Source organism: Cupriavidus sp. 2TAF22, from assembly GCF_052115045.1.
GTDB lineage: Bacteria > Pseudomonadota > Gammaproteobacteria > Burkholderiales > Burkholderiaceae > Cupriavidus.
In genome coordinates, this window is record NZ_JBFRFX010000006.1 from 222,753 (window position 1) to 271,339 (window position 48,587).

At 67.0% G+C, this 48,587-nt stretch carries 42 protein-coding genes and 1 tRNA gene (1 of these 43 only partly in view); 21 read left to right on the forward strand and 22 right to left on the reverse strand.

The window, feature by feature from the left end; translation table 11 throughout:
- Positions 1-193 carry the final stretch of a TlpA disulfide reductase family protein gene (locus AB4Z48_RS10080; RefSeq protein WP_441613778.1) on the forward strand. 347 nt of this gene lie to the left of the window's left edge, so the window shows 193 of its 540 coding nt (coding positions 348-540); the start codon falls outside the window, past its left edge; it ends in the stop codon at positions 191-193.
- 166 nt (positions 194-359) lie between these two features.
- Positions 360-2,516, forward strand: coding sequence for an ATP-dependent helicase (locus AB4Z48_RS10085; RefSeq protein ID WP_441613779.1), 2,157 nt, complete (start codon positions 360-362; stop codon positions 2,514-2,516).
- A gap of 19 nt (positions 2,517-2,535) precedes the next feature.
- Here the strand turns inward: AB4Z48_RS10085 and cmdF are convergent, their stop codons facing one another.
- The 4 genes from cmdF to AB4Z48_RS10105 all read right to left on the reverse strand — a co-directional run bounded on the left by cmdF (position 2,536) and on the right by AB4Z48_RS10105 (position 8,999).
- Entirely contained in the window at positions 2,536-4,170 is a 1,635-nt protein-coding gene (gene cmdF / locus AB4Z48_RS10090; RefSeq protein ID WP_441613780.1) for a tyrosine 2,3-aminomutase, read from the reverse strand.
- Between the two features lie 101 nt (positions 4,171-4,271).
- Complete coding sequence (locus tag AB4Z48_RS10095) at positions 4,272-5,588, reverse strand: sigma-54-dependent transcriptional regulator (RefSeq protein WP_441613781.1); 1,317 nt, start codon at positions 5,586-5,588, stop codon at positions 4,272-4,274.
- Between the two features lie 8 nt (positions 5,589-5,596).
- Entirely contained in the window at positions 5,597-7,597 is a 2,001-nt protein-coding gene (locus AB4Z48_RS10100) for a sensor histidine kinase (protein WP_441613782.1), read from the reverse strand.
- Positions 7,598-7,697: 100 nt separating this feature from the next.
- Complete coding sequence (locus tag AB4Z48_RS10105; RefSeq protein WP_441613826.1) at positions 7,698-8,999, reverse strand: dicarboxylate/amino acid:cation symporter; 1,302 nt, start codon at positions 8,997-8,999, stop codon at positions 7,698-7,700.
- A 420-nt stretch (positions 9,000-9,419) separates the two neighbouring features.
- Between AB4Z48_RS10105 and AB4Z48_RS10110 the strand changes: the two genes are divergently transcribed.
- From AB4Z48_RS10110 to AB4Z48_RS10130, 5 genes are all read left to right on the forward strand, one after another.
- Positions 9,420-9,740 carry a (2Fe-2S) ferredoxin domain-containing protein gene (locus tag AB4Z48_RS10110; protein ID WP_441613783.1) on the forward strand — a complete coding sequence of 107 codons (321 nt, stop codon included), beginning with the start codon at positions 9,420-9,422 and terminating at the stop codon, positions 9,738-9,740.
- Positions 9,741-9,861: 121 nt separating this feature from the next.
- Entirely contained in the window at positions 9,862-10,506 is a 645-nt protein-coding gene (locus tag AB4Z48_RS10115; protein WP_441613784.1) for an alpha/beta hydrolase, read from the forward strand.
- 96 nt (positions 10,507-10,602) lie between these two features.
- The gene (locus tag AB4Z48_RS10120; RefSeq protein ID WP_441613785.1) at positions 10,603-11,820 is read left to right on the forward strand and encodes a D-alanyl-D-alanine carboxypeptidase family protein; all 1,218 of its coding nucleotides are present in this window, start codon (positions 10,603-10,605) and stop codon (positions 11,818-11,820) included.
- 12 nt (positions 11,821-11,832) lie between these two features.
- On the forward strand, positions 11,833-12,135 hold the full coding sequence (locus AB4Z48_RS10125) for an HP0495 family protein (protein WP_441613786.1): 303 nt from the start codon (positions 11,833-11,835) through the stop codon (positions 12,133-12,135).
- 298 nt (positions 12,136-12,433) lie between these two features.
- Positions 12,434-13,627: a class I SAM-dependent rRNA methyltransferase gene (locus AB4Z48_RS10130; RefSeq protein WP_441613787.1), complete on the forward strand. Its 1,194-nt coding sequence runs from the start codon at positions 12,434-12,436 to the stop codon at positions 13,625-13,627.
- Positions 13,628-13,805: 178 nt separating this feature from the next.
- On the opposite strand, the gene AB4Z48_RS10135 is transcribed toward AB4Z48_RS10130, so the two are convergent.
- The 7 genes from AB4Z48_RS10135 to AB4Z48_RS10165 all read right to left on the reverse strand — a co-directional run bounded on the left by AB4Z48_RS10135 (position 13,806) and on the right by AB4Z48_RS10165 (position 20,075).
- Positions 13,806-14,525 (reverse strand): glutathione S-transferase family protein, encoded by a 720-nt coding sequence (locus AB4Z48_RS10135; protein ID WP_441613788.1) that lies wholly within the window; start codon positions 14,523-14,525, stop codon positions 13,806-13,808.
- A gap of 135 nt (positions 14,526-14,660) precedes the next feature.
- Positions 14,661-15,575, reverse strand: a complete 915-nt coding sequence (locus AB4Z48_RS10140; protein WP_441613789.1) for a carbonic anhydrase — start codon at positions 15,573-15,575, stop codon at positions 14,661-14,663.
- Positions 15,576-15,664: 89 nt separating this feature from the next.
- A complete protein-coding gene (locus AB4Z48_RS10145; protein WP_441613790.1) occupies positions 15,665-17,395 on the reverse strand; it encodes a serine hydrolase in 1,731 nt (576 codons plus the stop codon).
- A 482-nt stretch (positions 17,396-17,877) separates the two neighbouring features.
- Positions 17,878-18,204 carry a calcium-binding protein gene (locus AB4Z48_RS10150; protein WP_441613791.1) on the reverse strand — a complete coding sequence of 109 codons (327 nt, stop codon included), beginning with the start codon at positions 18,202-18,204 and terminating at the stop codon, positions 17,878-17,880.
- Positions 18,205-18,573: 369 nt separating this feature from the next.
- Positions 18,574-18,660 (reverse strand) — tRNA-Leu (locus AB4Z48_RS10155).
- A 128-nt stretch (positions 18,661-18,788) separates the two neighbouring features.
- Positions 18,789-19,418 (reverse strand): MlaC/ttg2D family ABC transporter substrate-binding protein, encoded by a 630-nt coding sequence (locus tag AB4Z48_RS10160; protein WP_441613792.1) that lies wholly within the window; start codon positions 19,416-19,418, stop codon positions 18,789-18,791.
- Between the two features lie 114 nt (positions 19,419-19,532).
- Positions 19,533-20,075: a DUF3455 domain-containing protein gene (locus AB4Z48_RS10165; protein ID WP_441613793.1), complete on the reverse strand. Its 543-nt coding sequence runs from the start codon at positions 20,073-20,075 to the stop codon at positions 19,533-19,535.
- 516 nt (positions 20,076-20,591) lie between these two features.
- Here AB4Z48_RS10165 and AB4Z48_RS10170 point away from each other — a divergent pair.
- On the forward strand, positions 20,592-23,042 hold the full coding sequence (locus AB4Z48_RS10170) for a DUF3772 domain-containing protein (protein WP_441613794.1): 2,451 nt from the start codon (positions 20,592-20,594) through the stop codon (positions 23,040-23,042).
- 131 nt (positions 23,043-23,173) lie between these two features.
- Here AB4Z48_RS10170 and AB4Z48_RS10175 read toward each other — a convergent pair whose 3' ends face one another.
- Together AB4Z48_RS10175 and AB4Z48_RS10180 are read right to left on the reverse strand one after the other, a co-directional pair.
- Entirely contained in the window at positions 23,174-23,611 is a 438-nt protein-coding gene (locus tag AB4Z48_RS10175; RefSeq protein ID WP_441613795.1) for a YciI family protein, read from the reverse strand.
- 165 nt (positions 23,612-23,776) lie between these two features.
- Positions 23,777-24,511, reverse strand: a complete 735-nt coding sequence (locus AB4Z48_RS10180) for a GntR family transcriptional regulator (RefSeq protein WP_441613796.1) — start codon at positions 24,509-24,511, stop codon at positions 23,777-23,779.
- A gap of 140 nt (positions 24,512-24,651) precedes the next feature.
- Here AB4Z48_RS10180 and AB4Z48_RS10185 point away from each other — a divergent pair, with 140 nt between their 5' ends.
- Genes AB4Z48_RS10185 through AB4Z48_RS10200 form a run of 4 tightly spaced genes read left to right on the forward strand, consistent with a single transcriptional unit; the run spans position 24,652 to position 29,900 of the window.
- The gene (locus AB4Z48_RS10185; RefSeq protein ID WP_441613797.1) at positions 24,652-26,028 is read left to right on the forward strand and encodes a class-II fumarase/aspartase family protein; all 1,377 of its coding nucleotides are present in this window, start codon (positions 24,652-24,654) and stop codon (positions 26,026-26,028) included.
- Between the two features lie 22 nt (positions 26,029-26,050).
- Positions 26,051-27,457 carry a cation:dicarboxylate symporter family transporter gene (locus AB4Z48_RS10190; RefSeq protein WP_441613798.1) on the forward strand — a complete coding sequence of 469 codons (1,407 nt, stop codon included), beginning with the start codon at positions 26,051-26,053 and terminating at the stop codon, positions 27,455-27,457.
- A 41-nt stretch (positions 27,458-27,498) separates the two neighbouring features.
- Complete coding sequence (locus AB4Z48_RS10195) at positions 27,499-28,500, forward strand: tripartite tricarboxylate transporter substrate binding protein BugD (RefSeq protein ID WP_441613799.1); 1,002 nt, start codon at positions 27,499-27,501, stop codon at positions 28,498-28,500.
- Positions 28,501-28,505: 5 nt separating this feature from the next.
- Entirely contained in the window at positions 28,506-29,900 is a 1,395-nt protein-coding gene (locus AB4Z48_RS10200; RefSeq protein WP_441613800.1) for a class II fumarate hydratase, read from the forward strand.
- A 1-nt stretch (position 29,901) separates the two neighbouring features.
- Here the strand turns inward: AB4Z48_RS10200 and AB4Z48_RS10205 are convergent, their stop codons facing one another.
- Both AB4Z48_RS10205 and AB4Z48_RS10210 read right to left on the reverse strand, forming a co-directional pair.
- The gene (locus AB4Z48_RS10205) at positions 29,902-30,831 is read right to left on the reverse strand and encodes a 2-hydroxyacid dehydrogenase (protein WP_441613801.1); all 930 of its coding nucleotides are present in this window, start codon (positions 30,829-30,831) and stop codon (positions 29,902-29,904) included.
- Between the two features lie 2 nt (positions 30,832-30,833).
- A complete protein-coding gene (locus tag AB4Z48_RS10210; RefSeq protein ID WP_441613802.1) occupies positions 30,834-31,601 on the reverse strand; it encodes a class II aldolase/adducin family protein in 768 nt (255 codons plus the stop codon).
- A 117-nt stretch (positions 31,602-31,718) separates the two neighbouring features.
- On the opposite strand from AB4Z48_RS10210, the gene AB4Z48_RS10215 reads away from it, so the two are divergent.
- On the forward strand, positions 31,719-32,630 hold the full coding sequence (locus tag AB4Z48_RS10215) for a LysR family transcriptional regulator (RefSeq protein ID WP_441613803.1): 912 nt from the start codon (positions 31,719-31,721) through the stop codon (positions 32,628-32,630).
- A gap of 75 nt (positions 32,631-32,705) precedes the next feature.
- Here AB4Z48_RS10215 and AB4Z48_RS10220 read toward each other — a convergent pair whose 3' ends face one another.
- Both AB4Z48_RS10220 and AB4Z48_RS10225 read right to left on the reverse strand, forming a co-directional pair.
- Positions 32,706-33,197: a flavodoxin family protein gene (locus tag AB4Z48_RS10220; RefSeq protein WP_441613804.1), complete on the reverse strand. Its 492-nt coding sequence runs from the start codon at positions 33,195-33,197 to the stop codon at positions 32,706-32,708.
- Between the two features lie 174 nt (positions 33,198-33,371).
- Complete coding sequence (locus AB4Z48_RS10225) at positions 33,372-34,301, reverse strand: LysR substrate-binding domain-containing protein (RefSeq protein ID WP_441613805.1); 930 nt, start codon at positions 34,299-34,301, stop codon at positions 33,372-33,374.
- A 112-nt stretch (positions 34,302-34,413) separates the two neighbouring features.
- On the opposite strand from AB4Z48_RS10225, the gene AB4Z48_RS10230 reads away from it, so the two are divergent.
- Positions 34,414-35,580, forward strand: coding sequence for a mandelate racemase/muconate lactonizing enzyme family protein (locus AB4Z48_RS10230; protein ID WP_441613806.1), 1,167 nt, complete (start codon positions 34,414-34,416; stop codon positions 35,578-35,580).
- Positions 35,581-35,620: 40 nt separating this feature from the next.
- The gene (locus tag AB4Z48_RS10235; RefSeq protein WP_441613807.1) at positions 35,621-36,613 is read left to right on the forward strand and encodes a tripartite tricarboxylate transporter substrate-binding protein; all 993 of its coding nucleotides are present in this window, start codon (positions 35,621-35,623) and stop codon (positions 36,611-36,613) included.
- A 120-nt stretch (positions 36,614-36,733) separates the two neighbouring features.
- On the opposite strand, the gene AB4Z48_RS10240 is transcribed toward AB4Z48_RS10235, so the two are convergent.
- Positions 36,734-37,471 carry a hypothetical protein gene (locus AB4Z48_RS10240; protein WP_441613808.1) on the reverse strand — a complete coding sequence of 246 codons (738 nt, stop codon included), beginning with the start codon at positions 37,469-37,471 and terminating at the stop codon, positions 36,734-36,736.
- Positions 37,472-37,509: 38 nt separating this feature from the next.
- Entirely contained in the window at positions 37,510-38,115 is a 606-nt protein-coding gene (locus AB4Z48_RS10245) for a J domain-containing protein (protein WP_441613809.1), read from the reverse strand.
- A 387-nt stretch (positions 38,116-38,502) separates the two neighbouring features.
- Between AB4Z48_RS10245 and AB4Z48_RS10250 the strand changes: the two genes are divergently transcribed.
- The 3 genes from AB4Z48_RS10250 to AB4Z48_RS10260 all read left to right on the forward strand — a co-directional run bounded on the left by AB4Z48_RS10250 (position 38,503) and on the right by AB4Z48_RS10260 (position 42,319).
- The gene (locus AB4Z48_RS10250; protein ID WP_441613810.1) at positions 38,503-39,552 is read left to right on the forward strand and encodes a patatin-like phospholipase family protein; all 1,050 of its coding nucleotides are present in this window, start codon (positions 38,503-38,505) and stop codon (positions 39,550-39,552) included.
- 607 nt (positions 39,553-40,159) lie between these two features.
- A complete protein-coding gene (locus AB4Z48_RS10255) occupies positions 40,160-41,263 on the forward strand; it encodes a mandelate racemase/muconate lactonizing enzyme family protein (protein WP_441613811.1) in 1,104 nt (367 codons plus the stop codon).
- Positions 41,264-41,377: 114 nt separating this feature from the next.
- Positions 41,378-42,319 (forward strand): AEC family transporter, encoded by a 942-nt coding sequence (locus AB4Z48_RS10260; RefSeq protein ID WP_441613812.1) that lies wholly within the window; start codon positions 41,378-41,380, stop codon positions 42,317-42,319.
- A gap of 359 nt (positions 42,320-42,678) precedes the next feature.
- On the opposite strand, the gene AB4Z48_RS10265 is transcribed toward AB4Z48_RS10260, so the two are convergent.
- Positions 42,679-43,119 carry a hypothetical protein gene (locus tag AB4Z48_RS10265; protein ID WP_441613813.1) on the reverse strand — a complete coding sequence of 147 codons (441 nt, stop codon included), beginning with the start codon at positions 43,117-43,119 and terminating at the stop codon, positions 42,679-42,681.
- Positions 43,120-43,510: 391 nt separating this feature from the next.
- On the opposite strand from AB4Z48_RS10265, the gene AB4Z48_RS10270 reads away from it, so the two are divergent.
- Complete coding sequence (locus AB4Z48_RS10270) at positions 43,511-44,488, forward strand: NAD(P)H-dependent flavin oxidoreductase (protein ID WP_441613814.1); 978 nt, start codon at positions 43,511-43,513, stop codon at positions 44,486-44,488.
- Positions 44,489-44,547: 59 nt separating this feature from the next.
- The gene (locus tag AB4Z48_RS10275) at positions 44,548-44,949 is read left to right on the forward strand and encodes a YbaN family protein (protein WP_441613815.1); all 402 of its coding nucleotides are present in this window, start codon (positions 44,548-44,550) and stop codon (positions 44,947-44,949) included.
- Between the two features lie 10 nt (positions 44,950-44,959).
- Here the strand turns inward: AB4Z48_RS10275 and AB4Z48_RS10280 are convergent, their stop codons facing one another.
- Positions 44,960-46,393 carry an amino acid permease gene (locus AB4Z48_RS10280; RefSeq protein WP_441613816.1) on the reverse strand — a complete coding sequence of 478 codons (1,434 nt, stop codon included), beginning with the start codon at positions 46,391-46,393 and terminating at the stop codon, positions 44,960-44,962.
- 115 nt (positions 46,394-46,508) lie between these two features.
- Positions 46,509-47,573, reverse strand: coding sequence for a porin (locus AB4Z48_RS10285; protein ID WP_441613817.1), 1,065 nt, complete (start codon positions 47,571-47,573; stop codon positions 46,509-46,511).
- 218 nt (positions 47,574-47,791) lie between these two features.
- Here AB4Z48_RS10285 and AB4Z48_RS10290 point away from each other — a divergent pair, with 218 nt between their 5' ends.
- Positions 47,792-48,265, forward strand: coding sequence for an Lrp/AsnC family transcriptional regulator (locus AB4Z48_RS10290; RefSeq protein WP_441613818.1), 474 nt, complete (start codon positions 47,792-47,794; stop codon positions 48,263-48,265).
- Positions 48,266-48,587 lie beyond the last annotated feature (322 nt).

Genomic DNA, 48,587 nt, shown 5'->3' on the forward strand with positions numbered 1-48,587 from the left:
GACCCGCAAGCTGCCGTTCAAGGTGGCGATGGACTCCGATGGCGCGGCGGCCAAGGCGTTCGGCGAAGTGCAGCTGACGCCGACCACCTTCGTGATCGACAAGGACGGCCATATCCTCAAGCGCTACGTGGGCGAGCCCGAGTGGGACGCGCTGCACAAGCTGCTCGACGGCGCCCTGGCCAAGGCCGCCTGACCGGGACCGCCCGGCCAGCGCCAGAGCCCGAGCCACCTTTTCCGCAAGCCTTTCCAGCCACATACCCGATGGCAAGGCCAGGCACGCAACGCCCCGGCTTGCACGCCTGGCCTGTATAGATATACAGTTACCGGCAGCTTTCCCCCGCCCATGCACGGCAGCGCACATGCGCGCCCGCATTCCTGAGGCCCCTGCCGTGTTACTCGATTCTTCCCCTGCCTTGCTGGATTCCGCGCCCGGCGACGCACTTTCCGCCGTGCCGCCTGCCCAGGCCACGCCCGCCTATCTCGCCAGCCTGAACCCCGAGCAGTGCGCCGCCGTGACGCACGAGGCGGCCGCGCCGCTGCTGGTCATCGCCGGCGCCGGGTCGGGCAAGACCAATACCCTGGCGCACCGCGTGGCGCACCTGGTGCTGGGCGGCGCCGATCCGCGCCGCATCCTGCTGCTGACGTTCTCGCGGCGCGCCGCCGCCGAGATGGGGCGGCGCGTCGAGCGCATCGTCGACCAGGCGCTCGGCAACCGGGCATCCGGCGCGGGGCGCGCCGCGCTGCACTGGTCCGGCACCTTCCACGCCATCGGCGCGCGCCTGCTGCGCGAGTACGCCGAGACGCTCGGCCTGTCGCCCAGCTTCACCATCAGCGACCGCGGCGACGCCGCCGACCTGATGAACATGGTACGGCACGATCTCGGCCTGTCGGCGCAGGCCTCGCGCTTCCCACGCAAGGAGACCTGCCTGGCGATCTACTCGCGCGCGGTCAATACGCAGGCCCCGCTCGACGACGTGCTCAAGCAATGGTTTCCGCGCTACGCCATGTGGGCGGATGCATTGCGCGGCCTGTTCGCCGGCTACGTGGAGGCCAAGCAGAAGCAGCACGTGCTGGACTACGACGACCTGCTGCTCTACTGGGCCCAGGCGCTGGGCGAACCGGCGCTGGCGCAGGACATGGGCGCGCGCTTCGATCACGTGCTGGTCGACGAATACCAGGACACCAACGCGCTGCAGGCCACCATCCTGCTGGCGCTCAAGCCCGACGGCCGCGGCCTCACCGTGGTGGGCGACGATGCCCAGTCCATCTACGCCTTCCGCGGCGCCACGGTGCGCAATATCCTCGACTTCCCCACGCAGTTCTCGCCGGCGGCGGACATGGTCACGCTGTCGCAGAACTACCGCTCCACGCAGCCCATCCTGGCTGCCGCCAACGCGGTGATCGGCCTGGCGGCCGAGCGCTTCACCAAGGACCTGTGGTCAGACCGCGGCTCGGCCGAAAAGCCGGACATCGTGGTGGTCAACGACGAGGCCGACCAGGCCCGCTACGTCGCCGAGCAGATCCTGGCGCGGCGCGAAGCCGGGCTGGCGCTGATCGCGCAGGCCGTGCTGTTCCGCGCCGCCGACCACAGCGTGCAGCTGGAGATCGAGCTGGTCCGCCGCAATATTCCCTTCGTGAAATTCGGCGGCCTGAAATTCCTGGAATCGACCCATGTCAAGGATGTGCTGGCGGTGGTGCGCTGGATGGAGAATCCGCGCGACCGCATGGCGGGTTTCCGCGTCCTGCAGCTGATGCCGGGCGTGGGCCCCAAGACCGCCGCGCGCGTGCTCGACGCCATCGATGTCGCAACCGGGCCGCTGTTCGCGCTCGAATCGTTCGAGGCGCCCCCGGCGGCGGCCGAGGCCTGGCCGCAGTTCGTCGCGCTGGCGCGCAGCCTGATGGCGCCGGCCGCGCCGTGGCCATCGGCCTTCGAGCAGGTGGTGGCCTGGTACCAGCCGCACCTGGAGCGCATGCACGACGACGCCCACGCGCGCGCCGCCGACCTGCAGCAGCTCGAACGCATCGCCGCCACCTACGCCTCGCGCGAGCGTTTCCTGACCGAACTCACGCTCGACCCGCCCGACGCCTCCAGCGACGAATCCGGCGTGCCGCTGCGCGACGAGGACTACCTGATCCTCTCCACCATCCACTCGGCCAAGGGCCAGGAATGGAAGGCCGTCTATGTGCTCAACGCCGTGGACGGCTGCCTGCCGTCGGACCTGGCCACCGGCACCACCGAGGAGATCGAGGAAGAACGCCGCCTGCTCTACGTGGCGATGACGCGCGCGCGCGACCACCTCGACATCGTGGTGCCGCAGCGCTTCTATGTGCACCAGCAGCCCGGCTACGGCGACCGCCACGTCTATGCCTCGCGCACGCGCTTCCTGCCCAACCGCGTGATGCCGCTGTTCCACAGCCGGGCGTGGCCACCGCCGCCGCCCGTGCCGGACGCGCCGGCCAAGGCGCCGCTGCCGAAGCTGGACCTCGGCAGCAAGATGCGCGATATGTGGCGCTGAGTCGCTGAGTCGCCGCGCCTCAGTGCACCGCGGCGCCCGCCGCGCGCACCACTTCGACCAGCGCACCCGCGCGCAGCGTCGCGGCGATGGCTTCGATGTCGTCGGTCATGTAGCGGTCCATCGCCAGGAAGGGCACGCGCTCGCGCACGAAGCCGAACACCGCGCGCCCGGCCGGCGACAGGTGCTCCACCGCGCCCGCCAGCTCAGCCGCCTGGCATGCCGCCAGCAGCTCCACGGCGAGGATGTACTGGTTGTTGTCGATGATGCGGCGCGCATTGCGCGCGCCGATCAGCCCCATGCTCACCACGTCCTGGTTGTCGCCGTTGGACGGCACGCTCTGGATGCTGGCCGGGCTGCAGATGGTGCGGTTCTCCGCGATCAGCGCCGTGGCCGGATACTGCGCGCCCGCGAAGCCGCAGCTCAAGCCCTCGTTGGCGGCCGCCAGGAAGGCCGGCAGCCCGTTGTTCAGGTGCGGGCTGAGCAGGCGGTTGAGGCGGCGCTCGGACACCACGCCGAGCTGGGTGGCGGCGATGGCCAGGAAGTCCATGGCGAATGCCACCTGCTGGCCGTGGAAATTGCCGCCGTGGAACAGCTCGCCGTCATCGAAGAACAGCGGGTTGTCGTTGGAGGAATTCAGTTCGCGCTCCACCACCGCGGCGCAGTGGCCCAGCGTGTCGCGCACCGCGCCCAGCACCTGCGGGATGCAGCGCAGCGTGTAGGCTTTCTGGATGAACACGCCGGTGCCGGTGTTCTTCTCGGCGCCGGCGCGCGTCTTCATCTCGCCGGCCAGCTGGCCGTGGCCGGACAGGCGCGTGGCGCCCGCCAGCAGCGCGCGCATATTGGCCGCGGACTGCACCTGTCCCGGATGCGGCTTGGCGATATCGTGGCCATGGGTCATGAAGGCATCGGCCGAGGCGTTGAGCCCCTCCAGCGCCAGCGCGGCGATGATTTCCGCCTGCGTCACCTGCGCGCGCATGGTCTCCAGCAGCAGGCACGACATGCCGGTCATGGCCGAGGTGCCGTTGATCAGCGCCAGCCCTTCCTTGTAGGCCAGCTTGATGGGTTCGATGCCGTGCTCGCGCAGGACCTGCGCGGTGGGCGCGGTGCTGCCGTCGGCCAGCAGGACCTTGCCCTCGCCGATCAGCGTGATGGCGATATGCGACAGCGGCGCGAGGTCGCCGCTGGCGCCCAGCGAGCCCACCTGCGGCACCGCCGGCGTGATGCCGGCCTCCACGTAGCGCAGCAATTGCTCGATCACCAGCGGGCGCACCGCCGAATAGCCGCGCGCCAGCGCATTGGCGCGCGCCACCATCATGGCGCGCACTTCCTCGCGCGCGAACAGCGGGCCCACGCCGGCGCAGTGGCTGCGCAGCAGGTTTTCCTGCAGCGCGCGGCCATGCTCGATATCCACCCAGTTGTGCACCAGTTCGCCGAAGCCGGTGGAGACGCCGTAGATCGGGATATTGGCCGAGGCCAGCTGCTCGAAGCGCGCCCGCGCATCGGCCACATGCTCGCGCGCCGCCGCGTCCAGGCTTGCGGCACTGGCGCCGCGCGCAACCTGCGCCACGGCGGCAGCGGTGAGTTGATGTCCATCGACCTGCACGGCCACGCCGGCCTCCGGGGTGGATGCGGGCTGGCGGGATACCTCGTTCATGGCTTGTTCCGGGTGATCTGTTCGGGGCACGCCGGGGCGATGCAGTGCCGCGCGGCGTGCCGGGCCCGCGAGTGTATCAAGAGATGAACGCGACTTTGCGCCTACAGCCCGTAGCGCTTGATCTTCTCGTACAGGGTCGCCTTGCCCACCTGCAGCAGGTCCGCCGCCTGGCTGACCGCGCCGCCGGTGCGCGCCAGCGTGTCGGCGATCACCGCGCGCTCGTAGTGCTCCATGCGCTCCTTGAGCGGCGTGGAATCGTCCAGCGCGTCGGCGCGCGCGCCGCCCTCCGGCACGCCCAGCACCAGGCGGTCGGCCGCGTTGCGCAGCTCGCGCACGTTGCCCTGCCAGGCGCGCTGCATCAGCGCCTGGCGCTGCAGCTCGGAAAGAATGGGCGCGGGCCGCTGGTAGCGCACCGCCGCTACCAGCATGAAGTGCTCGAACAGCGGCACGATGTCTTCGCGCCGCTCGCGCAGCGGCGGCAGCGGGATCGTCACCACGTTGAGCCGGTACAACAGATCCTGGCGGAACGTGCCCCGCGCCACCAGCGCTTCCATGTCGCCCTTGGCGGCGGCCACGATGCGCACGTCGATGGCGATCGAGGCATTGGAGCCCAGCCGCTCCAGCGTGCCTTCCTGCAGCACCCGCAGCAGCTTGACCTGCAGCGCCAGCGGCATGCTCTCGATCTCGTCGAGGAACAGCGTGCCGCCCGAGGCATGCTCGAGCTTGCCCACGCGGCGCTTGCCCGCGCCGGTGAAGGCGCCCGCCTCGTGGCCGAACATCTCGCTCTCGAAGATGGCCTCCGGCACCGCGCCGCAGTTCAGCGCCACGAAGGGTGCCTGGTGGCGCGTGGACAAGGTGTGCAGGCTGCGCGCCACCAGTTCCTTGCCGGTCCCGGTCTCGCCGTTGATCATCACCGGCACGTCGGTGGCCGCCACGTTGGCCACCAGCGTGCGCACCTGTTCGATCGCCGGCGAGCGTCCGATGATGCGCGTGCCCGCGGCCGGGCCGGCCAGCTCGCGGCGCAGCGCACGGTTCTCCAGTTCCAGCGCGCGGCGCTCCAGCGCCCGGCGCACGGTCTCGGTAAGGCGGTCCGCGCCGAACGGCTTCTCGATGAAATCGTAGGCGCCTTCGCGCATGGCCTGTACCGCCATGGTGATGTCGCCGTGGCCGGTGACCAGGATCACCGGCACGCCCGGGGCGGCATTGCGGCAGTGTTGCAGCAGGTCCAGGCCGCTGGCGCCGGTGAGCCGCACGTCGGTCACCAGCACGCCGGGAAACTCGGCCGACAGGTGCGGCATGGCGGCCTCGGCCGAGGGCAGCGCCAGCACATTGAAGCCAGCCAGCTCCAGGCTCTGCGCGGTGGCCTGGCGCACCAGGGGTTCGTCTTCGACGAACAGGACACGCAATCCGTCTTGCATGGCGATGCTCACTGGGTGTTGGTGGAGGAAGCGCCGGATGGCGCGGCGGCAGATGCGGAGGACGGCGCCACGGCAGCGCCGGGCAGCGTCGCGCGCCGCAGCACCACCAGGAATTCGGCGCCGCCCCCCGCACGGTTGGCCGCGCTCAGCTGGCCGCCGAACTCGCGCACGATGGAGGTGGAGATGGCCAGTCCCAGGCCCAGCCCCTGGCCGATTTCCTTGGTGGTGAAGAACGGCTCGAACAGCCTGGGCAAGGCGTCATCGGCGATGCCGCCGCCGTTGTCGCGCACGGCGATGCTGACCGTCTCGCCCTGCTCGCTGACCGCCACTTCCACGCAAGGGGCCGCCGGCAGGGCAGCCGCCAGCGCATCCAGCGCGTTGCCGATCAGGTTGAGCAGCACCTGCTCGAGCTTGAGCTCGTCGGCCCAGACCGCCGGGCCCGGCGGCGGCGACAAGCCTTCCACCTTCAGCGCGACCTGGCCCAGGCGCGGCGCCATCAGCGCCAGCACGTGGTCGAGCGCGGCGCGCACGGGCACCGCGTGGCGGCGCGGACGCGCCTTGCCGGCGAACAGCTTGAGCTGACCGGTGATCTTGCCCATGCGCGCGGTGAGATCGGCGATGGCGGCGAGGTTGTCGGTGGCGGCATCGAGCTTGCCGCGCTCGAGCAGCACGCGCGTGTTGTCGGAGAACGTGCGCAGCGCGGCCAGCGGCTGGTTCAGCTCATGGGTGATGCCCGCGGCCATCTGGCCCAGCGCCGCCAGCTTGCTGGCCTGCACCAGCTCGTCCTGCGCCGCGCGCAGCTCGCTTTCGGCGCGCGTGCGCTCGGCCACCTCGGCCTCGAGCTGCTCGTTGATCGCCATCAGGTCGGCGGTGCGCGCCTCCACGCGGCGCTCCAGCTCGTCGTAGGCGGCCTCGAGCAGGCGCCGGCCGTACTCGATGTCGCGCGCGCGCTGGCGGCGCTGGCGCCAGTTGAACAGCAGCAGGCACATGCAGGCGTAGGCCAGGGCCGCGCCCAGCGTGGCATTGCGCGCGCTGGCCAGCACCGGATCCAGCGCGGCCAGCACCTGCATGGTCCAGTCGGCCGGGCCCACCTTGCGGCTGACTTCCAGGTACCGCTCAGCCTTGCCGCCGGTGCCGATGCGCACCAGCCGCGCGCCCTCGCCCAGCACGGTCTGGCCGAGCCAGCGCGTGACCGGCGACTGCAGCGCGTCCAGCGGCAGCGGCTTGACCTCCTGGTCGTGGTACTGGCGCGTGCGGTCCAGCTCCGACTGCAGCTCGGGCGGCAGCGGGCGCAGCGTGCGGTACTGCCAGCCCGGCACGGAGGAAAGGAAGATCACGCCGTGGTCGTCGCTTACCATCACCGGCTCGGCGCCGCCGGCACCGGCACGCTGGAACCATTCCAGGTTGAGCTTGACCACGGTCACGCCCACCACGCGGCCGCCCGCCTTGACCGGCTGGGCGATGTAGTAGCCCGGCTCGTCGCTGGTCACGCCGATGGCGTAGAAGCGCCCGACCTCGCCACGCGAAGCGATCTGGAAATACGGCCGGAAGCGATAGTCGGTGCCGACGAAGCTGCCCGGCTCGTCATGGTTGCTGGCGGCCAGCGCGAGCCCGTTGGCGGCGATCACGTAGGTGGCCGAGGCGCGCGCGCGGCGGTTGACTTCAGCGAGATAGCGGTTGGCCGCCGCCACGCGCGTCGGGTCGTTGGGCGCGGCGAGCAAGTCGTGTACGAAGGGATGGAGCGAGACCAGCGCCGGCAGGAACTCGTAGCGGTCCAGCGTGCTCTCCAGCGTGGCCGAGTAGCGGTCGGCGCGCGTGGCCGTGCTTTGCTGCAGGGCGTCGATGCCGCGCTGCACCGAAACCAGCCAGGTCAGCGAGCACAGCACCAGCAGGCCGACGGCCAGTGCCGCGGCGAAGCCCCGCCAGGTGCCGCCACCATCGCCCGGCGCATGCACCAGGCGGGCGGAAGCGGGATCATGCACGGCGAGAAAATCGTCGGAATGTGGCATCGGCGCACGCGTTGGGACACGCGCCGATGATACCCGCTGGCGGGCGGCGCCGGCTGGCGCCGCCGCCCCGCCGGGGCCGCGGGGGCCGCCGGCGGCGTCCTCAGCGGACGCCGGGGCCGGCTTCGGCAAGTTCGGCCGTTTCATCGCCGCCACGGCGCAGCGCGCGATCGAGCTGCGCGCGGTCCAGCTCGTGCTCCCAGGCCGACATCACCACCGTGGCCACGCCGTTGCCGATGATATTGGTCAGGGCGYGGCATTCGCTCATGAAGCGGTCGATGCCGAGGATCAGCACCATGCCCGCCACCGGGATGTCAGGCACCACCGCCAGCGTGGCGGCCAGCGTGATGAAGCCCGAGCCGGTCACGCCGCTGGCGCCCTTGGAGGTGATCATCGCCACGCCCAGCACGGTGAGCTGCTGCAGCAGCGTCAGCTCGATGCCGGTGGCCTGGGCGATGAAGATCACCGCCATGGTCATGTAGATATTGGTGCCGTCCAGGTTGAACGAGTAACCCGTGGGTACCACCAGGCCCACCACCGACTTGGAGCAGCCGAGCTTTTCCAGCTTTTCCATCAGGTGCGGCAGCGCCGCTTCCGACGAGCTGGTGCCCAGCACGATCAGCAGCTCTTCCTTGATGTAGGAAACGAAGCGGAAGATGGAGAAACCCGTGAGGCGCGCCACCGTGCCCAGCACCACCACCACGAACACGATGGCCGTGAAGTAGAACGTGCCGATCAGCTTGAGCAGCGGCACCAGCGAGCCCAGGCCGTACTTGCCGATGGTGAAGGCCATCGCGCCGAAGGCGCCGATCGGCGCCACCTTGGTGATGACGTGCACGATGTGGAAGAACACCTTGGAGACCTGCTCGACGAAGTCGAACACGATCTTCGAGCGGTCGCCCATGGCCGCCAGCGCGGAGCCGAAGAACAGCGAGATCAGCAGGATCTGCAGGATGTCGCCGTTGGCGAACGCGCTCACCATCGTGTCGGGGATGATGTGCATGAAGAACTCGACCGTGCTCTGGCCATGCGCCTGCGTCACGTACTGCGAGATCGCCTTGGTATCGAGCGTGGCCGGATCGATGTTGAAGCCCACGCCCGGCTTGAGCACATGCGCGGAGATCAGCCCGATCAGCAGCGCGAAGGTGGAGATGATCTCGAAGTACAGCAGCGCCTTGCCGCCCACGCGGCCCACCTTCTTCATGTCGCGCATGCCGGCGATGCCGGACACCACGGTACAGAAGATGATCGGCCCGATGATCATCTTGATCAGCTTGATGAAGCCGTCGCCCAGGGGCTTCATGGCCACGCCGGTGGCAGGCCAGAAGTGTCCGAGCACGATGCCGACCAGGATGGCGAACAGCACCTGCACGTACAGGATCTTGTAAAAGGGTTTCCTCATGATGTCGTCCTCGGTGTTTTTGACCGTGCCCGCCGCCGCAGCAGCGGCAGGTTCGCGCACCCTTGTCGATGAGGGCGCGTCTGGCTTATGTAGTTGCAACCGTCGTGCCAGCCATGTGCCTCGCGCCAAACCCCTGATTCAAAAGGAAAAACCCTGAAGCGCAGGCGCGAGCACTCCGGCTTTCCGGAAATCCGGAAAGCCGGCGTCCGGAGATCCGGAAGCGGGCGGCTGCCGCAGGTGCCCGCTACGCCACCCGCGGCGGCGCACCGATGCACGCAGGCCACGCGCACGCGCGCAAAGCGGCGAAGCGGCCCGCGCGACCCCGTATAATTCAGGGCTTCCACCTGACCCCAGCGGCCGGCGCGCGCGCCGGGCATCCAGCTTCCTGGTGCCGCATGCCGCCCGACGCCCGCCAAGCCACGCATGAGCAGCTTCTATCAGCACCACGTTTTCTTCTGCCTCAACCAGCGCGAGGACGGCGCTGCCTGCTGCGCGGACCACAATGCCAAGGCCATGCAGGAATACGCCAAGAAGCGCTGCAAGGCGCTGGGCATCGCCGGCGGCGAAGGGCGCGTGCGGATCAACAAGGCCGGCTGCCTGGACCGCTGTGAACTCGGCCCGGTGCTGGTGGTCTATCCCGAGGCCGTCTGGTACACCTTCGTCGACGAGCATGACATCGACGAAATCATCGACAGCCACCTGGTGGGCGGCAAGCCGGTCGAGCGGCTGATGCTCGACCGCTGAGCCGCCGGTCCGCGGACACCCCGGGCCTGTTGAACCGTTGCAACCCGGGCGGCGCCCCGCCCGCGCCAGCCATCCCGTTGCCCAGCATTCCCGTCATCCTGTTTCCTGCTTCCCGTCTGCCATGAACGCGCATACCCAGGTACACACCATCGCCGGCCCGGCCGGCGCCATCGACCTCTCGGTCGACCTGCCGCAGGGCCAGGCCCCGCGCGGCCTGGCCCTGGTGGCCCATCCGCACCCGCTGTTCGGCGGCACCAAGGACAACAAGGTGGCGCAGACCCTCGCACGCAGCTTCGTGCAGCTGGGCTACGCCACCGTGCGTCCCAACTTCCGCGGCGTGGGCGGCAGCGCCGGCACGCACGACAACGGCGTGGGCGAGCAGGACGACCTGCTGGCCGTGGTGGACTGGATGCGCACGCAGACCGCCTGGTCGCCCGAGGCAGCCACGCTGCCGCTGGCGCTCGGCGGCTTCTCGTTCGGCAGCTACGTGGCCAGCCACGTGGCCAGGCGCCTGGCCGCCGCCGGCGCGCCGGTGCAGCGCCTGGCCATGGTGGGCACCGCCGCCAGCCGCTGGGAGGTGGCCGAGGTGCCGGCCGACACCATCGTCATCCACGGCGAGCAGGACGAGACCGTGCCGCTGGCCAGCGTGTTCGACTGGGCGCGCCCGCAGGAACTGCCGGTGATCGTGATCCCCGGCGCCGACCATTTCTTTCATCGCAAGCTGCACCTGATCAAGCAGCTCGTCGTCAATGCGTGGGACCAGTGACGCGTGCGACAACCGTGGCGGGGCCGGCAAGCTGCCGCCCGGCCGCGTCGCCTCAGGCACCCCTTCGCAACTTCTTCTTTGCCGGAAAACTGAAACATGTTGAATAGAGCCACGCCGCTTTTCGCGTCCGCCAACACGTCCACCCTGGTCGCCGCCGCCACCGCTGCCGTGATCGGCACCGCCTCGCTGCTGGCCGCGGCCCCCGTGCGCGCCCAGGGCGTGCCGATGCCGCAGGTGGCCGCCAAGTCCTGGATGCTGTACGACGTCACCAGCGGCCAGGCCCTGGCCTCGCAGAACGCCGATGTGCGCATCGAGCCGGCCTCGCTGACCAAGCTGATGACCGCCTACCTGGCCTTCGCCGCGCTCAAGGAAAAGCGCCTGACGCTGGACCAGACCGTGGTGCCGACCACCGTCGTGCTCAAGGTCAAGAGCGATGAATCGCGCATGTTCCTCGAGCCCAACAAGCCGGTCAGCGTGCAGGACCTGCTGCTCGGCCTGATCGTGCAGTCGGGCAACGACGCCGCACTGGCGCTGGCCGAGGCCGTGGGCGGCTCGGAAGAAGGCTTTGTCGCGATGATGAACCGCGACGCCCAGCAACTGGGGATGAAGAACACCCACTTCACCAATACCGACGGCATCCCCGACCCGAACCACTACACCACGGCCAATGACCTGGCCACGCTGACCACCCGGCTGATCAAGGACTTCCCCGAGTACTACAGCATGTACTCGCAGAAGGAATTCACCTACAACAAGATCCGCCAGCCCAACCGCAACCGCCTGCTGTACATCGATCCCACCGTGGACGGCGTCAAGACCGGCCACACCAAGTCGGCCGGCTACTGCCTGATCTCCTCGGCCAAGCGCCCGCTGGCCAATGTACCGAACGGTTCGCGCCGGCTGATCTCCGTGGTGATCGGCACCACCACCGAAAGCGTGCGCACGCAGGAAAGCCTGAAGATCCTGAACTACGGCTTCCAGTTCTTCGACACCCTGCGCCTGTACGACCGTGGCCAGGTACTGGCCACGCCGGACATCTACAAGGGCAAGGAATCCACCGTCAAGATCGGCGTCAAGGACGAGACCTTCATCACGGTGCCCAAGGGCACGGGTGGCCGCATCAAGCCGGTGCTGGAGCGCCAGGAACTGTTGCTGGCGCCGATCGCGGCCGGCCAGCAGGTGGGCACGGTCAAGCTGATGGACGGCGCCACCAAGGTGGCCGAGTTCCCGGTGGTGGCGCTGGAAGCGGTGCCCGAAGCGGGCTTCTTCGGCCGCCTGTGGGATACCATCCGCTTGTGGTTCAAGCGCAAGTAGGAGGGCCCAGCAATGAGCACCGATGATCCCAAGGGCAAGCCGGGCGAGATCACGCCGGCCGAGTCGCTGATCGAATACCCCAGCCATTTCCCCATCAAGGTGATGGGCACCATGCAGGACGGCTTCGCCGAAGCCATTGTCACGCTGGTGCAGGACTTCGACCCCGACTTCCATGCCGGCAAGATGGAAATGCGCCCGTCGCGCAATGGCAACTACCTCGGCCTGACCGTCACGGTCTGGGTCACCAGCCGCGAACAGCTCGACGACCTGTACCGCGCGCTGACCTCGCACCCGATGGTCAAGGTGGTGCTGTAGTGGCCGGGAGACCGGCTTGCGCCCCTCTCCCGCCCGCGGCAGAGGGGCCGGGGGAGAGCGCGGGCGCCTGATACGTCGCCATCCGGGACATACGCCGCAGGCTTCGCTTCTTGCGGCTCCCGGCCAGACCACCGCTCTCCCCGGCCGCCTRCGCAAGCGGCTTTGGCGCATCCGCCGGCTTCGTCCGGCGACAGCTTTTTTCCCCTGCCGCCCTGAAGCCGCCACAATGGCCCACCGCCGAACCCGCGCGCCCATGCCGTCGCTATGGCGCCGCGCCCAGATCCAGAACTAGAAAACCATGAACACCATCACCCTCAAGCCCGGCAAGGAAAAATCCCTGCTGCGCCGCCATCCCTGGGTCTATGCCACCGGCGTGGCCGCCACCGAAGGCCGCTGCGAACCCGGCAGCACCGTGGTCATCCGTGCCGCCGACGGCCGCTTCCTGGCGCGCGCGGCGTACAGCCCCTCGTCCCAGATCCGCGCGCGGGTGTGGAGCTTCGACGAGAACGAGCCGGTCGACCACGCCATGTTCAAGCGCCGCGTGTCCGCCGCGCTGGCGCATCGCAAGCAATGGGTCACCGACAGCAATGCCGTGCGCCTGGTCTTCGGCGAGTCCGACCGCCTGCCCGGCCTGGTGGTGGATTACTACGGCAGCGGCGCCACCGGCCAGCTGGTGTGCCAGTTCAATTCCGCCGGCGTCGAGGCATGGAAGGACGCGCTGGTGCAGGCGCTCGTCAAGGAGACCGGCTGCCCCAATGTGTACGAGCGCTCCGACGCCGCCGTGCGCGAACGCGAAGGCCTGCCGCTGGTCACCGGCGTGCTGGCCGGCGCCGAGCCCGATCCTGAACTCAATGTCACCGAACACGGCGTGCGCTATTACGTGGACGTGCGCAGCGGCCACAAGACCGGCTTCTACGTCGACCAGCGCGACAACCGCAAGCTGGTCGGCGACCTCGCCGCCGGACGCGAAGTCCTCAACTGCTTCTGCTACACCGGCGGCTTCTCGCTGGCCGCGCTGCGCGGTGGCGCCACCGCCGTGACCTCGATCGATTCCTCCGGCGAAGCGCTCAAGACCGCCGCGAACAATGTCACGCTCAACGGCTTCGATCCCGCGCGCGCCGCCTGGCTCGACGCCGACGTGTTCAAGACCCTGCGCCAGTTCCGCGCCGAAGGCCGGCAGTTCGACCTCATCGTGCTGGACCCGCCCAAGTTCGCCCCGTCGGCCCAGCATATCGACCGCGCCGCGCGCGCCTACAAGGAAATCAACCTGGTCGGCATGCAGCTGCTGCGCCCGGGTGGCCTGCTGTTCACGTATTCGTGCTCGGGCGCGATCAGCATGGAGCTGTTCCAGAAGATCGTGGCCGGCGCGGCGACGGACGCACGCGTGGACGCGCGCATCCTGCGGCGCCTGTCGGCCGGCACCGACCACCCGATGCTGTCCGCGTTCCCGGAAGGCGAATACCTCAAGGGCCTGCTGCTGGAAAAGATCTGAGTCTGAGGCGGGGGCCGGGGCCGGCGGCAGCGCCGTCATCGCAATTTCACGCGGGCGTCGCCGCTCCGTCACAAACCCCGCCTATAGTCCGGTATGCGGATGCGGCATTGGCAGGTGTCCTCCGCCTCTTCCTATCAGTCTTCGTGGTAGTTGCCCCGCGGCGTAGCGGGGCTTTTTTTTAGGCGCGGGCCGGGCTGCCTAGCGCGTCCTGTCCCATCGCCGCCCGCACCGCGTTGCAATGCCGGACGAGATTCGGGCGCGACAGCACGAAGCGCTTCAGCGGCGTGTCGATATCGTAGCCATGGATATTGGCGACGAACCCGTACAGGCCCGCATCGGTGCTGGCGGGTGCCGCGCCGAACAGGAAAGGCTGGTCGCCGATCAGGCCGGAGAGCACCGCGAGATCGGCCACGCCGCGCGCGTACACCTCGTCCGCTTCGAAGCGCCCGATCCCCTGGTAGTAGTACCGCTCGAAGTTGTATTTCTGCGCGCCGGCCAGCGCCGCTTCGGTGAGATCAGGATGCTCGCGCAGCAGGGCTGCCATGAAGCTCGGCCAGTAGCGCTCATCGCGCCAGCGCGAGTACGACATGACCCAGTAGAGATCATCCAGCGTGCGCCGGATCATGTGGTCCAGGCCATGCTGCGCCTCGGTCAGCGACGCATCGATGGCCAGGCTGTACTTCTGCTTGAGATGCCGCACGATGGCGTCGCTGTCGCCGATCGTCTTGCCGTCGTCGTCCACATAGGGAAGCTGCCCGCGCGGGGCCAGCTTCGTGTCGAGGATATGGCGGTGCGCGAATGGCAGGCCGCTCAGCCGCAGGAAGGCAAAGACCTTGAGGCCGTAGGGATTGTTGTCTTCGAGGCCGAACAGGCCCGGGTAGGAAAAGAGGGTGATCATGCGCGCTCCTCTCGGGCCCTTCCCGCGGCCGTCTCAAGGGTTCGGGAAAATGCGGGCGACTTCAGGATCTTTGCACCGGCGCAAGGCGGCGCGCGTCAGGCGTTGCGGCCGCCGCGCCGCCTGCACGAGCGCGACCTACACCAGCGCGACCTTCCCGCTCTGCAGATCGTAGACCGCGCCGACGATGTCGATCTTCTTGTCGCCGTAGCGCTTCTGCACCACCGGCGGCGAGGCCTTGAGGCGGATCACCTGCCGTCGCACGTTCTCCGCGACCGCGCTGCCGGGCAGGTCGGCGGGCCCGGTCTTTTCCGCGGCGATCACCGCCGGCTTGATCGCCGCCACGAGGCCCGGCAGATGCCCGGGCAGGACCGCCTTGTCCTTCAGCACCTTGATCGCGGCGTCGACCGCGCCGCAGTTGGTGTGGCCGAGCACCACGATCAGCGGCACCCCCAGGAACTCGATGCCGTATTCCAGGGAGGCCAGCAAGTCGGGACTGACGATATTGCCGGCGACGCGCACGACAAACAGGTCGCCGGGCGCCTGGTCGAAGGCCAGCTCCGGCGCGACACGGGAATCGGCGCAACCCAGGATCGCGGCAATGGGGTACTGCACCTGCGCGCGGGCGGCGCGGCCGGACGAAAAATCGCGCTCGTCGGGCGTGTTCGCCGCATAGCGCGCGTTGCCGTCCATCAGCCGCTTCAACGCCTGCGCAGGCGCGATCGCGTTCTGCGGCGGCGCGCCCGGTGCCGGCGCATCGGCCGCGAGTGCGGCACCGATGCTCCACGGCGCCAGCGCGGCGAGCGCGCCGGTCCTCAGGAAGCCGCGGCGCGAAACATGGCTCGCATGCCGGGCGTCATCACACAGTTCACACAGATCGCACATCTCGTCCTCCCTTCGCCGTCCGATTCCGCGAGCCGCCGCAGCGGAGCACGGGCCCGGGGGCCGATGGCCGGCGACGTCGCGATTTGCGGCTGCCCGCAGCTTGCGCGAGCGCCTGCGATCCAGTCCGTGCAGGAAGGTTAGGAGATCCCGCGCGACATTGGGAGCCAATCTGGCGCCCGGCAAGCGCCGCCATCCGGAAAACCCGGCGGCGCCTCACCCGGGCCGGCAGGATCGGGCGGCACCATGCTGCACTGCGTTCAGGCCGGCATGACCGGTCGCGGCGCCAGGAACGTGCCATCCGGCTGGTAGAAGACGAGCGCGTCCACCACGCCCGGCGAGGGGCTGCGAAACGCGACGCGATATCCGGCGAGCCCCTCGATATCGAAGGACCGCCCGTCGAACGGCAACAACCGGCGAACCTGCTGCGTCGCAATGCGCAAGGTCAGCTCGCCCGCCGCGTCGAGCACGACATCGATTTCCTGCGCGCCATGCAGGAACCTGCCGGCGCACAACGCGCGGAAGGCGGGATCGAGCACATCGCCGGCGGCCTTGCGGCGAAAGACAATGTCCGCGACCATTGGCTCGAATGGTGCGGTGATCCGGTCGATGACGCCCTCCCGGTCATAGCCGAAGGTGAGTGCCAGGCAATCCGGATTGATCTCGGCCGGCTTGTCAGGGACGGTGAACACGTCGTAGTGGCGATGCTCGAGCGGCCCCGACATGCCGCGCCAGCACCACGCCAGCTTGCCACCCTCGCTGGCAATGCCGATCCGTCCGTAGGCCGGGTGTTCGTACTCGCCGACATAGTCGTCAAGCGCGTGGCTCGGTGCCGTTCCGGTGCGGCGCAATTCGCCGCGCGCCTGCCGGTCGACCTTCTGCTGGGCCAGCACCTCGCGGCGCATGGCGCGGAACCGCCCGAACCAGTCGACCGGCTGGTGGCCACAGAGCCGGTCGAACGCGGCATAGGCGAGAATTTCCGGCACGCTGCTGGCGTCGCGGTTGGTCAGCACCGCGACGCCGATCCGGCGTTCCGGCAGCATCGCCATCGCGGTGCCCCAGCCGACCCACGAGCCGGTATGCGACACCTTGCGCTCGCCGCGATAGTGCTCCACCGTCAGGCCGAGCCCGTAGTGACAGTCACCGACCTCGCTGAACACGGAGCGCCCGGCATGCACGTTCGGCGTCATCATCTGGCGCACGACATCTGCCGACAGCAACGGCTTGCCGTCGATGGCGCCCTCGTTCATGAGCAAGCGCATCCATCTTGCCAGGTCGGACACCGAGGCATTGAGCCCGCCGGCGGCTAGCGCGCGGATCGGCGTGAGCGTCGCGCGCCGGCTTTCTTCGCCCTGCCTGATGTGGGGATGCGCGTGGTCGGGCGCAGCGGCGAGCGCCTCGATGCCGAGTCCGAAATGCGCGAAGCCCAGCGGACCAAGCAGGCGCCCGGTGGTGAACGCCTCCCAGCGCTGCCCGCTGATGCGCTCCGCGATGTGCCCGGCCACCACATAGCCGAGGTTCTGGTACTGGTACGCAGCGCGCAGATCGCGGCTTGGCTCCAGATGGCGCAACGCCGCCAGGATCTGCGCCATGGAGAGGTCGCCCGGCGAGTGGATCCAGTCGTGGCGCGGCAGTCCGCTGTGGTGGGAAAGCAGATCCCGCACCGTCACGCGCTCCGTCGCCACGGCATCGTGCAGCCGGAACTCGGGGATGATGTCGCGCACGGGTTGCGCCCAGTCGAGCCTGCGCTCGTCCACCAGCAGCCCCAGCCCGGCGGCCGTGAAAGACTTCGTCAGCGAGCACAGGAGAAACTGCGTGTCTTCCGTCACGGGCAGGCCGGTGTCGGTATCCCGCACGCCATAGCCCTTCGACAGGAGGATCTCGCCATCCCGGATCACGGCGACGGCAACGCCCGGCACCCGCCACTCGTTCATCGACGCTTCGACAAGGCTATCGAAATCACGCAGCGCGGGGCTTTCCATCTTGTGCATGCTCGCTCGGGAAGAAGCCTGGAGGAAGGTGTGCCATCCGCGACGATTTTCCCGTTTCCCGCCAGCGCTCTCAAGTCGGCATTCACCCGAGTGCCTGCATTCGGGTTTATGCCAGCTTTTCGCAGGTTCTGCGTTGCGGTCTACTGAAGGCGAGTTGAGACGTGGCTGGAGCGTGGATCGGTACCGATTGGCTTGCCACTACATTCCAGCCGTGGATTCCTACTTCAGGAGACAAGACCATGGTGACCAAGCAGGATGATGCCTTCGTTCTGAAGAACCTTCTCGCGCTGGCGGCAGTGGAAGCGCTAGGCGGCGCGATTGCGCTAGGGTTCGCCTTCAACCTGCTGACCTGACTGCAAGGACCTCGGCGGTCCTTCATCGGCGTCACGTACTTCGCGTACTTCACGTACTTCAAGCACTCCACCTATTCGCGTTCCCCGGTGCCGGCCTGACGCCGGCCGGTCCCGGGGAACGTCGTCAACTCAGTTCAACCCGCCCGGATTCTGCGCAGTCGCGCGCTGCTTGGCCTTGGCAGCCCAGAACGCGCCAATCTGCCTTTGCGAGACCGAGCCGGTCTTCTTTACATCGATCTCGTCGAAGTGCTTGTAGACCTCGGGCATGCCGGCCTGCGCCTCCTCGCGCGTGAGCTTGCCGTCGTGGTCGGTGTCGGCAGCCTTGAACGTCTCGGCGAATTTCGCCTTGGCTTCCTTTGCGTTCATCGGCTGCTGCGGCTGCTGTGCGCCGACGGTTCCGCATGCGAGGATGGCGGCCAGAGCCAGGCTGGCGGTCGACAGTAGTCGTGGAATCATCAGAGTCTCCTTGAGCACTTCGATAATGAGTCCGGCCGGTCCCGCGCTTGTCCGCGGCCGGCCTGCTCTTGCTGGGGTCGGGAGAAGTCGATCCGCTGCCCCTTGGCAACGATCATGGTCGGCTTTCGGGTATTGCGGAATTCATTTATTTCGGCAGCCGATATTAGACTTTCCGGGGGCGGACGGCGGCGCGAGGCAGGTCCGGCGCGGCGGCGGACCGCGCCATGCCGCACGCTGCAGCACGGCAACTTCCTGGAAATACCCCTGCCGGCGTGCCGGCGCGGACTGCGATCATGCGGGGTCGGGGGCAAGGCGGGGGGCGGAAAAAACAAAAGGCCTGCATCGCTGCAGGCCTTTTGCTTCATGACTTGGTGCCCAGGAGAGGACTCGAACCTCCACAGTGTTGCCACCGCTAGGACCTGAACCTAGTGCGTCTACCAATTTCGCCACCTGGGCAAGGTGAGCGGCGCATTCTACCGGACAATCCAGAAAATGCAAGCACCACTTGCCTGCCTGCGCGGAAATGGCCCGGATGCCGAACGCCAATGCGCAAACGGCGCAGCCGCGGCCGGCAACGGCCGATGTCACTGCCTGCCGGAGACAAGCCGGTCGTTGCGTTCGGCGAGGGACCGGATCAGGCCGTCCACGCCGCCTTGCTGGATGATGTCGTTGAATTGCTGGCGGTATGTCTGCACCAGCCACGCGCCGAGCACGTTCAGGTCATATACGCGCCAGCCTTCGGTGGTCTTGTGCAGGCGGTAATCGATCTGCAATGGCTGGCCGCCCGTCATATTGGTAGCGACCGTGCGCACCACCACGTCGGTCTCCGTCGGCTCGATGCGCGACGGCGGATACTCGATCTGCTGGTCCGGGCGGAGCTGCGCGATTGCGCCCGCGTAAGTGTGGATCAGCAGCAACTTGAACTGTTCGATCACCTGCTGCTGCTGTGCCGGCGTCGCCGCGCGCCAGTAGCGGCCCATGGCGAGCTGCGTGGTGCGGTGCAGGTCGGTGTAGGGAAGGATGTCCCGGTTCACGATCGATATGATCCGCGGGATATCGCCTGGCGCGACCGCGTGCGTGCGCACCTCGTTGAGCAACTGCTGCGTCACGGTCTGGATCAGCGCCTGCGGCTTCGACTGGTCGTCGACCTGCGCAAAAGCCGCGCCGCTGAACGCGGACAACGCCAGGAAGGAAGTGATCAGGAATGCTTTCATCTGGGAACCTGCGCGGATAGTCGGTGCGTTCCCTATTGTGCGAGATTTTCCGGTGACCCGCCAAGGCGGGTCATTTCACCCGCCTCCGTCTCGCCGCCGGCGGCCCACCGCGCGCTATTCGATGAAGACGTAGTCGGCCCGGTAGGGCACGCGGTCTTCCTGCCCTTCCTGCGTGCAGGCCTGGGGCAGCGCCACGCCGCCATGCGTATTCAGCCGCTGGACATAGCGCGCGGACCCCAGCAGGCCGGCGCCGCCGACACTCGTCGCCTGCAACAGCAATAGCGGAATGCTGCCCGGCTCCCGCGCATTCGCCGCCTGCCGCAAAACCTTGCCGGTCAGCTTGCTGCCATCGGGCGCTTCCCAGCTCGGGCCGGCGTAGTGCTTGACGGCGAGCTTGCCGTCGGCGTCGTACAGGTCTGCCTCGGGCGCCTTGAAGCTCCAGAGCAATTGCCCGTTCTGATCGCGCTTGCACAGGTAGATCTGCACGCCGGAGGCGCGCATGGTGGCGATCGTGCGGACCGCATCGGCGGGCTGGAGATCGGGCGGCGCGGCGCCCTTGTCGACGGCACAGCCCGTCACGGCGCACGAAGCCAGCGCGCATGCCATGCCGCGCACGATGCGCTTCGCCCTGCCACTACTGCGGGAACCCGGCAACATACGGCCTCCTTGCCCAAGCCTAGGCAGCATAGTACTTGGCGGACCGGGCTGCCAGGATGGCGCCGCGATCTGCGCCGTGTTCGCCGCGTTCGCCGCGGCATGTCCGCGCTCGCCCGCCGCGACGGCTCGGGCGCCATCTTGACCGGCACGCAAACAGCAAGGCGCGTCGCCTGGCGGCACCGCGCCGTGTGACTTGAACGCTTGCGTATAATCCAGGTTTCCGCGATCCGCTCGCCAGCGAGCCAGCCGATCGCCTGAATCCCGGTCATCACACCCCGCGCCAGCCAGGCCGGTGCAGGCCCCGAGCGCGGTAACACCGCCAGGCCACTGACCACCCCTCGCGGAAGTGGATCGCCGGTCATGCGGCGCCCCTTCCTTGTGTTCCTCCCCGGCGCCCCGGCCGTCCAGCACCTCGATTGTCGTTCCCCGACGCTCCGCCAGCAGGCGAAGCCACGACAATCGCAAGCCATTGTGCGATTGCCGGCTCAGCCAGACCATCCGAAACGTGTTTCCGCTATGAGCCATTTTCCCAAGCTCGCGCTGAGCCTTGTGCTGGTCGCACTGTTCCACCTGACGCCGGCGGCCCTGCCGGCAGCCCTTGCCGCCGAAGCGGCGTCGGAGGCCGCCGCATCGCAGCCGGCTATCCTGACGCACGCCGAGGCGGTGGCCGAGCTCAAGCGCCTGCAGACCGAGCAGGATCGCATCAAGCAACTGGCATCGAGCGCCACCAGCGGCACCAAGCTCGACGGGCTCGACGACGTCATCCAGCAACTGGCGACGGACGTCGACAAGCTGGCCACGGCATTGACGCCCCAGCGCGCGCAGTTGCAGGCACAGCTCGATGTGCTCGGCCCGCCGCCCGAAGCCGGCAGGACGCCGGAGGCGCCCGCCGTCGTGCGGCAACGGGCTGACCTCAATGCGCGCAGGGCGCAAATGGACGTCGAGCTCAAGCAGGCGGCCGAGAGCAAGGAAAACATCGCCAACCTGAAGTCGCAACTCGGCAAGCTGCAGCGCAGCCAGATGAAGAACCAGCTCGCCTTGCGCTCGGAAAGCATCCTGAACCCGCAGTTCTGGGCGCCGTTGTCCGCGCCGTCGATGGACGACCAGGAGCGGCTGGGCGAATTCAAGGAACAGCTCGTGTCGATGCTGCAACTGGCGTGGCAGCCCGGGCAGCAGGCCGTCACCGCCGCGCTCCTCCTGCTCGCCCTGGCCGTGTGGACACTCGGCCGGCTGCTGATCGAGCGGGCGCTGGCATGGTTCTGCCTGACGCGGCTGCCGGAAAGCCGGTTGCGCCGCAGCGCCCTGGCACTGGCGACTACGCTGACCACCCTGGTGACGACGGCCCTCGCGGTACAGATCGTCTACACCGCCTTCACCCGCCACTATGCATTGCCGCCCGAACTGCAGGACCTGCTCAGCGAACTGGCGAAGCTGACCTTGACCAGCGCGCTGATCGCGGGCCTGGGGCGGGCGCTGCTGTGCACGCGCCACCCGTCGTGGCGCCTGCCCGCGCTGGCCGACCCGGTGGCGCTGGCAATGAAGCCGTTCCCGACCGTGCTGGCCGGCCTGTTGCTGCTGGCCGGTACGCTCGAACAACTCAACCGGACCGCCGACACCAGCGTGCAGGTCACGCTGCTGGGCCGCGGCCTGGTCTCGCTGGTGGTGGTGCTGACCATCGGCGCGGCGCTGCTGCGGGCCAACCGCGTGCGCACCGCGCTGGCGGCGGCCGGTGAGCCGCCAGAAGCGCGAGCCGCGCTGGCAGGCATGATCCACGCCGGCGTGACGATCACGATCATTGCCTCGCTCGGCGCCCTGCTGGTCGGCTATATCAGCTTCGCGCGCTTCCTGACCTACGAGCTGGTCTGGTTCGACATCGTGCTGTGCAGCCTGTACCTGCTGACACGGCTGACGCGCGATATCTGCCAAGGCCTGTTCTCGTCGCATCACACCAGTGGCCGCGTGATCAAGCAGCTGTTCGGCGCGAACGACAGCCACCTGGAGCAGGTCTCCACCGTGTTGTCCGGGATTGGCGCGAGCCTGCTGCTCCTGGTGGCCGTGATCGCCCTGCTGACCGGCGGCTTCGGCACCACGCCCGTCGACCTGCTCAACAGCCTGCTGACAGTGCTCGGGGGCGAGAGGCTGCGCAGCCTCAACATCATGCCCGAGCGCATCATGAACGCGATGATCGCGCTGACGGCCGGCATCTGGCTGCTGCGCTCGGTGCGCCGCTGGCTCGACGCGGAACTGCTGCCCAAGGTCTTCACGGAGCCCGGCCTGCGCGCCTCGCTGATCACGCTGTTCAGCAATGTCGGCTACGTGCTGGTGGTACTGCTGACCTTGTCGCTGCTGGGCGTCAGATGGGAGAACCTGGCCTGGATCGTCAGCGCGCTGTCGGTTGGCATCGGCTTCGGCCTGCAGGAGATCGTCAAGAACTTCGTCTCGGGGCTGATCCTCCTGACCGAGCGGCCGGTCAAGGTGGGCGACATGGTCAGCATCGGCGGCGTGGAGGGCGACATCCGGCGCATCAATGTGCGCGCGACGGAGATCCAGCTCGGCGACCGCTCCACCGTGATCGTGCCGAACTCGCAGCTGATCTCGCAGAACCTGCGCAACGTGACCATGAGCAACAGCACCCAGGGCGTGGCGACATTGCTGCTGACCTTCCCGCTGAACATCGATCCGGAGCAGGTGCGAGACCTGCTGCTCGATGCCTATCGCGAGAACGAGACCATTCTCGACCTGCCCGCGCCGTCGGTCACGTTCAACCAGCTCGCGCCGAACGGGATCACGCTGAGCGTGACGGGCTATGTCGGCAGCCCGCGCATCGCCACCACCACCAAGAGCGATCTGCTGTTCGAGATCCTCAAGCGGCTGCGCGCGGCCGATATCGCGCTGTCGGTGCCGCAGACGCTGAGAGTCGAGAACATGCCGGCGCCGGGCACGGAATCGCTGGCGGCGGCCGGCTAGGACCCCCGGCGCGGAAGCGGTTGGTGAGGTAGCGCTTCACCGACGTGCGCGCGAAGCCGGGACCGGCGGCGAGATCCCGCGGCCCGCCATGGGACCGGAGGACGCCGCCAGTGCCCCGGGGTGGGCAGGCCTCAGCGCGGCCCGCCCGCGTTGCCCGCGGCCTCGGCGCGCACGCGCTCTTCCTGCGCCCGCAGCTCGGGCGTGAATTCATCGCCGAAATCGGCGGCCTCGAACAGCGGGCGGATTTCGATCTCGGAGTCGCCTTCCATGGGGTTGGGGCAGCGCCTGACCCATTCCACCGCCTCTTCCATCGACTTGACCTGCCAGAGCCAGAACCCGGCGACGAGCTCCTTGGTCTCCGCGAACGGGCCGTCGATCACGCTGCGCTGGCTGCCCGAGAAGCGCACCCGCTTGCCCCTGGCGCTCGGATGCAGGCCCTCGCCCGCGAGCATCACGCCCGCCTTGACCAGTTCTTCGTTGAACTTGCCCATCGCCGCGAGCAGCTCCTCGCCGGGCATCTTGCCGGCTTCCGACTGGCTCGTCGCCTTTACCATCACCATGACACGCATCGTCTTTCTCCTGGAACAAGTGGCTGGAGCCGCGCGGCCGCGCGGCCACGAAGCCGGTTCAGGGCCCGCGGGATGCGGGCCCGACGGGCAGCTCTGACACTACGACGGGCCGGGGCACCGGAAATCGACACCGCCCGCGAAAAATCCGCGCCTCGGCAATCCTGCTCACGCGCCCGAGCGCTGTAGTCGCATCGATACGGAATACCGCTCGGCGGGATGCACGGTCACGGATACCTCGAACGCCTCGCCAGCCGTGTCCAGATAGCGGCGCACGATCTTCAGCGCCGCGGCACCCACCTCCAGCTGCAGGGCGCGCGCCATGGCCGCATCCGTCACCGTGCAGGCGCGGATGTCCTGGTAGATCTCCGCGATGTGGCGGCCATAGCGCTCTTCGATCAGCGCGCTGATCAGGGTGCCCGGCGATGCGCGCACGATGTCGCCAAGGTCCGCGTAGGCCGGATCGACATAGACGTCGGTCCAGCCGATCGGTGACCCGCCCGCCTCCCCGACCATCCGCAGGCTGGTGATGCGCAGCCACCGCGTGCCGCTTGCGCAACCCAGCTCAGCGGCCAGCGCGCCGGTCGCTTCCAGCGACTCCACCGAGCGCACCACCCGCAGGTGTTCCGAGCCGAACTGCACGAGGTCATCCACCGAAGCCAGGGTCGGGCGAAAGACATTGGTTGGCCTGGCCGCCTCGACCCGCGTGCCTACATTCTTGCGCCGCGATACCAGTCCCAGCTGCTGAAGCTCCTGCAACGCCGCCCGGATCGTGTGGCGGCTGGTCTGGTACTGCTCGCACAACTCAAGTTCGGTCGGCAACAGCGAGCCAACCGGGAAACGTCCCGAGGTAATGCCATCCGTGAGTTCACGGGCGATGCTTGCGAAATGGGGTCTGCTCATAAGGCGGAATCTTGGGCCAGGGGAATCACATTTGTCCAGCTGCGGGTTAACACTGGTTTGCTGAATATGTTCGGACATACTAAAGTATAGATATGTCCGAACATATTGACACCCCCCTTCACCAGCACCAAGAGACCCTCATGCCGAATCCCACCCTCCCCATGGCCAGCACCGTCGTCGACTCCATCCTGTTCCGCGATGCCTTTGGCACGCAGAAGATGCGCCAGATCTTTTCCGACGGGGCGCTGATCCAGCGCTATATCGATGTCGAAGTCGCCCTGGCGGCGGCCGAAGCACGCGTCGGCGTGATTCCCGCCGAAGCGGCGGCAGTGATCGCGCGGGAATCGCGCCTCGAGCGCATCGACTTCGATCACATGCGCGAGGAAACCGATATCGTCGGCTACCCGATCCTGCCGCTCGTGCACCAGCTTGTCGCGATGTGCGGCGAGGCCGGCCGCTTCGTGCACTGGGGCGCCACCACGCAGGACATCATGGACACCGCCGTCGCGCTGCAGGTGCGCGACGCGCTCGATTCCATCGACGCCGACATCCGCGAACTGCGCGGCATCCTGGGGGGACTGGCGAAGACGCACCGCGACACGCCCATGGCCGGCCGCACCCACCTGCAGCAGGCGCTGCCGGTGACCTTCGGCTACAAGGTCGCGATCTGGCTGGCGATGTTCGATCGCCATCAGCAGCGCATCGCCGAACTGCGCCCCCGCGTGGCCGTGGTCGAATTCGCCGGCGCGGCCGGCACCCTGGCCTCGCTCGGCGACCAGGGCTTCGCGGTGCAGGAAGCGCTGGCCGAAGAACTGGGGCTTGGCGTGCCCGACACCACGTGGCACGTGGCGCGCGACGGCTTCGCCGAGGCCGTGAACCTGCTCGCGCTCGTCACCGGCTCGCTTGGCAAGATCGCGCTCGACATCATGATCATGGCCTCGACCGAGTTTGCCGAGGTCTACGAGCCCTTCGTCAAGGGCCGCGGCGCCAGCAGCACGATGCCGCAGAAGCGCAACCCCATCTCCAGCGAACTCATGCTCGCCGCATCGAAGGCCGTGCGCCAGCACGCGGGGCTGATGGTGGATGCGATGGTGCAGGACTTCGAGCGGGCCACCGGCCCGTGGCACGCCGAGTGGATCGCCATCCCCGAGAGCTTCATCCTGACGGCCGGCGCGCTGCACCAGGCCAAGTTCGCGCTCGGCGGCCTGATCGTCGACACGGAGCGCATGAAGCACAACCTCGGCATCTCCAGGGGCCTGATCGTGGCGGAGGCCGTGATGATGGGCATGGCCCCGCATATCGGCCGCCAGCAGGCCCATGACGTGGTCTACGACGCCTGCCGCACGGTCAACGAGCAAGGCGGCTCCCTCGCCGACGCGCTGGCCGCCCTGCCCGAAGTCACGAAGCACTTCGACCGCGCCGCCATCGAGCGGCTCACCGACCCGTGCAACTACCTCGGCCTCGCGCCGCAGATGGTTGACCGCGCCATCGCACGCTCCGCGCGCGTGCCTGCCTGAACTGAGGGTGGAGGAAGACAATATGTACAACGAAACCAAGCAAACCCCCGAGGCGCCGCCGCCGGCGCGCAAGCTCCCGTGGTACCGCAAGCTGGGCATGCAGGTGCTGCTGTCCCTGGTGCTCGGCATCATCGTGGGCTTCGCCTTCCCGAAGTTCGCCTCGCAGCTCAAGCTGCTGGGCGACATGTTCCTGTCGCTGATCAAGGCGGGCGTGGCCCCGCTGGTGTTTCTCACCATCGTGCATGGCATCGCGTCGGCCGGCGACGTGAAGAGCGCGGGCCGGGTCGGCTGGCGCTCCATCGTCTACTTCGAGGTGATCTCCACCATCGCGCTGGTCGTTGGCCTGCTGGCCGGCAACCTGCTGCAGATCGGCAAGGGCATGACGAGCGTTGCGGCAGGCGCCGCGCCGCCGGTCGCCAAGGCGGCGGCGCCGCAAGGCTTCCTGGAGTTCATGGCCCACATCGTGCCGGACAACTTCGTGGGCGCGTTCGCCAAGGGCGAACTGCTGCAGGTGGTGGTACTGGCCGTGATGGTCGGCATCGGCATCCTGGCGATTCCCGAAGGCCGGCGCGAGAAGATCAACGGCGGCCTGGACACCATCTCGGAGGTGCTGTTCTCGTTCATCAACCTGGTGATGAAGCTCGCGCCGATCGGCACCTTCGGCGCCGTGGCCTACTCGGTCGGCAGCAACGGCGCGGCGGTGCTGGTTGCGCTGGCGCAACTGGTGCTGAGCTTCTACGCCGTGGTGGCGCTGTTCATCGCGGTGGTGCTGGGCCTGATCGCCAGGCTGGCGGGTTTCAGCCTGTGGCGCTTCCTGCGCTACATCAAGGATGAAATCCTCATCGTGCTGGGCACCGCGTCCTCGGAAAGCGCGCTGCCGCGCCTGCTGATCAAGCTGCAGCGCCTGGGCTGCGCCAAGCAGACGGTGGGGCTGGTGCTGCCCACGGGCTATGCCTTCAACCTCGACGGCACCTCTCTGTTCATGGCGATGGGCGTGATGTTCATCTCCCACGCCTACGGGGTACCGCTCTCGCTCGATCACCAGATCGGCATCCTGCTGCTGATGCTGCTGACATCGAAAGGCGCGGCGACCGTCTCGGGCGGCTCCTTCGTGGTGTTCGCCGCGACCGTCACCTCCACCGGCATGCTGCCGGTCGAGGGGCTGGCGGTGATCTTCGGCGTCTATCGCTTCCTGTCGATGGCGATCTCGACCTGCAACACCATCGGCAACAGCGTGGCGACCGTGGTGGTGGCGAAGTGGTCCGGCACGTTCGACCCGGAAGTGGCCGCGCGCCATCTCTACCCGGAGCGCTATCCCGATGCCGCGGCCGCCGATGCCGCGCTGGACGACGGCAACCTGCTGGGCGAAGACGCCAGCGAGGCCAACCCGCATACCCCCGGCATTCCGCTGTCGAAGGCCACGACCTGAAGCTCACAAGAACATATCCGCCCACCCGGAGGAGACCATCCATGACCCGTACCAAGCCCTCGTTTCTTGCCACCCTGGCGCGCGTGGCCGGCGCCGCGGCGCTGATCGCCGCCAGCCATCCGGCCGCCGCGCAAGGCTATCCCGCCAAGCCGGTCACGTGGATCGTCCCGTTCGCCGCCGGCGGGCCCACCGATGCCCTGGCGCGCACCATCGCGGAGCGCGTATCGCGCGAAGTCGGCCAGTCGATCGTGATCGACAACTCGCCCGGCGCCGGCGGCACGGTGGGCGCGGCCAAGGCCGCGCGCGCCGCGCCCGATGGCTACACCATGCTGGTCGGCCACATGGGATACATGGGCGCCGCTCCGGCGCTGTACAAGAAGCTTGCCTACGATCCGGTCAGGGACTTCGCGCCGGTGTTCCGCTTTCCGGATACGCCGATGGTATTGATGGTCCGCAAGGACCATCCGGCCAAGGACATCCGCGCGCTGGTCGACTTCGGCAGGAAGAACCCCGGCAAGCTCTTCATCAGCAACGCCGGCATGGGCTCCAGTTCGCATCTGATCGCCGCCCTGTTCGCGTCGGCTGCCGGCATGAAGGTGTCCCTGGTGCCCTACAAGGGCGCGGGGCCGGCGCTGATCGATGTCATCGGCGGCCAGGTCGACGGCATGTTCGACCAGACCAATACCGCCTTGCCGCAGATCACGGAGTCCAAGGTGCGCCCGCTTGCGGTGACCTCGGCCACCCGCGTGGCGCAGCTCAAGGACGTCCCCACGCTGGCCGAGAGCGTGTTGCCGGGCTTCGAGGCCGCGACCTGGTACGGGATCTATGCGCCAAAGGGCACGCCGCAGGCGGCGCTCGACAAGATGCAGGAGGCTTACCTCAAGGTCATGTCGGATCCGGCGTTCACCGCGAAGATGGCAGGCCAGGCGATCCAGATGCTGCCGCGCGAACAATACACGGGCCGCGCGCTCGGCCTGCACACCGAAGCCGAGATCGCGCGCTGGAAGGCCGTGGCGGCAAAAACGAACATCTCACTGGACTGAAGACGATGACCATGACCCGAGTCGAGCACGACGCCTTCGGTCCGGTGGACATTCCCGCAGACCGCTACTGGGGCGCGCAGACGCAACGCGCCCTCGGCCTGTTCACGGTGGGCGAGGAACGCTTCCCGGCCTGCCTGATCCGCGCCTTCGGCCTGCACAAGATGGCGGCGGCGCGCGCCAACGTGCGCTGCGCGGCGCTGGACGCGGGGCTGGCGCAGAGCATCGTCGCGGCCGCCGGGGAACTGCGCGACGGCCGCTTCGACACGCACTTCCCGCTCACCATCTGGCAGACCGGCTCCGGCACCCAGACCAATATGAACGCGAACGAAGTGATCGCGAATCGCGCCAACGAGTTGCTGGGCCAGCCGCTGGGTACCAAGTCGCCCATCCATCCCAACGACCATGTCAACGCCTCGCAGTCCTCCAACGATAGCTTCCCGAGCGTGATGCAGATGGTCGCGGCGCTGGAAGTCAGAGACCGGCTGCAGCCGGCCTTCGCCTGCCTGCGCGATGCGCTCCTGGACCGCGCCCATGCCTTCGCGGACGTGATCAAGGTGGCCCGCACGCACCTGATGGACGCCGTGCCGATGCGCATGGGCCAGGCGTTCGAGGGATTCGCCGCGCAGGCCGCCAATGGTCTCGCGCGGCTCGACAGCGTGCTGCCGCGCCTGCTGGAATTGCCGCAGGGCGGCACGGCGGCGGGCACCGGCCTCAATGCACCCGCGGGATTCGACCAGGCGTTCTGCGAGGAAGCCGGCCGGCTCGCCGGCCTGGCGTTCCGCCCCAGCCCCTGCAAGGTGGAGGGCATGTCCGCGCACGATGCGCTGGTCGAACTCTCCGGCGTACTCAACGTCATGGCCACCTCCCTGACCAAGATCGCCAACGACCTGCGCTGGATGGGGTCGGGACCGCGCTGCGGCCTGGGAGAACTGACGATTCCGGATGATGGCCTGACGTCGTCGATCATGCCGGGCAAGCGCAATCCGACCATCGCGGAGGTGGCCGTGCAAGCGGCCATCCAGGTCATGGGCAATCACGTCGCGGTCACCATGGCGGGCGCATCCGGCAACTTCGAACTGAATGTCGCCAAGCCGGTGCTGATCCACAACGTGCTGCAGTCGATCCGCATCCTGTCGGACAGTGCCCGCCTGCTGGCCGAAAAGCTGGTCGCGGGACTCGAGGTGAACCAGGAGAAGCTGGCCGCCAACGTGGAGGGTGCGCTGCTCGCCGTGACCGCACTGAATCCGGTCATTGGCTACGACCGTGCCGCGCAGATTACCCGCACCGCCATCGCGCTCGGCATCACGCCGCGCGCCGCGGCGATGCAGCTGGGCCTGCTGAGCGGGGAAGACTACGACCGGCTGGTCAATCCCGAGCGCATGGCGAAGGGGCTCCCCTGAACTAGTACCCCCGTGCGCGATCGACTTCGTTCAACACGGCCAGGCCGCTCCTGACCCGACGCACGTTCTCCACGCACTGCTGCGCGACGAGATCGAACGAGGCCTGGGCGGCGATATGCGGCGTGGCCAGGATGCGAGGGTGGCGCCAGAGCGCGGAGTCCGCGGGCAGCGGCTCGGCACGGTAGACGTCGAGCGCCGCGCCCGCCAGATGCCCGCTGTCCAGCAGCGCGATGAGATCGGACTCCACCAGATGCTCGCCGCGCCCCACGTTGACCAGGTATGCGCCTTGCGGCAGCTGCGACAGTCGCCTGCGATCCAGGATCTCATGGGTGTCGGCGGTCAGCGGCAGCGTGCAGACCAGGATATCGCTCTGCGACAGCAGCGTCCCGAGTTCGCTCTCGCCGGCAAAGGTGGCGATACCCGGCAAGGCTTTCCTGCTCCGGCTCCAGCCGGCCACATGAAACGCCGCGCCGTGCATGGCGCGTGCCACCGCCTGCCCGATCTGCCCGAGACCGAGGACGCCCACCCGCGTCTTCTGCGCCGGGCGAACCGGATGCCGGTGCCATTCGACCCGCGACTGCTGGGCTTCATAGCAAGGCAGTTCGCGCGTATGGCGCAATGTCACCGCCAGCACGTACTGGGCGATCTCCAGCGGCTGGCGCGGGTCGACCACGCGGGTGACCGGCATGCCGGGCGCAAGGTCTGTCGCCGAGAGCAGCTTGTCCACGCCGGCGCTCGGCGCGCTGATCAGCTTGAGAGCGGGGTACGACGAGGCGACGCCGTCTTGCAGGCTCCACGCCATGATGCACTCGACTTCCGGCACGGGGGCTTGCGCCGCGCTTGTCCACACGGGAATGTCGGGCGCAGCCTTGCGCAGTGCATCGGCCAGCGGCGCGGACAGCGATGGATGGATCAGAACCAGGATGCCCATGTTCAGGTCCTGAACGAGGGATCGATGCGGTCCAGGCGTCGCAGCAGCCCGGGCCAGACCAGGCCGGCGCCCTGGCCCTTGGTGACTTCCTTTGCCTGCCCGGCCATGCCTTCGAGGATGGATGCCGGCACGTGGGTCAGGCTGGTGCCGCCGCTTTGCGCCAGGATCTGCACGCGGCATGCGGTCTCCAGCGTGTACATGGCCAGGAAGGCGTCGGCGATGGTGCTGCCGCATGTCAGCAAGCCGTGATTGCGCAGGATCATGTTGCTGGCTGTGCCCAGGTCCGCCACCAGCCGCGCGCGCTCGGCGTCTCGCAGTGCCAGGCCTTCGTAGTCGTGATACGCGAGCGCGCTGAGCGGAAACATCGATTGCTGGGAGATCGGCAGCAATCCCTCGCGCTGCGCCGAGACGGCAATGCCGTGCAGCGTATGGGTGTGCAGCACGCACTGCACATCGGGCCGCGCCTCGTGGACTGCGCTGTGGATCAGAAAGCCGGCCGGATTCACCAGGTGCGCGGTTGGCCCGACCGGCGCGCCGCCGTGGTCCACCTTCACCAGACTGGAAGCGGTGATCTCCTCGAACATCAGCCCGTAGGGGTTGATCAGGAAGTGCTGAGGCGCGCCGGGCACGCGCGCGGAGATGTGGGTGAAGATCAGGTCGTCCCAGCGGAAATGCGCGACTAGCCGATAGCAGGCCGCCAGGTCCACGCGGGTGCGCCACTCCGCATCGGTCATGTCTGTGCCGGCATGCGGCTCGGTATGTGCTGTCATAGGTTGACTCCAGGATTTGCGGGGCGAAACTCAGTGAAGCTGTCCCATACTGGAAGCATTGCAACCTATCGTCAAATGCAATATTTTTCAGTTTTCCATGCGTAAAAACTTAATTTCATGGCCCTGAGGAAGTACCAGCACTTTGTCACCCTGATCGAGGCCGGCAGCTTTGCCAGGGCGGCGGACGAACTGCACCTGTCGCAGCCTGCCTTGACGCGCAGCATCCAGGCCCTCGAAAGCGAGCTGGGCAAGATGCTGATCGACCGGGCCTACGGGCGTGCCGCGCTGACCGCCGAGGGCCTGGTCGTGCTGGAACGCGCGCGGCGCATGCTGCGCGAAGCCCGCGAGATGAAGCGCGACCTGGAAATGATGCAGGATCTGACCCGCGGCCATATTCGCGTAGGTTTCGGCGCACTTGCCGCGTCGTTTCTGCTGGACCCTGTGCTTGCCATGCTGCTAGGCCGCTATCCCGGCCTGCGCGTGGACGTCGAGATCGATGAGGCGCGCGCATTGGGCGAGCGGATCGAAGCGGAGGAGCTGGATGTTTTCCTTGGGGAGAGCACCAGCATCGACAAGCGTCCTCAGTTGCTCGTCGAAGACTTGCCGCCGATCGAAACCGGCTTCTTCGTGCGCGCAGGCCATCCGCTGGCACGCAAGACGGCAGTGGCGCTGCAAGACCTGCTGGGCTATCCGGTCGCCGGCCCGCATCTGCCGAAGAGAATCGCCGCGATGCTTCGCCAGCGCCTGGACGAACAGGTCCCGGGCACTGCTCGCGATCTGCTGACGGTGGCCTGCGACCAGTTGCTGACCGTTCGCTCGCTGGTGCTGGAAACCGAAGCGGTGGGTCTCGTGCCCAGCGAGATGATGAAGGCCGAATGCGCCGCGGGAACGGCGCGCAGGCTCGCCGTGCTGGGCTTCGATGACATGTGGTCGCCGTATGGCGTCGTCACGCTGGCCGGGCGCACGCGGTCACCGGCGACGCAGGCATTTATCGCGATCCTGCAGGAGAGCGTTGCGCGCTACAGGTAGCCGGCCATGTCCCCGATGGATTTGCCGCGCCATCCCGACGATATGCGCGGGCTTGCGCGATCGTCCGCGGCCACGTCAGAACACGCCCAGCGCGATGCCGGCCGCTAGTCCCGCGCCGAGCTCGGCACAGCGCGCGAGATCATCGGCGCTTATTTCCTTGCGCGCCAGAATGCGTTCAGGCGTCTGTGCATGGGTGCAGACGATCAGGCCTGGCGCCACGCAGTTAAGCCGCCATCCGGTGGCGATGCGTTCGAGCTGACGCAGTGCGTTCTGCCCGTCGCTGCCGGCGCAGATCATGGCCGCGTACGGGCGGCCGTTTACCTGGTCAAGCGCCGCGTAGTAGCAGCGATCGAAGAAGTCCTTCATCAGCCCGGACATCGAAGCCAGGTTTTCCGGCGTCGCGAACAGGTAGCCGTCGGCCGCCAGCACATCGTCCGGGCCGGTCTCGGACGCACGCTGCAGCCTGACCGCGACGCCCGACTGGGTGCGCGCCGCGCCGGCTGCCGCCTCGGCCATCTGCTGTGTTCCCCCGGTCATCGTGTGGTAGATGATCAGCAACGTCTTCATTCATGCTCCGCCATATGCAGGTCCGCGGGTCCGCGGGTCCGCAGGTCCGCAGGTCCGCAGGTCCGGTCAGCCAGGAATCGCCCAACCTGTCCGGGTTCTCGCAAAGGTAGCCCTCGATTCCCGTCGACGTCAACTTCGGCAAGCGAGCAGGCGCTTGCGGGCCGCATGGCAGGGCTACCCGCCTTTCTTGCGTGATTCGCTTGCCATCGCGGGCTTTTGAAACTGCGCCACCAGGAAGTCGATGAACGTCCTTGCACGGGCGGTCTGATTTCGACGTTGAGGGTAGTAGACAAAGAGATCGGCCGACGGCAGCGCGAAATCGGGCAATACCACCCTCAACCTTCCGCTTTCCAGATACTTCGCCAGATCCCACTCGGACCGTATCAGGATTCCATGGCCATCGAGCGCCCAGCCGAGCACGATATCGCCGTCATTGCTGGATAGCGCGCCGTCAACTTTCACCACTTCACTCTGCCGCTTGTGCAGAAACCGCCAGACGCCGTGGGCGCCGTCGTTCTGCCTGTGGATGATGCAGCGGTGGCTTGCCAGTTCGGCGAGCGTCGTCGGCGTCCCGAACCTGTCGAGATAGACCGGTGACGCGCAAAGAAACCGGCGGTTCGACATGATGCGCCTGGCGTTCAAGCGATTGTCGGGCAAGGCCCCGAACCGGATCGCGAGATCGAACCCGCTCTCGACCAGGTCCACGGGCCTGTCAGTGACCTCCAACTGCACTTCGACGTTGGGATAGCGCCTGGCGAAATCGGAGACGAGCGGCGCAATGGTGGTGCGACCGAAGCCCAGCGTGGCGTTGACACGCAGGAGACCGCGAGGCTCGGCTCCGCTGCTCGATACGGCATCTTCCATTTCACGAAGGTCCGCGAGGATGCGCGTCGCATAGGCGAGGTAGGTTTCGCCTTCGTTGGTCAGGCTGATGCTGCGTGTCGTGCGGTTGACCAGGCGCACGCCCAGCCGGCCCTCCATGAGCGCCAGCCGCTTCGTCGCCGCCGGCGGCGTCAGGTCGAGTTCGCGCGCCGCGGCCGACAGGTTGCCGTGACGCGCCACCAGCACGAAGAACTCCAGTTCGGAGGCGAGGTCAGTTTTCACTCAAAGTGAATAATCAAATTAATTTGATTCAATTTTAGTTCACGCTCCAGCCACTAAGCTACCGATTCCCACACCCCACGCACCGTAGCGCCAGCGCGCCAGGAGACACAGCATGAGAATCGTCGAAATCCGCGAAAAGACCCTCCCCATCAGCTCGCCCATCCGCAACGCCTATATCGACTTCAGCAAGATGACGCTGAGCCTCGTCGCCGTGATCACCGACGTGATCCGGGACGGCAAGCCCGTGGTTGGCTACGGCTTCAATTCGAACGGCCGCTATGGCCAGGGCAAGCTGATGCGCGAGCGCTTCATCCCGCGCCTGATGGAAGCCGATCCGGAATCACTCATCGACGCCACCGGCGACAACCTGGACCCCCACAAGATCTGGGACACGATGTTCACGAACGAGAAGCCGGGCGGCCACGGAGAGCGTTCCGTGGCGATCGGCACCATCGACATGGCCGTCTGGGATGCCGTGGCAAAGATCGAAGGAAAGCCACTGTTCCAGTTGCTGGCGGATCGCTACGGCAACGGTACGCCCGATCGCAAGGTCTTCGTGTATGCAGCCGGCGGTTACTACTATCCCGGCCAGGACCACGACAAGCTCAAGGACGAAATGCGCAGCTACATCGATCGTGGCTACACGGTCGTCAAGAAGAAGATCGGCGGCGCATCGCTCGACGAGGATCTGCGTCGCATCGATTCGATCCTGAGCGTCCTGCAGGATGGCCAGAAGCTGGCGGTCGACGCCAATGGCCGCTTCGGCCTCGACACCGCGATCGAGTACGCCAAGGCGCTTTCGCAGTACGACCTGTTCTGGTACGAAGAGCCGGGCGACCCGCTAGACTTCGAACTGCAGGCGACCCTGCGCAACTACTACGCCAACCCGATGGCAACCGGCGAGGATCTCTTCTCGATGCAGGACGCCCGCAACCTGATCCGCTACGGCGGCATGCGCCCGGACCGCGACTACCTCCAGTTCGATTGCGCACTGAGCTACGGCCTGGTCGAGTACCTCCGGACCCTCGACATGCTCAAGCAGCATGGCTGGTCGGCCAGCCGCTGCATCCCGCACGGTGGCCATCAGATGTCGCTGAACATCGCCGCCGGCCTGGGCCTCGGCGGCAACGAGAGCTACCCGGACCTGTTCCAGCCGTTCGGCGGCTTTCCCGATGGCGTCAAGGTCGAACAGGGCTATCTCACCATGCCGGACCTGCCAGGCATCGGCTTCGAAGCCAAGTCCGACCTCTATCGCGTGATGCAGGAACTGTCGGCCTGAGCGGCATAGCCAGGGCAAGAAACATACAACGGAGACAACCATGTCGAACAAGCAAGCGGCTTCCTATGCCGTCACCCTTTGTCTTGCCGGCGGTGCACTTGCCGCCCCGGGTCCCGCGTACGCCGAGTACCCGGCGAAGCCTGTCACACTGGTTGTCCCGTTCGTCGCCGGCGGCCCGAGCGACAAGATCGCTCGCGATGTGGCAGAGGCATTGCGCAAGACCCTGGGGCAGACGGTCCTGGTCGAGAACACAGCCGGCGCGGGGGGAACGATCGGTACAGCGCGCGTTGCGCGCGCCACGCCGGACGGGTACACGCTGCTGGTACATCACATAGGCCTGGCCACGGCGCCGTCGCTTTACAAGAAGCTGGGCTACAAGACGGCCGACCTGGAGTTTCTCGGTCTGATCAACGAGGCGCCCTCGACCCTGATTGGCAGGCCAAACCTGCCGCCGAATGCGCTACCCGATCTCCGCAAGTTCATCGCGGAGAATGGCGCAAAGCTGAACCTCGCCAATGCCGGAGCGGGTTCCGCCTCCCATCTGTGCGGCCTCATGCTGCAAAGCGCGCTCAAGAGCAATATGACCTCTGTGCCTTACAAAGGTACGGCTCCCGCCATGTCCGACATCATGGGCGGCCAGGTCGACCTGATGTGCGAGCAAGCCACGAACAGCACACCCCAGATCGAGGCCAGGAAGGTGAAGGCCTACGGTGTGACCAGCGCACAGCGATCATCTGTGCCCGCGCTGGCAAGCATTCCGACCCTCAGCGAAGGAGGGCTGGCGGGTTTCAACTTCACCGTCTGGCATGGCCTCTACGCACCGCGCGGGACGCCGCCAGCGGTACTGGCAAAGCTCAACACGGCCCTGCGCGCCGCGCTGAAGGACGCGGCGCTCATCAAGCGCGAAGAAGCGCTCGGCGTCACGGTCGTCAGCGACGACCGCCTTTCGCCGGCCGGGCACAAGAAGTTCTTCGACGGCGAGGCCAATCGCTGGTCGAAGATCATCCAGGACGCCGGCATCCAGCCCGAGTGATTCCCCTGTTCGCGCATCCCCGGCACAGGCTGCGCGGGCAGGCCGGTTCCCTTGGGAGAATGTCGCGCCGGCCCGCTCCTTGTCCGCCCTCCGCGACAAAGCGCGGCGTGACCCTGACGATCAGCCGGCCAGGCACCACCGGCCAGAATCCTGGCACACACCGGCCCTTGCACCGTTCAGCCAGACCTGCTCTTCATTCAGTTGCAGCGAGGTCGAGGCAGAGATGTCGAAGTCAACCTCGAGCGCGTGCCCGACACCGGCATCCTCGATGGGAAGCTCCCAGGTCAGGAATAGCTGGACCCAGTCGTGGCCGGGCGGGAAGTCGCCCACGTCGAAGCCGCTGCTGTGGCGTGGAATGACGCCATGGGGCTGGCAAGTATCGAATATCACAACCGTGCCCCGGCTCAGGGGGATGCGCAGTCCCAAAGAGGGGAAATGCAAGTCCAGGCCCTTGTCCTCGCTCAGGAAGAGGTTGCAGAAGGCCGCGCCGCCATATTGCTCGCCGTCATGGTGGTACCTCGCGCCGCGGCAGGCCATGAGGGCGATGTCACTGGCGGCAAGCACCCCGGGTAGTCCGAGCGCGCACGTCCAATCGGACGCCGCCTGCACGCAACGCGTGTAGTCCGGCCAGCGCGCCCGCGCTCGTGCCAGGGGCATGGCTTCGACATCCCCGGGTTCCAGGATCAGGCGTGACGATATCTCCCTTGCCCAATCCGCAAGCAGACGTGCAGGGGGCACGGGGACGTCGACCGTGCCTGACAGCACGATGTCGCTCACGCGCCGGCTGCGGATGGCGTCGCCACTCCAGAAATAGGAAGTGAGGAGGTCCCGTGGCTGATGCTGTTCAGGGCGGCTCATCTGCCAGGACGCTTCGGCATCGACATGCCCCAGCCCGGCTACGAGCGCAGGCCGAACAAGCCGTGCCAGAACGAATCGAAGGTGCCGGGGTGACGCCTGGACCGCGTCGCCTCATCGGCATTTGACGCCGCCGCGCCGGCAGGCGTCGGGGCGGCTTCGCTGTGTGGCGCGTCCGCGGCCGGCGCACCTGCCCGCCGCGACTCCTGCAAGGCCCATACGCTGTCCGCGATGCGTGCCGCCAGCTCCGCCTCGCAGTCACGGCCGAGCAGCACGCCGAAGAGGACTTCGCGGTTGTGTCCGTCGTCGGCAAAGCGCATCGCGATCGCGACCATCTTCTCGTAGTGTTCCTGCGCGACGCGCTGGGCTTCGCGTTGCGCCTCGCACTCCTGTTCTTCCTGCGCCTCGCGTTCAGCCTGCCAGCGCTGCATCTCCTGCTCGAATACCTCGTCGTAGATCCGGCGCTGCTCCGCATCGGAAAGAATGCCGTAGGCATCGCGGATTTCCTGGAACGCCTTGTGCGCCTCCGCCTCGCGGCCAAGATTGCGGTCGGGGTGCCACTTCATCGCGGCGCGGCGGTAGGCACGCTTGATCTCGTCGAGGGTGGCGTCCGATTGCACGCCGAGGGTCGCGTAGAGGGTGGTCATGGGCCTGGGGCGGCTGCTGGGGAGCGTTCATCCTAGCACGGGGTGACCCGCCAGCACGGTCACACCGCGTCGTCGTGGCGCCGTCGCCGACAAGGCACTTATGCGCGCATCGCCGCCACCCGGCACGGCGCACGCCTCGGTGCGGACAGCACGCCATCCATCAACCCGCCGCCCCACCACTCAGGCATCACATCTTTACTACACTTCATGACAGGGGGTGCCGTCCATCGACGCACTGATGAGAGCCTGGTCTGGCGGGCCTCCATCCGCGTTGGTGGCCGCCAGGCGAACGCTTGAATAAGCGCTGGCTACGATACTTTGCGCTACGCCCGCGCAAGCCGATACCTGGCGGGTCTGCTCCAGTCCACGCCACGAAGGAGCCTTGGGATGGCCGGGAGTATCCGTAAGCCGACCGGTAACGGCGAACAAAAGCCAATCGCGCTCGCTTTGCAGGGCGGCGGGATGCATGGTGCGTTCACGTGGGGAGTCCTCGACCGCTTGCTCGAGGATGGGAGATTCACCATCGAAGGCATCAGTGCGACGAGTGCGGGCGCGATGAATGCCACCGTGCTCGCCCACGGCTTGCTGCAGGGCGGGCACGACCGGGCGCGCGAGGCGCTCCACGAATTCTGGCTCGCGATCGCGCAATCGGCAAAGAAGCACAGCCCGTTCCGCTGGATGCCCTGGCTAAAGGGAACCCATAGCTTTGGGCTGAACTACTCGCCCCTTTACGCGATGGCGGACATCGTTCTTCGGATTCTGTCGCCATACCAGTTCAATCCCAGTAACAGCAATCCGCTGCGGGATGTCCTCGAGCAACAGGTCGACTTCGCGGTGCTGCGCAAGCAATGCCCGATACAGCTTTATCTGTGCGCGACCAATGTCGAGACCAGCAGGATACGCATTTTTTCAAGCACGGACATTTGCATCGAGGCCGTGCTGGCTTCGGCCTGTCCGCCCACCCTGTTTCAGGCTGTGCCGATAGACGGCGAGTACTTCTGGGATGGCGGCTATGTCGGCAACCCGGCAATTTTTCCGCTGATCTATCACTGCAATACAAGCGACGTCGTGATTGTCCACATCAATCCGATCGTGCGCCCTGGCGTGCCGACCACCGCCGTCGACATCCTCAATCGCGTCAATGAAGTGAGCTTCAACTCATCGCTCATGCGGGAGATGCGCGCGATTGCCTTCGTGACTTCGCTGATCCAGCAAGGCAAGGTCAATCGAAGCGAGATGAAGGAAATGCTGATCCACTCGATCAGGTCTGACGAGACCATGAGCGCCCTCGGTGCGTCGAGCAAGTACAACGCCGACTGGGACTTCCTTTGCTCCCTGCGCGACAAGGGGAGGACCGAGGCCGAGGCATGGATCAAGGAAAACTACGATCATGTTGGCCAGCGCTCGAGCATCGACATCAAGAAGGAATTTCTTTGAGGATCGCGATCGCGAGCCATGTCCGCTCGGGCATTGGCCCTTCGCGCGCCGATGATCCGGCCACCGCCTCCGTGCGAGCGCCGAGGCCGCCCCCCATTTCTCCCTCCCCGACGCCCCGGCGGATAGGTGCGTCCACACGACCGACCGGCTCCGTGTCGTGCCGCGCCGGCATCCCGCCGTTCTGACAGCAGCACATATCCTGCGCGCCTGCATGCCCTGGCTGCGCCGCGGTGGTGCGCGAGGTGCCAGCGGCGACGCCTGGCGGCACGCCGGGGAGCACCGCCCTGCCCGTGCAGGCAATGGCGATTTCAGGGGCAACCGCCAGGCAGCGCTTTGTCCACTTCGAACCAGCGCGCGGGAAATTGGGAGTCGCGCCGGCTGATGAAGCTGTGCACCTGATTTGTTCCTGCCGCGCAAGACTGATTCGCCTTGGCGGGTATGCGAGTTCGACGGCGATGCGCCTAGATTGGTGCCCAAGGGTAACGAGCAATCCCCGGGCGGCGCCAGGCGGCATCCAGGACGACAGCGGCTCGTTTCACTGGCTGGACTCGCAGAGTCCGCCATCACACGGCGAGCATGCCGGACTGCACACCAGGAAGGAAACATCATGAAGATTGCAAACATCGAGACGATACCCCTGCGCATTCCCTTCACGGCGGGGGGCCGATCAGATGACGCCGTGTGGGGCAAAAGCGGATTGCAGACCGCTGACTCGCTGGTCGTCAAGGTCACGACCGATACGGGCGTGGTCGGCTGGGGCGAGACGTTCGGCTTCATGGCGGTTCCTCCGGCCAAGGTCGTGATCGACACGATTCTCGCGCCCGAAATCATCGGCCGGGATGCCTCGCAGCTCGAGAAGCTGATGCTCGACCTGCAAAAGAAGTTCCATGTATTCGGGCGCAGTGGCGCCTTCATCCACAGCCTTTCCGCCATCGACATCGCGCTGTGGGACATCGCAGGCAAGGTCGCGGGAAAGCCGGTCTACCAATTGCTCGGAGGCAGTAGCGCCACCTCGCTGCGTGCCTATGCCAGCCTGACCCGGTACTCCAACCCGGATCTCGTCAGGGAAAACGTGGCGCGCGCGCTGAACGACGGATTTCGCCATCTCAAGCTGCACGAGATCGATGTCGAGAGCGTCCGCGCGGCGCGCGAGACGGCCGGTGACGACGTCGACATCACGCTCGACGTCAACTGTCCGTGGACGGTCCGCGAAGCGCTCGACATGGCGGAAAAGCTTCGGCCTTTCAACCTGCGATGGCTCGAAGAGCCGGTCTGGCCGCCGGAAAACTATGCCGGGCTCGCGCGCGTCAGGCAGGAGGGCCGCATCCCCGTCGCCGCCGGCGAGAACGCCTCGACGTTGATGGACTTCCAGCATCTGTTCGAAGCCAAGGCTGTCGACTTCATCCAGCCGAGCCCGGCGAAGATGGGTGGCCTGACCGAATTGAAGAAGGTGTACGCCCTGGCCAATGCCAACAATGTCACGGTGATGGTCCACACGTTCTACGATGGTCCCGGCCTGCTCGCCAGTGTGCACGCAAGCGCCGCGCTGGGCGGTCCCGATGCGCTCGTCGAATGGCGCTATTTCGACCTCGAGGCACAGCTCTACGGCGACGCCATCATCCCGAAGAACGGTGCGTTCGCCGTGCCGCAAGGTGCGGGTCTCGGCCTCGAGCCCAGCGCGGAAGTGATCCGCGACTACCGGGTGGCCTGATCAGGCCATGCATGAAGGCACGGCGCGCAAGAGGCGCCGTGCATCAAAGGCGATCGCGTGCCGGGCGAAGGAACAGACCTGACGGTACGGATGCCAAATCCAAGGAGTGTCATCATGCTGGACCGTATCGCAGGGCCCCTGCTGCCGGTTGCGTTTGTCATCGTGCTCGGATTTCTCGCGGGCAAACGCGGCAAGCTCAACCATTCGGATAGTCTCGTCATCAGCCGCCTGGTTCTCAACTGGATCTTCCCCGCCCTGCTGCTGGTCGGCATGGCCGGCACGCCGCGTTCGCAGTTGCTGGATTTCCGGTTCGTCGTCGCAACGTTCATCGGCATCATGGGGATGTACGCCGTGGCGTTCGCGCTCGGCTGGTTTCGCTATCGCGAGCTCAAGGCCGCCACGCTGAAGGGCTTCGTGGTCGGCTACCCGGACGCTGCCTTCATGGGCATCCCGATCCTGCAGGCCATGTTCGGCCCCAGCAGCCTGTATTCCGTGCTGGTGCTCAACCTGGTCGCAAGCCTCGTGATGATTCCGCTGACCACGATGCTGCTCACGGTCGCCAGTGGCAAAGGCAGCGGCGCCAAGGCCTTCGTTGCGAGCGTATCGGGCGCCGTCCGCCGGCCGCTCATGTGGGCGCCCGCCATCGGCATCCTGCTCTCCCTGTTCGCGGTCAAGCTCCCGCCGGTAGCGGCCGAATCGCTCAATCTGCTCGGCAAGGCAACGCCCGGCGTTTCGCTGTTCTGCCTCGGCCTGATCATGTCCTCCGTGCGGCTGAATCTTTCCAGCGAGGTGTGGGTGAACATGGGACTCAAGCTGCTCGTGCACCCGGCCCTGATGATTGGCGCAACCATTCTGCTTTCGGTCAAGGGTCTCTACGCTCAACAGATGATCCTGCTGTGCGCGCTGCCGTCCGCGACGATTCCGGCCATGTTCGCCAACGAAGCCGGCGCCTATCGGAGCGAAGCGGCAACTTCCATCCTCACCAGCACGGTCATGTCTCTCGTGACGTTCTCGATCGCGATCTATCTGATCGACGGCGGTCTTGCGGCAGCCTGAGCGCGGCTCGCCAGCCAGGCCGCTTCCGCGGGTCGGCTGCAAGAGGACACGGGCCAGCGGTTGAAGCCGGCCGATAGCAGCGGCCGGCTCATGGACCTTACAAGAAGGAAAGGCCCCTAAGGGATATGAACTTGCGGGGCCTTTCTTTCGAGGCAGACGCTCGAAAAGGCCGGGATGCGGGTAGTGGGGCGATGCTGTCAGACGGCTGCGATCGGTCCGTACCGGCCGATCGCGCGCTTATGCGGATCGCAACTGAATTACCGCTTTGCCGAGCCCATGGACAAGCGCGACATCATGACGTCTGTTGCGGGCCGCCCCAACAGGCCAGGCCGCCCTCCCCCGAGGGCGTGGCTCGCGACTCAACTCCCGACAGCGTCCACAGCCGTGCGCGGCTTGGCCGCGGCCTTCTGATGCGCGTCCACGTCCAGCTCGCGCTCCGCGGCGTCGCCGGTGGCACCCTTGTAGTAGAGATGCACGCCGATGGCCAGTGAGTCGTGGCGGATTTCCTGGAGTGCCTTCCACGCCTTGGACGGATCGCGGAACACCAGGTAGTGCGCTTCCTGCGAAACCAGGTCCGCGACCTGGTGCAGCCCGTGCCCGTGCAGCGCGCTGACAAGCGCGTCGAGGCTGCGGTGAGTGCGGGCGTCGGTGCGCGGGTAGAGCATGTGCAGCACGGCGACGCGCTGCTCCGCGACCAGCGCCGACAGGGCGACAACGATTTCCTGATGGTTGAGCGCGCTGACGATGTGCTCGGGGTCGCCGACATGCCTTGCGAACAGGGCTTCGAGAATGGAACTCATAATGCACTCCTTTGCTGCTACGGCTGACTGCTGGCTGGGGACGGCGCGCCGACCGGGTCGACGCGGCTGCCTGGCTCCGGCGGCTCTCTTGCCGGAGACGCTGAGCGGAAGCCAGGCGGTTCACGCAATGTACGCCGCCTGGAACCAAGGGAAAACCCTAGATTCGTCAATACACTGTTCTGTAAAGGAAACAATGGCGACGGAACCTGTACGCCTGGATGCAATACACGGGTGCGTGGCGGCACCCATACTGACTTAACGCCCGCCCCCGCTTCGCCGTAGACTTCCTCTAATACCAGCCACGCCGAAAGCACCCCGAACTCCCTATAATCGAACGCTCGTTCATATCCAGGGCGCCCCATGCGGCGCCCGCCGTGGTTCAGGAGACGCCATGCCCGCCGCCAAACAACTGCCCCCGGTTCTGCAGAACCTGTCGCTGCCCGTCATTTCCTCGCCGATGTTCATCGTCAGCTACCCCGAACTGGTGCTGGCGCAGTGCAAGGCGGGCATCGTCGGTTCCTTCCCCGCGCTGAACGCGCGCCCGGCGGAGATGCTGGGCGACTGGCTGACGCAGATGCAGGAGGATCTGGCCAGCTTCCGCGCGGCCAACCCGGGCGCGGCGGTGGGCCCGATCGCGGTGAACCAGATCGTGCATGCGTCCAACGCGCGGCTGGAGCACGACATCAAGGTGTGCGTGGACCACAAGGTGCCCATCTTCATCACGTCGCTGCGCGCGCCGCCCAAGGAAATGATCGACGCGGTGCACAGCTACGGCGGCATCGTGCTGCACGACGTCATCAGCATCCGCCACGCGGAGAAGGCCATCGAGGCCGGCGTGGATGGCCTGATCCTGGTGGCCGCCGGCGCCGGTGGCCACGCGGGCACGCTGTCGCCGTTCGCGCTGGTGGGCGAGGTGCGCAAGATCTTCGACGGCGTGATCGCGCTGTCGGGCTCCATCGCCACCGGCGAATCGGTGCTGGCCGCGCAGGCCATGGGCGCGGACTTCGCGTACGTGGGCACGCGCTTCATCGCCTCGCAGGAAGCGCACGCGAGCGAGACCTACAAGCAATCGATCACCACCTCGGCCGCGGCAGACATCATCTACACCAACCTGTTCACCGGCGTGCACGGCAACTACATCCGCGAAAGCATCCTGGCGTCCGGGCTGGATCCGGAGAACCTGCCGCTGGCGGACAAGAGCAAGATGGACTTTTCCAGCGGCGCTTCGAAGGCGAAGGCCTGGAAGGATGTGTGGGGCGCGGGCCAGGGCGTAGGCCAGATCCACGACATCCCCACCGCCGGCGAAATCGTGGCGCGCATGAAGGCGGAGTACAACGAGGCGCGCGCGCGCCTGGGGCTGGCGGTCTGAATACGGCGCCGCCCGCAAGCGCCAACGCCGGCTCCGCTGCGCGCAGCCGCCGCGAGCGGGTGCTGCGCGCGCTGTTCGTGGCGCTCGGCGCGCTCAGCCTGCTGCTGGGCATCGTCGGGATCTTCCTGCCGGTGTTGCCTACCACGCCGTTCGTGCTGCTGGCCGCGGCGTGCTTCGCGCGCGGCTCGGAACATTTTCATGCGCGGCTGCTGGCGCATCCGCGCCTGGGGCCGCTGGTGCACGACTGGCAGCAGCACCGCAGCGTGCCGCTGCGCGCCAAGTGGCTGGCCATCGGCACCATGTGGCCGTCGCTGGGTGCCACGGCGCGGTTCTTGCGCGAGCGCCCCTTCGTCTCGGTTGCCTTGCTGGCCTGTGCGGCGGCCGTGACCGCGTGGCTGCTGTGGCTGCCGACGCGGCCGCGCGGCGGCTATGCGCAGTCCGCCACGGACGGCGCAGCCTGAGCGCGCCGGCTCAGGCCACCTCCTCGCCCTGCGCCGCCGCCGCGGCTGCCGCACGCGCCTTGAACCAGCCGAAGTAAGCCACCGTCAGCGCCACCAGGAATGGCACGCCGAACACCAGCGTCATGCGGAACGCCTGCGTGAACGCCGTGGTGAGCATGACGGCCAGCATCAGCCCCGCGCCCAGCAGCGTGAGCACCGGAAAGCCCCACATGCGAAAGCGCAGCGGCGCGTCGCCCCGGGCCCGCCACGCGCGGCGGAAGTAGTAGTGGGTGATGAAGATCATCATCCACGTGAACAGCGCGCCGAACATCGACACGGCCATCATGATGGTGAACGAAGCATCCGGATAAACGATGCTCACCAGCGTGGCGATGCCGATGCCGCCGGTGGACAGCAGCAGCGCCGGCAGCGGCACGCCGCGCGCGCTGAGCTGGCCCAGTTGCCGCGGCGCGTAGCCCGCGCGCGCGAGGCTGAACATCATGCGCGTGGTGATGTAGAGCTGGCTGTTCATGGCCGACAGCGCGGCCACCAGCACCACGAAGTTGATCACGCCGGCCGCGCCCGGGATGCGGATGGCTTCCATCACCTTGACGAAGGGGCTCTGGTCATGGCCGGCGGCCGTCCACGGCAGGATGGCCAGCATCAGCGCGAGCGTGAGCAGGTAGAACAGCACCAGCCGCACCATGGTGGAGCGGAACGCGCGCATGACGGCGCGCTCCGGGTCCTGCGCCTCGCCGGCGGCCACGGCGATCATCTCGATGCTCAGGTAACTGAAGATGGAGACGATGACGGCTATCCACGTGCCCCGGATGCCGTTGGGAAAAAAGCCGCCGTGCGCGGTGTAGTGATGGAAGCCGGCCTGCTGCGCGCCGCCGCCGACCAGCGTCGGCGCGCCGAATACCACGTAGGCGCCGAGCAGGATAAAGCCGACGATGGCGGCGATCTTGATGACCGAGAACCAGTACTCGACCGCGCCGAAGATATCGACGCTCAGCGCGTTGACCAGCACCAGCGCGCCCGAGAACGACACAATCCAGAACCACCCCGGCACCGCCGGGAACCAGTACTTCATGTAGAGCGCGGTGGCCGTGACCTCCGCCCCGACCGCCAGCACGATGCAGGCCCAGTAGGCATAGCGCACCAGGAAGCCGGCCAGCGGGCCGATGTAGTGCTCGGCATAGGCGCCGAACGAGCCGGAGGTGGGGTGCGCGACCGTCATCTCGGCCAGGCAGCCCATCAGCAGCAGCGCGATGAACGCGCCGATGGCGTAGCTCACCAGCACGCTCGGGCCGGCAAAGCCGATGGCGAAGCCGCTGCCGAGGAACAGGCCGGTGCCGACCGCGCCGCCGATGGCGATCATGGTCATCTGGCTGGCGCTGAGGCTGCGCCGCAGCCCCTTCTCGCGCTCGACGATCTGCTGGAACTGCTGCGGGGGATTGGTCATGGCTTGTCTCCTTCGGGTGGCCGGCCGCGCCGGCGCGAGGCCTGGCTGTTGCCTCGTCCGGCGCGGGCCGCATGGTCCCCGGAACCGGGGGCTGGGGGATGCGGGACGCCGCGGCTCAGAAGATGTGGCGGATGCCGAGCGCCACGCCGGTCTGGTTGCCGCGCCCGGGCAGCTCGGTGGCGGCGGCGCCGCTGACGACGTTGTGGTCCACCGTGCCGTACAACTGCGTGCGCCGCGACAGCGCGTACTCGGCCAGCATCACGCCCGCGTAGCGCCGGCCACCGTTGCCGGCGATGCCGTTGGCGTTGCGGATGCGGTCGTAGTAGAAGACGGCGGTCAGCGCCAGCGCCGGCATCACCTGACAGGTCAGGCCGGCGTAGACGGTATCGTCCCTGCGCGGGTTGGCCGTGAACGTGCCGTAGCCGACGGTGCGGGAGGCATCGTTGAGCGCCGCATCGAGCGAGCCGGTGGCGTCCCTGCCGCCGAGATAGCCGAGGAAATACTTGCCGGCGCCCGCCGCATAGCGCGCGGCCGCGCCCCACATGCGCTGCGTGTTGCTGGCGGCGTCGCGCGTCTCCTGGTACACGCCGCCCACGCTGACGCTGCCGAAGGTGTAGGCGGCACGCGCGCCCCAGTACGCATTGCGGCCCACGCTGCCGGGCTGCTCGCCGAAGCCGTAGCTCGCGCCCACGTTGAGGCCGCCGAAGCTGCCGTCATAGCTGACGGCGTTGTCGACGCGGCCCACGGTGATGAAGTACGGCCAGTAGTTGGCGGTGTAGTTGGCGATGCCGAGCGGGTCGAAGTCGCCGAACAGGTTGAAGCCCTCGGTGGACTGGCGGCCGAGCCGCAGCGTGCCGAGGCTGCCGGACAGGCCGACGTAGGCGTAGCGGCCGAACAGCCGTCCGTTCTGGTTGGCGCGGCCGGTCTGCGGGTCGAAGCCGTTTTCCAGGCGGAAGATGGCCTTGAGGCCGGCGCCCAGCGTTTCCTCGCCGCGCAGGCCGAAGCGGCTGTTGGTCACAGCGCCGTTGGCCAGCCCGATGTCGTGGTTGTCGGCGGCGTTGGCGTGGGTGGTGAAGCGCACGCTCTGGTCGACGATGCCGTAGAGCGTGGCCGAGCCCTGTGCGCAGGCGCTGCCCATGGCGAGCATGCCCGCCAGCAGCGGGGGGCAGAATATCTTCATCGATGCGTCTCCTCTCTTTTTGTTTTTCCGGCTCCGCGCGCCTCGCGGCGAAAGAGCCTGCCTGATACGTGGCACCGCATGCCAGCCAGTGCTTTTGCGTCCAGGGAGAGGTATATTAACAAACAGATAATTTAATTTTCTTCGAGTTATTACCGAATTAAATCATCTTGCGCTGCATTTATTTCGTACAAGACCGATTTTTCGGTTAAATATCCAGAATGAAACTTGATCTGATCGATGTCCGCATCCTGCGCCACCTGACCCGCGACGGAAAAACCACGAACCAGGAGCTGGCCGAGGCCGTGAACCTGTCCGCCTCGGCATGCTTCCGGCGGGTGAAGCTACTGGAAGAGGCCGGCGTGATTGCCGGCTACCGCTGCGTGCTCGACGCCAAGGCGCTGGGCATGGAATTCGAGGCGCTGGTCCAGGTATCGATGCGCACCGACGTTGAGCGCTGGCACGAAAACTTCGTGCAGGCCCTGAACGGCTGGCCGGAGGTGGTGACCGCGCGGATCGTGTCCGGTCCATCCAACTATGTGCTGACCGTGCGGGCGCGGAACCTTGAGCATTATTCTGAATTTGTTGTCAACCGCTTGCATAAGGCGCCGGGGGTGATGGCGATTAATTCTAATATTGTGTTGGCTACGGTTAAGAGGACGGGGTCGGTTTTGGAGATTTTTGAGATGGGATAAGTCTTAGATTTTTACTCAGAATCTTAACTTCAAAGGCGAAGTCTTAAAGACTAAGTCTCAAAGACTCAAAGACTCAAAGACTCAAAGAGGGCCCGGGCCTTTTTGGTCCTTCAGGCGCATGCAAGTGCGCCTGTCTCTGTGGGCCTAGCGGCGCGGGCTTGGTAGCCCGTTCGGGCACATGTAAGTGTCACTTTTCTTTTCTCGAAAAGAAAAGTAACCAAAAGAAAGCGATTCTTGCAGAAGGCTGGGCGCTCAGACTTCTCGTCTGAGGCTGGTTTCGTGGTGGGCGCGTTGGCTTTGATTGGGCTGCTGACGCTACCGG

What these genes read in the sequence shown, in the direction of transcription:
- AB4Z48_RS10165 (WP_441613793.1), bottom strand. Translation starts at nt 20,075, where the DNA reads ATGTTGCCGGGTTCCCGCAGTAGTGGCAGGGCGAAGCGCATCGTGCGC.
- AB4Z48_RS10170 (WP_441613794.1), top strand. Translation starts at nt 20,592, where the DNA reads ATGAGCCATTTTCCCAAGCTCGCGCTGAGCCTTGTGCTGGTCGCACTG.
- AB4Z48_RS10265 (WP_441613813.1), bottom strand. Translation starts at nt 43,119, where the DNA reads ATGAGTTCCATTCTCGAAGCCCTGTTCGCAAGGCATGTCGGCGACCCC.
- AB4Z48_RS10210 (WP_441613802.1), bottom strand. Translation starts at nt 31,601, where the DNA reads ATGACAGCACATACCGAGCCGCATGCCGGCACAGACATGACCGATGCG.
- AB4Z48_RS10145 (WP_441613790.1), bottom strand. Translation starts at nt 17,395, where the DNA reads ATGCACAAGATGGAAAGCCCCGCGCTGCGTGATTTCGATAGCCTTGTC.
- AB4Z48_RS10175 (WP_441613795.1), bottom strand. Translation starts at nt 23,611, where the DNA reads ATGCGTGTCATGGTGATGGTAAAGGCGACGAGCCAGTCGGAAGCCGGC.
- AB4Z48_RS10135 (WP_441613788.1), bottom strand. Translation starts at nt 14,525, where the DNA reads ATGATCACCCTCTTTTCCTACCCGGGCCTGTTCGGCCTCGAAGACAAC.
- AB4Z48_RS10220 (WP_441613804.1), bottom strand. Translation starts at nt 33,197, where the DNA reads ATGAAGACGTTGCTGATCATCTACCACACGATGACCGGGGGAACACAG.
- AB4Z48_RS10125 (WP_441613786.1), top strand. Translation starts at nt 11,833, where the DNA reads ATGAGCACCGATGATCCCAAGGGCAAGCCGGGCGAGATCACGCCGGCC.
- AB4Z48_RS10290 (WP_441613818.1), top strand. Translation starts at nt 47,792, where the DNA reads ATGAAACTTGATCTGATCGATGTCCGCATCCTGCGCCACCTGACCCGC.
- AB4Z48_RS10150 (WP_441613791.1), bottom strand. Translation starts at nt 18,204, where the DNA reads ATGATTCCACGACTACTGTCGACCGCCAGCCTGGCTCTGGCCGCCATC.
- AB4Z48_RS10205 (WP_441613801.1), bottom strand. Translation starts at nt 30,831, where the DNA reads ATGGGCATCCTGGTTCTGATCCATCCATCGCTGTCCGCGCCGCTGGCC.
- AB4Z48_RS10260 (WP_441613812.1), top strand. Translation starts at nt 41,378, where the DNA reads ATGCTGGACCGTATCGCAGGGCCCCTGCTGCCGGTTGCGTTTGTCATC.
- AB4Z48_RS10240 (WP_441613808.1), bottom strand. Translation starts at nt 37,471, where the DNA reads ATGAGCCGCCCTGAACAGCATCAGCCACGGGACCTCCTCACTTCCTAT.
- AB4Z48_RS10100 (WP_441613782.1), bottom strand. Translation starts at nt 7,597, where the DNA reads ATGCCACATTCCGACGATTTTCTCGCCGTGCATGATCCCGCTTCCGCC.
- AB4Z48_RS10215 (WP_441613803.1), top strand. Translation starts at nt 31,719, where the DNA reads ATGGCCCTGAGGAAGTACCAGCACTTTGTCACCCTGATCGAGGCCGGC.
- AB4Z48_RS10245 (WP_441613809.1), bottom strand. Translation starts at nt 38,115, where the DNA reads ATGACCACCCTCTACGCGACCCTCGGCGTGCAATCGGACGCCACCCTC.
- AB4Z48_RS10195 (WP_441613799.1), top strand. Translation starts at nt 27,499, where the DNA reads ATGACCCGTACCAAGCCCTCGTTTCTTGCCACCCTGGCGCGCGTGGCC.
- AB4Z48_RS10120 (WP_441613785.1), top strand. Translation starts at nt 10,603, where the DNA reads ATGTTGAATAGAGCCACGCCGCTTTTCGCGTCCGCCAACACGTCCACC.
- AB4Z48_RS10270 (WP_441613814.1), top strand. Translation starts at nt 43,511, where the DNA reads ATGCCCGCCGCCAAACAACTGCCCCCGGTTCTGCAGAACCTGTCGCTG.
- AB4Z48_RS10085 (WP_441613779.1), top strand. Translation starts at nt 360, where the DNA reads ATGCGCGCCCGCATTCCTGAGGCCCCTGCCGTGTTACTCGATTCTTCC.
- AB4Z48_RS10285 (WP_441613817.1), bottom strand. Translation starts at nt 47,573, where the DNA reads ATGAAGATATTCTGCCCCCCGCTGCTGGCGGGCATGCTCGCCATGGGC.
- cmdF (WP_441613780.1), bottom strand. Translation starts at nt 4,170, where the DNA reads ATGAACGAGGTATCCCGCCAGCCCGCATCCACCCCGGAGGCCGGCGTG.
- AB4Z48_RS10115 (WP_441613784.1), top strand. Translation starts at nt 9,862, where the DNA reads ATGAACGCGCATACCCAGGTACACACCATCGCCGGCCCGGCCGGCGCC.
- AB4Z48_RS10160 (WP_441613792.1), bottom strand. Translation starts at nt 19,418, where the DNA reads ATGAAAGCATTCCTGATCACTTCCTTCCTGGCGTTGTCCGCGTTCAGC.
- AB4Z48_RS10235 (WP_441613807.1), top strand. Translation starts at nt 35,621, where the DNA reads ATGTCGAACAAGCAAGCGGCTTCCTATGCCGTCACCCTTTGTCTTGCC.
- AB4Z48_RS10200 (WP_441613800.1), top strand. Translation starts at nt 28,506, where the DNA reads ATGACCATGACCCGAGTCGAGCACGACGCCTTCGGTCCGGTGGACATT.
- AB4Z48_RS10255 (WP_441613811.1), top strand. Translation starts at nt 40,160, where the DNA reads ATGAAGATTGCAAACATCGAGACGATACCCCTGCGCATTCCCTTCACG.
- AB4Z48_RS10250 (WP_441613810.1), top strand. Translation starts at nt 38,503, where the DNA reads ATGGCCGGGAGTATCCGTAAGCCGACCGGTAACGGCGAACAAAAGCCA.
- AB4Z48_RS10190 (WP_441613798.1), top strand. Translation starts at nt 26,051, where the DNA reads ATGTACAACGAAACCAAGCAAACCCCCGAGGCGCCGCCGCCGGCGCGC.
- AB4Z48_RS10110 (WP_441613783.1), top strand. Translation starts at nt 9,420, where the DNA reads ATGAGCAGCTTCTATCAGCACCACGTTTTCTTCTGCCTCAACCAGCGC.
- AB4Z48_RS10230 (WP_441613806.1), top strand. Translation starts at nt 34,414, where the DNA reads ATGAGAATCGTCGAAATCCGCGAAAAGACCCTCCCCATCAGCTCGCCC.
- AB4Z48_RS10180 (WP_441613796.1), bottom strand. Translation starts at nt 24,511, where the DNA reads ATGAGCAGACCCCATTTCGCAAGCATCGCCCGTGAACTCACGGATGGC.
- AB4Z48_RS10185 (WP_441613797.1), top strand. Translation starts at nt 24,652, where the DNA reads ATGCCGAATCCCACCCTCCCCATGGCCAGCACCGTCGTCGACTCCATC.
- AB4Z48_RS10095 (WP_441613781.1), bottom strand. Translation starts at nt 5,588, where the DNA reads ATGCAAGACGGATTGCGTGTCCTGTTCGTCGAAGACGAACCCCTGGTG.
- AB4Z48_RS10130 (WP_441613787.1), top strand. Translation starts at nt 12,434, where the DNA reads ATGAACACCATCACCCTCAAGCCCGGCAAGGAAAAATCCCTGCTGCGC.
- AB4Z48_RS10280 (WP_441613816.1), bottom strand. Translation starts at nt 46,393, where the DNA reads ATGACCAATCCCCCGCAGCAGTTCCAGCAGATCGTCGAGCGCGAGAAG.